Genomic DNA, 56,856 nt, shown 5'->3' on the forward strand with positions numbered 1-56,856 from the left:
CGCCCAGTCCTCCACGTTCAGCACCTCATGATCGTTCACGGGGTGGGTCAGCATTCACCCGGAATCTGAGGGTCAGTCTTCAGGCGGAAGCGACAGTCCCTGGCTTCGCTGGCGGGACACCGCCGCGTCGGCGCGTCGCGGCGCCAGTTCGGCGACGTGGCAGCACGCCGACCATTCCTCTCTGGCCGCTATTTTCTACGTCCCGGCAGTGCTGGGCACGACGTGTGCCCTACCGGACTCGGCCTCCCGCAGTCGAGCACCCGAAGCGCCGGCCACAGCCCACTCACCCGGCCGTGGTCGCCTCCCTCCACAGCCACGAACACGACCAATCCCACGGTGGAGTGACTGCCGGCAGTGAGGGCCTGGCGGCTCGCTCGAACATTCTCCGGATTCCTCCGTCACCGGAGCATGATCCCCGCTCCCCGGACACACCCCACCCTCACGCCCCTCCACCAGGGTGGTTGTTCACCGCAAGGGGATCAGCGCGTTGAGCACCGGGGTCCGTCGGGCCGCCAGGGCAGGGAGCCGTAGCCCCCCTTCCCTTCTGCCCTCCTACCAACCCGAACGAACCACCGCGCGCCCTCCGGTCGCGTGGCCCTGGCCGATGGTGGCCTGCATTATGTTCCCGCGCCACTCACGCCTCAAGAGCGCCATACGGCGTCCCTACGGGATCAGCTGCGCTGACTCTTGACCCGCGAGCCTCCGCGCGCGAAGGGCAGGCCCTACGGGGCAGGCAAACCACGCCAGCCCCCGAATGTGCAGACCACCACCAACCAGGGCCAACCGTGGTCCAGACACACGAAATCGGCGGGAGGAGTAGTCCCCACCGCCGACGACACGTTTGACGACAACACCGACGACAGTCAGCTACCCCACGCCGCCGACGACACCTGAATCCGAGCTGCGTAATGCCTGGTCAGGACCGCCGCCCACGTCTGGCAGTGTGGGGGTCAGGGGTTCGAGTCCCCTTAGCTCCACTTCAAGGAGTAGGACAGATGTGCCCCACTCCTTACTCCCGTCTTTTCTGGGGTTTTTGGACATCACCGTGCGTTTAAATGGGCGTCACGAGTGCCGTTCAGTGTGTTTCTCCCGTGCCCGGTCCAGGTTCGTTTGAGGGTGTCGCGACTGCGCGATGCCGCAGTCATTCTCTACGGCCGACCCGTTTGCGCGGCCTCGGTGACGCCGTCGGTGCCGACTTTGGGGATATTGCCGCCGACGTTATGTTGAGCGCTCCTGGCCCGGTAGATACAGGCACGGTTCCGGCGTCACCGGCAGCAGTTGGGGTCTAGGACGCCGCAGAGTGCGGCGAGGGCGTCGCGGTGGACGCGGTGGATGACGTTCATGCCTTGGCGTTCGGAGTTCACCAGCCCGGCTTTGCGGAGTTGGCCGAGGTGGTGGCTGACCGTGGATTCGGAAAGTCCGACTGCGTCGGCGAGTTCCCCGCCGTTGCGGCCGGTTTCGGGGCTGGCCAGCAGTAGCGACATCAGCTTGACCCGCACGGGATCTGCCAGCGCTTTCAGGCGGAGTGCGACGTGTAGTGCGGCCTCGTCGTCGACCGGGCCGGCGGCTACGGGTGGGCAGCACAGGGGTGTGGTCATGTCGATGACGGGCAGCGCTTTGGGCATGAGGTCCATCCTACTCTCGATGTTGACATATGTCGAAAAGGTGGCAAACTAGCCGCTGTCAGTACTTCGATATACGTCACATAGGTGGTGGTCATGATGTCACGTGTTCAGCTCGCACTCAACGTCGACGATCTGGAGCAGGCGGTCGCGTTCTACTCGACCCTGTTCGGCGTCCAGCCGGCGAAGCGCAAGCCCGGCTACGCGAACTTCGCAGTCACCGAGCCGCCGCTGAAGCTGGTGTTGATCGAGAACCCGGGCCAGGGCGGCAGCGTGAACCATCTCGGGGTGGAGGTGGAGTCCTCGGAGAAGGTGCATGCCGAGATCGCGCGCCTGTCGGAAGCGGGGTTGTTCACCGAGGAGCAGATCGCGACGACGTGTTGCTTCGCGACCCAGGACAAGGTGTGGGTCACCGGCCCGAATTCTGAGCGGTGGGAGGTCTACACCGTGCTGGCCGATACCGAGCACTTCGGCACCGAACCCCAGTTCGCCGGGAAAGACGATGCGGAGGCGATGCAGGCGTGCTGCGGCGCCGACGGTCGTGGCGACACCTCCGGTGAGGAGGCCGAGGCGGGGCCGACGGTGGCGTGCTGCGCGCCCGCCGTCGCTCGGTAAACGGCCCGAGTGCCACGACGTGACCGATACGACGACCGCGCCCGTGGTAGCGGTAGACGGGTTGCCGCGGGCCGGGCGCCGCCGAGTGCTGGCAGTGCTGTGCCTGACGCAGATATCGAGTTGGGGGATTCTGTATTACGCGTTTCCGGTGTTGTCGACCTCGATCACCGTCGATACCGGGTGGTCGGCGCCGGTGATCACCGCAGCGTTCTCGATCGGCCAGCTCGCGACAGCGCTCACCGGGATCCCGGTCGGCGCGCTCATCGACCGGACCGGCCCGCGGCGGGCGATGACCGCCGGATCCGTTCTCGGAGTGGTCGCGCTGATTACGGTCGCCGCCGCACCGAACCTGGCTGTGTTCTATCTCGGTTGGCTGGCAGCGGGAGTGGCGATGGGGGCGGTCCTGTATCCGCCGGCGTTCGCGGCATTGACTCGCTGGTGGGGGCCACAGAGTGTGACCGCGCTGATGATCCTGACCCTGGCCGGCGGTCTGGCGTCCACGGTGTTCGCGCCGGTCACCGCCGCCCTGGACACGCAAACCGATTGGCGTGCCGCTTATCTCACCCTCGCGGCCGTCCTCGCAGTGCTGACGGTGCCAGTGCACTGGTTCGGGCTGCGTGCCGGATGGCCGAATCCACCGCCGCCGACCGAGGCCGCGCATGCCGACCACAGCGAGATCGCGCGCAGCCCGCGTTTCGCCGCGCTGGTCGTGACCATGTGCCTGGCGGCGTTCGCCAGCTTCGCCGGCATCTTCAACCTCGTCGCCCTACTTCAAGAACAAGGCTTCAGTCCGAGCCTGGCCGCTACCGCGCTCGGGCTCGGCGGCGCCGGGCAGGTCTTGGGCCGGATCGGGTATCTGCCGCTGGCCCGCTACCTCGGCGTCACCGCCCGCACCGTACTTGTGTTGGTCGCGCTGGCCGCCTCGACCGCGTTGCTCGGGGTGGTGTCGACGGTCGTCGTGTCGATCGCGGTGGCGATCGGCGCTGGGTTGGTGCGCGGGGTCTTCACCCTGATTCAGGCGACCGCAATCACCGACCGGTGGGGTGCGACCCACTACGGGCGCCTCAACGGGTTGTTGTCCGCGCCGGTGGTCATCGTGTCGGCACTAGCTCCGTGGGCGGGCACCGTGCTGTCGGCGGCCACCGGTAGCTACGCGAACGCCTACCTAGTCCTCGGCGCGATCGCCGCCCTTGCTGCTGTGATCGCTCCTCTCGCCCGAATTACCGGATCGACGAAAGAGCTACTGTGACAAGCGAATACGCATAGACGCGGTGGTCATCGGCGGCCATGTCGGTGGTCGGCCTGTCGGCGCGTTCGCCGGCATCGGCCTCGGCTTGGCGGATCCAGTTCCGCAACGCCTCGTGATGCACCCCGAGCTGGGCGGCGAGCTTGCGGATCGTCGGCTTGGGATCGGACTCCCGATACAACCGCACGCCCCGCGCCTTCAACTCATCGCGGTACTACTTCGGTGCTGCCACGAATAACTCCTTCCGGCCCCTACCGGACCACAATCAGAGCCCTCCGAGAAAGCGGGGGAACCTCACCGATGCCAGCACGGTAACCGCACGCGCGCCACGGGCTGGGAACAGTCTTCAGCATCACCATCCGCCCCGGCATGTGGCGGATCAATGGTCAGCCCCCGTAGCCGGCGTGATTCGGGGCCGTGATCGTTGTGGCGGTTGCCGTGACGCGTCGGGCTGCGGCGGGGTCAGTGGAGTTCGTAGCCGCAGACTTTCCACTGGTCGTCGTTGCGTTCGAGGGAGAATGTGCCGTACATGCCGGGGAGTCCGGGGTGGTAGACGACGGTTTCGGTCTTCTCATGGATCACGAACGCGAAGATTTCGACGGCGTCGCCGGCGGGGTTGTAGGTCAGGGTTGGTTTGTCGGTGATCCAGCTGATGCCGAATTCGTCGAGGGCTTGTTGGGCGTCGGCGCGGATCTGGTCGTCGCTGCGGTTGAGGGTGTCTTCGGCGAGGGCGCCGCAGGTGAGCTGACGGATGGCGGTGGGGTCGGCTCGGTTGTAGGCATCGAGCAGTGCGTAGACCGCGCGGACCGGGTCGAGGTCTGGATTGGCGGGTTCGCTTCGTGTGGCGTTGGCGGTGAGCACGCCGAGGGTCGCGCCGAGGACAGCGATTCCGGCGGCGAGGGCCGCGGCAAGGACTGTGCGGCGGTGGCGTGTGGATGCCGTCGGTGGTGTGGTGGTGGTGGTCGGGTCGGGCATTGTGGTCTCACCACACCTTCCAGCCGGTCGGGGTGTTACGCAGGATCCATCGGGTGGCGCTGGATCCTTGCTTCTCGGAGTCGGTTTCGGCGACGACTTCGGCGCGCAGACCGGGTGCTTGCCAGTGGGCGGAGGTGATGGCGGTGATCTCCAGCGCGCCACCGTGGCTGGCGTTGAAGCTGAAGGTGTAGTCGACGTTCTCGGGGGTGGTGTTCTGCCAGCGTGCGTGGTCGGGCCCTCCGGGAGCGGTCAGGTCGAGGATCCGGTTGACGTCGCGGTCGGCTTGGGCGGCGAGATAGTCGCCGATCACCGTGCGGAAGTGTTCGCGGGTATCAGCGTCGACGTCGGTGAGGGCGCGCGTCGCGGCGCGCGCGCTGTCGGAGATCCGGTCGTCGTGGGTGAGGGTTCGAATGGTGAATCCGCCGGCGAACGAGACGACCGCGGTCACGGCGAGTGCTCCGAGGGCGAGGGGTCGGTTCATGTGCTGTACCTGTCGTTGTAGAAGGTCCAGGATTCGAGTTCAGCCGAGAGATAGGTGTAGAAGTCGTCGTGGAGGTGAGTTCGGAGCCGACCTGAACGACGCGACCGTTCGCGCCGGAGTCCTCGGGGGGCACCAGCAGCAACGACAGCGTGAGCCGGTAGCGGCCGCTGGCGAGCAGCATCCGCTCCAGCGGCGGCATCCCCAGCGGGTCGGCCACGAATTCCGTGTAGGGCGCTCCCCAGTCCACGAGATCACGGCAGTCCTCGCGCCAGGCGTCGCTCCCGAGTTCGTCGAGGCTGTAGAGGGTCGATTCATCGGCGTTGAAATGCGGCCATCCATCAACATGGCCGAGGAACTCGCGGTAGACCGGGTCGAAAGCGAAACCCAGCCGATGTTCGGCGGCGGTGATGGCATGTTCGGTGGCGCCCGGACGAGGTTGCCCATCGATGGGCGCCGATCTGTCCGCCCGGTCGATCTCGCGGCTGATCGCGGTGATCAGCGTCTCCCAGTCTCGCACGACGTGGCTCCTCGCGTTGTCGGTCAGATTGCCGGCGGGTAGTCCAGCACGCATTGCCCATCGGCCAAGCGCTGCCCCGGCTCGAACGCGCTCGCACGATATCCGACCGGGTAGGCGTTGTTCTGCCCGGCGATCGAGCTGTTGAGATGGCGGGTCATCGGCACGAAGCCGTTCGGCGACTGCGCCAGCGAACCCCAAGTCTTGTCCGGCGCGTGCCCGACCACCAATCCTTCGTACCGCTCCGGATGAGCCGCGCGCTCGGCGTCTGCGGCGCGCCGGGCGTCAGCGTTCAGCCCGGGGTTGCCGGGGACCTTCTCCAGGTAACCTACGACGGCTCCACTCGGGTCGGCTCCGCGGCCCCAGATCGCGGCCAGGTTGGCTTTGCTGATGTAGTCGTTGTACTGGCGGCGTTCCTCGTCGGAAGCGAAGCCGTCGCTGGCCGGGCACACCGCGACCGGTCCTTGGTAGCGGCTGGATTTCTCGGCCGTGGTGCAGGTGGTCTTGTCGCGGGATCGGTTGTTGTGGCAGGCGGATTCGGCGTGCCAGTTCGCGCGTCCGACGGCGTCGGCCACCGACATGCCCAGGGTGTTGCCGGACTGTCCCGCTTCCCACGCCTTGACCGCGGCGGCTTTAACCGCGTCGGTGTAGAAGCTGTTCGGGATGCCGGAATCCTTTTCGCTGCACGGGATGTCGAGGTAGTCCAGCTTTTCCTCGACGACCTTGTCGCGCTCTTCCGGCGAGGTCCGCGGCTCGGAACTGCTGTCCTCGCCCGGGTTCTCGTCACCGTCGGGACGCGGCCTCGGCGGTCTCGGTGTCGGCGAGGGTTTGCCGGGCGGTTTCGGCCGGACCTGGGTGGTCGGCAGCGGGAACGAGGGCCGGGCCGGGGGTTCCAGCGCCGGTACAGCAGGCGCGTCCGATGGTTCACCCGGTCGCGGGATCGGCTGCGGCGCGCCCTCGCCCGACCCCGATGCCGGCGGGCGCGGCGGTAGCACGGTGGTGGGGCCGGGAATGATGTCGGTGCCGCTGCCCTGCGGCAGACGGCCCGGCGGGTTCCCGGATTGCCCCTCCACACCCCCGCCCGGAGCCAGCGTGGGCGCCAGGCCGGGCGCGGTCGGCGGCGGTGTCGTAGCTCCCGACCCAGCCTTCACCCGCGAGGACGGTACCCGAACGTTCGCACTCTCCGAGATCATGGTTTGCGCCGATCACACCGGCCAGGGTCTGGCTCGGCCCTTCACGACGAGTTGCTGCGGCCGCGCAAGGAACAGCGCGCCACACTGCTCGTCGAACCGAACAACGACGCGCGTACACCGCATACCGCCGCTGGGGGTGGTCGCGCATCGGTACCCTGCGGCCCGGCTGGGACAACGCGCCAACGTTCGACGTACTGATCCACGACATGAACACCCCGCACCTCATAAGAGCAATGATCAAGACCTGTGGATGACGGGAAGGACGCACCTTCCCGGATGATCTACCTGTCCGATGTCTTGATCCAGGCCGACGAAAATCGGCGACGTTGCTCGTGTAGAGCGGGATGTCGTCGACAGCGGCGATGGCGGCGATCATGAGAGCGAACTTGCGCGGCTTGGGATTTCGGCCCGCCGCGACCACGAGTTTCGCCATCGACGTGAACCGTCGCGCGGCGGCCGGGGAAGAACGGCAACGCATCGAACGCGTGCTCGACCTCGAACAGGCGCTCGGTGCGCAAAGCGAGAACGGCCAGCGCCGTCCCGAGCCCGAGTTCAGCGAGGGTCACCGCACTGATTCGGGACCGCTCCAGAAGGTCGTCGATTTCGATTGTCGGCAAGTCGATCAACACCCAGGCGTCAGGCGAAACCGACAGGATGAGGGTCAGGCCGGCTTTCAGTCATCGAGACGATCCGCGCCGAAGACAGCATCGATCTCGGCACGTGCTGCCGTCGCGTTGGCCGCACCGCCGAATCGAGCGAAGCGCTCCTCGAGGTCCGCGGTGGACACGTCCCGCACCTGCCGGACCGGGCGAAGCTCCCCCACCGGGCGCCCGTGGCGAGTGATGATGAAGTCCTGCCACGGCGAGCTCTGCGAGCGCGGGAGGGCCCCTCGGGGCGAGGTACCGGTAGGTTTGCGGGCGGCTGGAATGCGGATTGCGTTCGCCACGGGCGGCTTCGCCTGCGCGCGGTGCGCGAAAGATCCCGATCAATGGGATACCCCGTATTTGATTCGGGCACATTGCTGCTTCTGTGAGACGCGACACACAAGTTCCGGTCCTCCGGCATACCTGCAGTGGCGTTCGCCACGATGAAAGGCATCCCCACCCATGCGAATCCGATCTCTTCGATTGTCCATCGCGGCGATGGCGGCCGCGGTCGCGGCCACAACCGCTACCACCGGCGTCGCGTCCGCCGATATCGACCTCGGAAGCTCCGGCAGCAGTTCCGGCAGCAGCGGCGACATGGTCATCACCCTGGTGCGCCATGCCGAGTCCGCCGGTAACGCCTCCGGCCTGATCGACACCAAGGTGCCCGGCCCCGACCTGACCGCACGCGGCCGGACCCAGGCGGACAATCTGGCCGTCCAGCTGGCCGACAGGAATTACGACTGCGCCTTCGCGTCAAACATGGTGCGTACCGAGCAGACTGCGGCGCCGACCGTCGCCAAGCAGGACCTGAGCCTCGACATTCAGCCCGGTTTCCGGGAGATCGAGGCAGGCGAGTACGAGGGCACCCCGGAATCCGAGGCGCTGTCCGGGTACCTACAGGCGCCGATCAAATGGCTCTCCGGCGACCGGAACGCACGGATTCCAGGCTCCATCGACGGCAACGAGTTCGACGGCCGCGTCGATGAGGCACTGCTCACTGTGCAGCGCCGCGGCTGCGCCAACCCGGTGATCTTCTCGCACGGCGGCACCATCATGTTCTGGTCGATGATGAACGCCGACAACGCGGACCCGAACAAACTCGGCACCGATCCGATCCGCAATGGCGGCCGCGTCGTCCTCGAGGGCAGCCCCCAGAAGGGCTGGACGATCGTCGAATGGGTCGGCCACCCGGACCTGGACTGATTCGCCTTCCGCGCCCCGGATGTCACCGACACGATCGGTGGCACCGGGGCGCGGTTGCCTCTCAGCACAGGGTCACTCACGGCGCGGCCCTCCACCACACCCGGTGAAGGTCAACGCGTTCAACACCATTCGACGCACCTCGGCGGAAGTCCTCGGAGCTCTCAGCCCTCGCCGTCGAGGGTCAGCACGACCAGCGGAAGGGGACGGTCGACCTTGGACTGGAAGTCCGCCAGCAGGGGGTTGTTCGCCAACACCCACGCCGCGAACTCGTCGTAGTCCGCGCCTTCGAGCACCTTGCCGGTCGCCCCGTAGGTCTTGTCCCGGAGTTCGACAGTCACCTGCGGATTCGCCTTGATGTTGTACCACCAGGCCGGGTACTTGTCCTCGATGAACGAGCTGACATACATGATGTCGCCCCGGTACAGGGGACCCAGCGGAGTCGTGTGCCGCTTACCGCTCTTGGCTCCGGTAGTGGTGAGCAGGATCAGATCCCCGCCGGCATACGCACCACCCACCTTGCCCGAGTTCTCCCGGAACTCCTTGATCACATCATCGTTCCAGCCGACGATGCTGTCCCCCTCCCACGCCTGGTTCCACGGCGCGTTCGGATCGTTGTACTCGGTGATATCGGCCTGATCCGGCTGTCCCACTGTCGAGTCGTTTTCGCTCATGATTCGAGTGTGTCGCATGTATAGGACAGCGAGTGTCCTAATACGGACGGTGCGCACCGCCGACAGGGGGCTGCTGCAGGATTCGGTGACAGGTTGACCTGCCCCTGCAGCCGTCCCATGGGCGGCGCTGGACTCGCTAGTTCAACGAACATCCGATCGTTGACGTGCTTGTCGGACCGCGTCGGTGTACAGCGCGGTGGTCAGCTCTTCGGGAGTGACGCCGAGTTCTGTGAGTATTGCGCGCAGTTCCGCGAAGGCTTGGGGCAGGTCGGTTTCTTCGGCTTGGGTTTCCAGTTCCAGGAAGGTGCCGTCGATCTCCGGCACCTCGGCGATGGTGGCGAGCATGCGTCTGCCGGAGGCGGTGAGCTCGAAGTTTTCGCAGTGTTTGGTGAAGGACAAGGCGGGCTGGTAGCCGAGCCGGATGATGATTTCGTGGATGGCGTCGCGGTCGGTGACGAGGGTTTCGAGTTCGGGTTTGGATCCGGTCGCTTCGTCGACGGCGGGGTCTTTGAAGGTGAGTACCTGGCGGCGGTTGCCGGAGGTGTCTTCGATTGTGCGGAGCCGTAATTCGCGGCCGGTGCGGTCGAGATCCCGGGCTGGGGTGTCGTAGTAGGTGTCCTGGTAGGACACGGTCGCGGGGGTGGCTCGTTCGTGCAGGGCAGCGCGGACTCGGTCGGGGGTGGTCAGTCTGGCTTTGTATTCGGCCTCGATCACGGGTGCTGCCTTTCTGTGGCTGGTCAGACGGCGCGGTGCGCGGTGGTGATGGTCTGTTCCATGGTTCGGCGGAAGGCGTGGTGCAGGATTCCGAGGGGGTTGGGTTCGATTCGTTGGGTGGGGCACGCGTGGGCTTCGCGGTGGTCGGTGAACGCGGAGACGTACATGGTTCCGTGCTGTCCGTCGAGGCTGATGATCCGCCATACGGGTACGTGATCGTAGAGGTAGACCTCTACCCGGCGTCCGGAATCGACCAGCTCACGCAGTCGTGAGAGGGACAGGCGGATGCCGGCAGCGAACGACTCGGCCGATTCACCGATCTCCTGCGCACGGTATGCGGCGGCAGCCGAGTCGGGGTTGAGCAGAAGGGCACGTAGCCGGGCGTCGACCGGGATGACCTCGCGCAAGAGCGAGCCCTTCAATCCCAGGATGCCGAGCCCCCGCACCGCCATGACATCGATGGTGGCCGCAGTGCCAACCGCGGCGCGGATGTCCTCGGCGGCGTCGGCTTGGGACGGGTAGGTGCGAGTGATCTCGGTAGGGCCGGCCGATATCACGTGGTGTGCGTTCCGGGGTGCCAGTCCCAACGCGATGCGGGCCGAATCCGGCATACCCAGGCCGTCGGCCAGTCGCTGGTACGAACTGAGGCTGGTGACCTGTCGGCGCCGGTTGATCAGTTCGTTGATCCGGCCTTGGGAGATGGCCAGGGCTGTGGCCAGTCGTTGCTGGCTGGCCCCGGTGTGCTGCTGCACCAGCCGAAGGATGCCAGCGACATCACGGTCGACGAGAAGACGCTGGACTTCTTCACGTGCCCAGATCTCAGCTGGGACGACGATCGGCATGAACGCGGATCCCTGCACGGCTGCCCCTCATCCCGAACACCCACCCGGATTCATCTCACTGCGAGATTATCAGTCTGGCAGGTGATATCCCCTCGGTGTGGTCGAAAAACCCTCTGCGCCTTGGCTTACTGGATGCATCGTCCACGTGTTCGAAAGGCGTCGCGCATGCTCGAATCGACCCCGCTTCTTCGAAGTTCGCCGGCAGATACGGATGCTCCCGCCGACAACGGCGGGCACACCCGGTCGGACCACTCCCATGCCAAGGCGGTCAGGGCGGTTTCGGCGAGTGACGCCACCGGGCCGGACACTGTCGAGTTGCTGCATCGAGCGCTGGACCTCGGTCTGGAATTCAAGAATCGCGAGGAGATCTACGGCAGCCGTATGCCGCCGAACGAGATTCGCGACGTACTGCTGACCGAGCTCCCGGAAGCATCTTTGACGTATGACGAGATCTACCGGCAGTTCCGCGATCATGTTCTGCCGCTGCGCAAGAACGAGGCATCGCCGCGGTTTCTTGGTTTCGGCGACACCGGCGATGATCCGGCGGCCCTCATGGGCGGTGTCTTGTCACTGCTGACCCAGCAGAACATGATCAACCAGTCGTTCGACTCGCCCAGCGCCACCTTTATCGAGATCACGGTGCTTCGCTGGCTTCGAGAACTCCTCGGGTTCTCGAATCCTCCGGTGTCCGAGGTGAACTCGGTGTGGGATGTGGGTGGTGTGATCAATCCCGGCGGGACGATGAGCAACACGATCGCGATGATGCTGGCACGCGAGTCAGCGGTTCCCGGCACGATGGGATCCGGAATCACCGATCCGGAAAGGTTCTCGGTCATCGTCCCGGAAGGGATCGGGCACTACAGTGCCAAGGCCGCGTTGACATGGATCGGTTGCGGCAGCCAGGTTATCGAGGTTCCGACAAACGGGTTCCGCTACGACCTCGCCGCGCTCGAGCGCTCGCTTGGTGGGCATCTGGGCCGGGTGATGTCGGTGGTCGCCTATGCGGGCGACAGCCGTACGCAAACCGTGGACCACCTCCGCGCGGTACACGACGTGGTGCGTTCGATCGACCCCGGTACCTGGTTGCACGCCGATGCCTGCTGGGGCCTGCTCGCCGCGTTCAGCCCACAGTCGGGGGCGCTTCTGGACGGTATCGCGGAATTCGACAGCGTCACCGTGGATCCGCACAAGATCATGGCCGTCCCGTACGGGCTGAGCGCGCTGTTGGTCCGCGATCCAGCAGCGCTGCGGGCGGTATCGACATATTCGGACCTGATCATGCAAGAGGAATTCGCGTTCGGCCAGGTCACTCCGTTTCTCGGGACCAAGGACTGGAGTTCGTTGAAGCTGTGGATGATGATGCTCGGCCGTGGCCGGACGGGCTTGGCTGCCCTCGCCGATGACCGAATCGATACGGCTCGTCGGTTCGCCGCGCTCGTCGATGCGCATCCCCGTCTCGTCCGTGTGAACGACCCCGATCTGGCGGCCGTCGTGTTCTTGTACCTCCCCGCCGGAGTCGACCAGTCCGTTCCGTTGTCCGATGCCGAGATTGCCGCCGTCAACGTGTTCAACCTCGGCATCCATCAACGGATGCTCGATGAAGGCCGGTGGCACCTGCATCAATTCACTCTGCCCGACAATCTCGGCCGACTGCGCCATGGCGCGATCCTGCGGCCGTTGCGGTTCATGGCCAACAACCCCGGTCTCACAAGCGAGCACATGCGCGAAGTCGTGGCCTATCTCGACCACCTCGCCACCGACCTGGACGGTGCCCCATGACGACCACCGATCGGTTCCGATCCGTCTACCGGACTGAGGGCGTCTACGACCGCCTGCTGCTTCGCCACTTCTTCGGCGGGATCGAGGACACCGAACTCGTACGGCGGTGGATGACCGATCTGTTCGGCATACCCGATGGTGCACTGCGGATCGCCGAGTTCGGCTGTGGCACCGGCCGCATCACGCGAGTGCTCGCCCCCTACGCTCATGAGCTCGTCCTGGCCGACTACAGCCCAACAATGATAACGGCAGTGTCCCAAGGCTTTCCGCACGCGCGGACACTGTGCGCCGATACCCGAGATGCAGTCACCGAGCTCCTCTCCGAGGGCCGACAGGCAAGTTTCGATGTGGTGGCAGCATTCTGGTCGTTGAGCTATCCGCTCGGAGAGATCTTCGAAACCCTGTCCGCGTCCGGTGTCGTGCCGAACCCGCAACCGGGTTCCGCCCGGAATCGGGCGAGGGCCTTCGTATATCGGATGATCGACCTTCTCGCCCCGAACGGGCATTTGACGGTGCTGCTGTTCGACGCCGAAAGCCCGGAACAACGACTCGTCACTCGAGGCTGGGAACGAGTCGCGCCCTTCCCGGAAGGCGGCCGATCCTATACCCGCAACATCCTGACCGATGCCCTCCGACAGCTCGAAGAGCGTGGTCGAGGCAGGCTGAACCACACACGGCTCGGCGGAGTCGCCTGGGCACCGAATCCGGCGGCAGCTCGTGATTGGTTTTTCGGAGTCCACTTCAAACACCACCCACAGTTGACGAACGATCCGGAGCTCGCCCGGATCGTCGATGACTTCATCGACCGGCACCGCCTCCTCGACGGCGGCGTCACCCTTCCCAGCGGCGTGCACCTGATCGACTTCCACCGGGCCGACCATCCCCACGCGTCCCTACCTCGGGTGCTGCCATGACAGACGAGTTGTTCGCCGCGGCGGCGGCCATCAGGGTGGAATTCGCCTCGGACGGTTACGGACTCGCCTACGGCTCGCATGCCAGCGGACTCGCCGGGCCGACCTCGGATCTCGATCTCGTCCTCATCGGACGGCGGCGGTTGGAGAGCACACGGATGCGGGCATTGACCCACCGGGTGGTCTGGCTCCACCACATCTTCGGACTCGACCTCGACACCGAGGTCGCCTATCGGACGAAACTCTTCGCGACCTACAAGGACGTCGATGCCGCAGTGGAGTTGCGGTGTTTCGACCGAATCGACGGGCGCCTTGTCGCCGGACCGGTGATTGCCGAACCCTGGTGGCTGAATTCGACCGGATTCGGCCGGCGGCTCCTGCTCAACGCGTTCACCAGCGAACACGTCTTCCTCGGTGGCGACGTGCACCGCTACCGGCTCGATCGGAATAGGGCCGAGAACGGCATCGCCCAGCTCGCCGCCTCGATTCTCGGAAGCCATTCACTCTCGATCTCCGAGGCAGTCGAGGCATTGTGCCGCAGCGCTACAGGCGCCTACGGCAAAGACTTCCTCGGCTACACCCCTACCGCCCATCTCCGTTCGGTCGTCGCAGCAGGGATTGCGGCATTCGACGCCGCGCGGCGACCTCGAGATCCCCGTGACCAACGTGGCCGGCGACAGCCCGATCACACCGAAAGTCGTGCGATCACAGGTCCCTGAGATACTCGGTGCCTACCGTCGTTCAGAAAGGAATCCCAGGTGAAACCTGCCGGTGTGGTGCCGCTGCTCGGGTCTGTCGCTGCCGCTGTGTCGGAGGCGATCGGCCGAGTCCGACCCGACCTGGCAGGAGCAGACCCGGTGGTGCGACGCTCCGACCGCGCCGACTACCAATCGAATGCCGCGCTGCCGCTCGCCAAGAACGCCGGGGCGAAACCCGTCGAACTGGCAGAATCGCTGGTGCAGCATCTCAACAATGACGGCCGCGAGGTCATCGAGTCCGTAACCGTCTCGGGGCCGGGGTTCCTCAACATCACTGTCTCCGATACCGCGATTTGGTCGCAGGTCGCGGCGCGACTCGCCGATGAGCGACTCGGTGTCCCCATCGACGGGGCCGGGCAGCGGGTCGTGATCGACTATTCGGGGCCGAACGTGGCCAAGGAGATGCACGTCGGACATCTGCGGACCACGATCATCGGTGACAGCCTCGCCCGCGTTCTCGCCTTCCTCGGCGCGGAAGTGATTCGCGCGAATCACTTGGGTGATTGGGGAACTCAGTTCGGGATGCTCATCCAATACATCGACGAGCACCCCGAAACATCATGGCGTCAAGACGAACTCAGTGATAGCGGGACCAGCGCGGTGTCGGCTCTGGACGCGCTGTACAAGGCCGCGCGGGCGCGGTTCGACACCGACCTGGACTTCGCCGACCGTGCCCGGCGCCGCGTGGTCGCTCTGCAGTCCGGGGACGAGCGGACGGTGGCCCTGTGGAAGGAGATCGTGGCCGAATCGGAGAAAGCGTTCGCCGCGATCTACGACCGCCTCGGTGTGCTGCTCACCCCGGACGATTACGCCGGCGAGTCGTTCTACAACCCGATGCTCGCCGACACCGTCACCGAACTCCTCGACAAAGGCGTCGCCGTCGACAGTGATGGCGCGATCGTGGTTGCCTCGCAGGAAGTTACCGGCACTGGTGACACCCCCGCGGTGTTGATGGTCCGCAAGCGCGACGGTGGCTACGGCTACGACAGCACCGACCTGGCCACCATTCGCTACCGCATCACCACCCTGCACGCCGACCGGCTGCTGTACGTCACCGATTCCCGCCAAGCCCTGCACTTTCGGCTGATCTTCGAGGCGGCCCGCCGCGCAGGATGGCTCACCGACGCTGTCACCGTCGACCACGTCGCCTACGGCACCGTTCTCGGGCCCGAAGGCCGGCCCTTCAAAACCCGTGCCGGCGGCACCGTTCGACTGATGGACCTGCTCGACGACGCCGTCTCCGCTGCCCGCACCGTGGTCGCCGAGAAGAACCCCAACCTGCCCGCGGACGAACTCGACCGCATCGCCGAGCAGGCCGGTATCGGTGCGGTGAAGTACGCCGACCTGTCCACCAGCCGGATCAAGGACTACGCTTTCGACCCCGCCCGCATGACCGCCTTCATCGGCAACACCGGTGTCTACCTGCAATACGCGCACGCCCGCATCTGCTCGATCCTGCGCAAAGCCGAAGATCTCCACGGTATTTCGATCGACACGCAGATCCCACTCGACCCGGGCGAACGCGAACTCGCACTCACCCTGGACGGGTACGGAACGGTCATCGCCGAGGTATCCGCCACCCTCGAACCACACCGCTTGGCCGGCTACCTCTACGACCTCGCCCGCGCCTTCTCCGCCTTCTACGACACCTGCCCCGTCCTCACCGCTACCGAACCCATCCGCGGCAACCGCCTCGCCCTCGCTCAGTTGACCGCCCGAACCCTCGCCCACGGCCTCGAACTGCTGGGAATCGCCGCACCGGAACGGCTCTGAAACAGGAAGTACCGCAGACGAAGAGGGCGCACCACACGCTCCGACTGTCCCGGGTACATGGTGTTCACCAGCACAATCAGCCAGGTCCTGTCCGGAAAGGCGAGCATGGGTGACGATCAGCTTCCCGGTTGCTGTCGCTTTTGGGTCGTCGTTCCGAGATCGCGCGCTGACCGGTGACGCCCGAACTCACACGCTCAGAACGTCGTTCCTGGTTGCTGCACCAGCGGTTGTCGAGCCACCTGACCAGATCCAGCTTCGAGTCCTGGCGGCATTGTATCGAGCGCAACCTCCGGCGGCTTCGCGAGGGAGTTTCCGGAGAGCCTCATCGGCGGCACCTGGAGCGTTGGGCGTCGCTGGTCAATCGGGGTGACGTGCCCGGTATTCATCGAGCACTCACCGGACTGGATCGCGAATCCATTGAGATGCGCGAGGTTTCGCCGATGGGTGGACTGCTCCCGCAATTGGAGCGCGCCGAGGTCCTGCGGGGAGCTGATGCGCCGCCACTGTGACGCCGAAGTGGACAACAACGACGAAATAGACGCCTGGGCTCACGGCACGGATACCGGTTCGGCTTCAGTCATCCAGACGATCCGCTCCGAAGGCACAGTCGATCGCAGTGCGCTCTGTCGCCCCATCCGCAGTACCACCGAAACGGGCAAGGCGCGCTTTGAGATCCGCGGTGGACACGTCCCGCGCCTGCCGGATCGGGCGGAGCTCCCCCACCGGATGCCCGTCGCGGGTGATGATGAAGTCCTGCCCCGCTTCGAGCGCGTCAATCACTCGATCGCAACTGTTCCGCAGCTCAGCCTGACTGATTGTCCTGGTCACAGAAGCCATGATGACGGCAATGCTTTCTGTCGACGCATCGACCGCGCGGAGATTCGAAAGTGAGATCGTTGATCTTCCACTAGACAAGCGATCGACGGTCCGAAGCTGCAGGGTCAAACACCTTAGATGACGCGTTCGAGCGCCGCCCGCCCTATCGGCCCCCAGTGCGGCTTACCACCGGGCAGGCCTCGATCTCCGTTGTGCCCCATGTGGATCAGGAAGAAGCTCTTCAGGGCGGCCAGGCCGCGGGCGCGGCGGATCGTCGCTTCGTCCGCTCGCGCGTAGCTGTCGAAGAAGTGGGCGGCGGTGCCCGCGGGGAGCAGCACCCAGGCGGCGAGATCCAGAGCTGGGTCGCCGGCGAACATGTCGCCGAAATCGACTATGCCCGAGAGGGTTCCGTTGGAGACGACAACGTTGGCTGGATGGGGGTAGCCGTGCGGCCACAGAGGTGGGCCGGCCCACGCGGGTGCCCGACGGCGTCGTTCCAGATTGATCGGAGGGCGGCGGCGATGTCTTCGGGCGCGAAGGTCTGGACGTAGTTCTCGAAGGTGACCGTGTAGTGCCCGGGGTGGGCTCCGCGGTCCGTGGCGACCGGCGCGTCTGCGGGTGCTTCCACGTGGAGCGCTCGGAGGAATTCCGCCAGCGTCTCGGCCGCATGGCGGCCTCGGTGAATCATGCTGTGGTCGAGCGGCTCCCCGGGAATCCAGGTCATGACGGTCCAGTGCTTGGGGAAGCGATCGGAGGGTTCGCCGACTCGCACGGGGTGGGTACAGGCAGCGGCAGGCGCGGAGCCAGTACGGGGAGCCACCGCCGTTCGTGGAGCTGATGTTTCGGCGTGGAGTCCATGCGCTGCCTGCGCACGACAAGCTCGTCGCCGAGGCGCCACATCTGGTTGCCCCAGCCGCCCGCCACCTCGCGGATGGTCAGGCCCGCGAGATCCGGATGCTGGTCCGCCAAGAGGGCGCGGACGAGGCTCGCGGTGATCTGGATGTCGGTCATCCGAAGTCACTGTACCGACGCGGCAGTCCGAGTCGCGGATCAGAGACTTCTCGACGGCACGGGCTGGCGGCCGAAGTGGAACAGCGTAGGACGTTTCCGGATGGCGCTCGGACCACTGCGCTTTCGGAAGCGGACCGCGCGGAGCGACGGCGACGGCGACGGCGACGGCGCACCTTCCGGCATAGCGGCAGCATTCCGAATCACATTCGGCCCGAATCGATTCCGCCAGTGATCGTTCGGTCGACGGTGGTGGCCGCTAGCGCAGTTCCCTCGGAACCGACGGGCGGTGAGCGCCCCCATCAGCTCCCCCGCCCAGCCCCAAGGTGTCCGATCGCCCAGCCGGGCGCAGCCCTCCTGTCACCTCCGCGCCAACCGCAGCAAACCTGCACGCAGGTCGGCACGAGGAGCCGAAACATCCAACTCCAACAGCGCGGTCTCGGCGATCGCGGCGACCAGCAGCACGGCGACCGGCACGGGATCGGCCCAGCCGAGGGCTTCGAGGTCGGCACGCAACAACTCGGCGGCAGCGGCGTTGCGGGCGGCCACCGCGGTGTGCAGCCCGGCGTCGGTGCGGGCCTGGACGAGCAGGCCCTTGGTCGCGGGTTCGGCCAGACAGCCGTCGAGGTAGGTGGTGATGATCGCGGTCAGGCGGGCTTCGCCGGGCTCCAGACCGGCGATGGCGGTCGTCACCTGGTCGGCGAGGTCGTCGTGGAAAGCGCCGTGCAGCGCGAGCAGGTAGGCCTCGCGGCTCGGCCAGTGCTGGTAGAAGCTGCCCTTGGCCATGCCCGCCTCGGCGGTGATCGCGTTGACCGACAGTTTGCCGAGGTTCTCGGTGGCCAGCAGGTGGCGGCCCGCGCCCAGCAGTGCGCGGCGGCCGGGCTCGGCGGACCTCATGAACTCGCCTCGGCACGAGCGGCGAGGAATTCGCTGACCGCGCCGAGGAATTCGGCCGGACGCTCGGCGAATGGTTCATGCCGAGCGTCGAGCAGGGCGATCTCGGCGTGCGGGAGGGCGCGGGCGAGGCCGCGCCGGTTCAGCAGCCACGGGTTCATGGGGTCGCGGCGGCCCCAGACCGCCAGGATCGGCAGCTCGGGCAGCAGCGGACCGTCCGCGGGTAGGTCGAGCCGAGGGTCGTCGAGGCTGCGCCACAGTCGGCGATAGACCGCGAGCCGCACCGGATCACGCGGAATCCCTTTCGCCCGTTCGAGAATGGGCCGCACGCCCTCGTGACGCGCGGAACCCAAGTACATCCTGGCGCAGGGAACCACGGCCCAGCGCGCCACAGCCGGGTGCGCCATCACGCGAAACAGCGCTCTGGTCAACAGGTTCAGCGGCACGAACCCGGCCGACTGCACCAACACCAACCCCCGGATCCGGTCCCCGGCACGCTGCGCCAACCGCACGGCGGCATAGGCCCCGACACTGTTCCCGAGCACGGTGAACGATCGAAATCCGCTGTCGGACAAGGACTCCACAACCTCATACGCGACATCGGCGAGCGCATCGACGGTCAACCCATCGGCAGCCGACGACCCGCCATAACCCGGCCAATCGACAGCCGCGATCGACCAGGCCTCCCCCAACGTCGCGGCGATCGGGTCGAAATCACGGTGATCACCCGGATTCGCATGCAGCAGTAGCAATCCCGACGCATCGCCCGGCGATCTACCGCTCAGGTGCACGACCACTTCCCCGTAAGCCGTCGACACGGTGCGGGTGTCCCCAGCGATCTCCATGAGCCGACCGTACCGATGACCGACCGGTCGGTCAAGGCTCGATGCGCTGCGACTGACCCTCCCACTCAACGTTCGAGCGGGCACAACGACGCTGCCCCCGAGCCGTGACCGTCCCGGGACAGATTCACCACCGAACAAGGTGGCCGCCGACACCACACCGCAGAACATCGACCGCCGCCAACCCCGACAGCCGATCGATCCGCACACGCACGATCGGCGATCGGTGGACAGTCCACCGATCGCCGATCGTGCTTAGGAAATTCTCACCGCGAGAGCGCGTTGCGCAGGTCGGTGATCGAGGCGCGGCGCTCGTAGGCGATCCAGGCGAAGATCGCGGCGAGCACGAGGGGGAAGATCGCCATCTCGGGCAGGTCGGCGATGAATGCCTGGGAGCCGGCGGCGAGGATGGTGAGGACGGTCAGGCCGGCGGCGGCGAGGGCGCTGAGCTTGGGGACCATGAGGCCGATGCCGCCCGCGACCTCGACGACGCCGATGAAGACGAGCAGCGCCAGCGGGATGGTCATGTTCTGCGGCGGGTTCTCCATCAGCACGTGCGGGATCACGAGCTTCGGGCCGCCGGAGGCGAGGATGAAGAACAGGCCGAGCACGATCTGCAGGGTCCACAGGACGCGGTTGTGGATCTTGCCGGGGCGGGCGGTGACGTCGGTGGCGAACGGGGCGGCGGCGGTGGTGGTCATGGCTGGTCCTTCTGGTCGGGTGCGCCGGGTTGGTAGCGCGTTCAAGGGATAGGACGGGCCGCCTGCCGAGGATTCATCGCTGTGCCCGAAAGTTTTTTCCCGGCCCCCTACCGCAGGCTCGCGCAGTGCTTCCGCTCCGCGGTCGAGAACCGTTGCAGATACCCGGCGAGGGAACCGATCGCTTCGCCCGCGGCCTTCTTCCAGCCGATCGGCAGGGGATCGGATTTCCAGCGTTCGACCCACGCGCGCACGTCGCGCTCCACCGTCTCCCCGCTGCCGTGCGAGACGCAGTGCACGAGTTGGTCGGCGAGCAGGGCCATCCAGCGCTCCGCGCGGTCGAGCCAGGAGATTCCCGCCGGGGTGAAGTGCGGGTGGAAGCGCGGGTGAGCTGCCAGCCACTCCTGAACGATGGAGGTCCGGTTGGTCGCGTAGTTGTTGCACACCACGTGGACGTCGAGTTCGGCGGGCACCCGCGCGTCAACGCTGGCAAGGAATTTCGTGAACTCGACCGCTCGGCGCGTGCGGCGTGATTCGGCGAGGCGCTCGCGGTGCCCGGTGCCGAAGACGGCGACGAGGCCTGCGGTGCGACGCGGACGCTCACGGGTGCGAGGTTCCGACGACCGAGCACCGGCGAACATCCGCCCGCCCGACTCCCGGTCCGTGCACAGCACCACCGCCTTCTCCGACGCGTTGCGGTAGAGCCCGACGATATCGACGACATTGTCCAAAAATGGCGGTGCCACAGGAATCTTGAACCACCCGGCCAGATGCGGCGCGAAGCCGAAACGCCGCCAGATCCGGCCGATCGTCGATTTCGACAATCCGGTGCGCGCGGCCATCGACGCCCGGGTCCAGCGCCTCGAATCGGCCGGGACCTGCTCCAATGTCAGCGTCACCACCTGCCGAATTCGGTCCGGCGGGATGGATTTCGGGCGGCCGGAGCGCGGCTGGTCGTCGAGTCCGGCGAGTCCGCGCTCGATGAACCTTTCCCGCCATTTCGCCACCGTAGGGGCGGAAACGCCGAGCCGGGCCGCGACATGACTGTTGCGGGCGCCGGGTTCGGCACACGCGAGCACGATCCGGCACCGCAGCGCGTAGGCCTGCGTCGATGTCGCCGCCCGCGCACGGTGCAGCAAAGCGCGACGCTCGGTAGCCGTTACTGTAAGTTCGCCATTCTTCGGCCGTCCGATATGCACCATCCGCCCGAATCTTACCAATACTCAACGAACTTCGGGCGCGATCCTTTGGAACACTGCCCAGTGAAGCCGGGATTTCTCTGGGCTGTTGCCCAAAACAGCGCGGTCATACAGTCGACCGCACCGCCGACCGGCCTGGTTGACCACGAGGTCCCTGAACAAAAGTCGAATTGTTTTCTGAACAAAAAGGTTTCGAGCTTTGCCCATCGCTTTACACCGTCATGCGATCAGCACCGACGCACCCTCCCTGCTCCCCTTCCCGATATCCGACATGCAGAAGCTCCTCATGGTCGGGGCCAGCGACGGCATGCAGAATTCCGTGCGGCCGCACCTGTATCTGGAGCGCGAACGGGCCGGGCTCGATGTCCGCCGCTACGAGCGCGCCGTCAACGCGACGCTGGCCCGCCACCTGGACGTATTGGTCACCGTCACAACAGATCTGGAACTCCGCCCGATCGAGGAGTTCGTGCCGCTCACCGTGGGTTACACCGACCTGACGGGAGTGGAACCCGCTGCGGCCCAACGGGAACTCGACCGTCTCCGCGACGAGATGTCGACGCGTCCGCTGCCCTTCGACCGCTGGCCGTGGCTCGAGTTCCACGCCACCCGGTACGGCGACGACCGGGTGCGCCTGCACATCAACTTCAGCAACTTCTTCCTCGATCTCTACAGCGGAGCGAGTCTGCTGCACGAGATCGACCGCCTGTACGACGATCCGGCCGCACCGCCGGCCGAGACCGGGCCCACCTTGCGCGAGGCGACGCTGGCGCTCGCGGCGGTCGAGGCCGGCCCCTTGGGCAAGCGGGCCCGCGGCTACTGGATGGACCGGCTGGACTCCCTCCCGGAACCACCGCCACTGCCGTTGGTGCACAACGACGGTCGTCACGGCGGCCTGCGCCGCAGGCAGCTGGAGCTCGGCGCGCCGGAATGGTCGACCGTCAAGACGATCGCCGGCGAACTCGGCCTCACGCCGTCGGCCGTGCTGCTCGCCGTGTACGCCGAGGTCATCGCGCAGTTCAGCGGCTCGCGGCACTTCCTGCTCACCAATCTGATGACCCGCAGGCTGATCCCGGCCACAGCACGGGTGTTCGGCAACTTCTCCTCGGTCTACCCGCTCGAGGTCGATTGGCGTGGGGAGCTCACCTTCCTGGAGCGATGTCGCGTCCTGCAACGGCAACTGCTCCGCGACTTCGCCCGCACCCACACGGGCGGTCTCGACGTATTGGAGGCGTTGAGCCGGGCCCGGTCCGCGCCGGGCAGCGCGGTCTGCCCGTTCGTCGTGGCCGCCGGACTGACGGCCGGACCGCAGGAGCGCGTCGGGTTCAGCCGGCTGGAAACCCCGCAGGCCCTGGTCGATCATCAGTTCTGGGAGCTCGACGGCGGCAGCCTGTGGGTGGTGTGGGACGTGCTCGAATCCGCCTTCCCGCCCGGGTTCCTCGACGAAATGTGCTCCGCCTACGAGAGATTGCTCCGCCGCTTCGCCTCAGAGCCCGATGCGTGGCAGGAGCCGGTCGGCACGCTGGTCGAGCCCCGCGTCCTCGATCTGCGCGACGCCGCCACACCGGTCCACCCCGCGCCGAGCGAGCTGCTCACCGACCTGCTGCCCACCTACGCGGCAGAACGTCCCGGCCACACCGCTGCGATCGGCCTCGAAAGATCCCTCACCCGTACCGAGCTACACAGTGCCGCAAAAGCATTGGCCGCACGCCTACAAAGTTCCGGTGTCGTCCCCGGCGACCTGGTGGCCGTGATCCTGCCCAAGAGTATCGAGCAGATCGTCGCCGTGCACGCGGTGCTGCTGGCGGGCGGAGCCTACGTGCCGATCGACCCGGCCTGGCCGCGCGAACGGCGCGACGCGCTGCTGTCGATCGCCGAAATCAGCTCCGCGATCACCGAATTCGAGCTACCGGGTATCCGATGTCTCTCCCCGCAGGGCGACGACACGGGAGAACCCGCGCCCGTGTCGGTCGCACAGTCCGACCTCGCCTACGTCATCTACACCTCCGGCTCGACCGGAACCCCCAAGGGCGTGGCCTTGAACCATCTGGGTCCGCTCAACACCATCGTGGATATCAAGCGGCGCTTCGGGATAACCGATGACGACATCGTCTTCGCCGTCTCGGCACTGCATTTCGATCTCTCCGTCTTCGACGTGTTCTGCGGCGCCACCCTCGTCCTGCCCGACCCCGACGACCCGACCCCGGGGAGCTGGCTGCGTCTGCTGCGCACCCACCACGTCACCGTGTGGAATTCCGCCCCGGGCCTGATGCAGCTGCTGGTCGAGGCCGCCGACGGCGTCACCCTGCCCGCCCTGCGCCTGGTCCTGCTCAGCGGTGATTGGATTCCGGTCACCCTGCCCGACCGCATCCGCCGGATCGCGCCCAACGCCGAGGTGATCAGCCTCGGCGGGGCGACCGAAGCGTCCATCTGGTCGATCTACCATCGCATCGGCGCCGTGGACCCGTCGTGGACCTCCATCCCGTACGGCCGGCCCCTGGCCAATCAACCGTGGTACATCCTCGACGAACTGGGCCTGCCCGCGCCGACCTGGACGACCGGTGAACTCCACATCGGCGGAATCGGCTTGGCGACGGGATATCTCGGCGATCCGGACAAGACCGACGCGGCCTTCGTGCGGCATCGCGAGACCGGTGAAAGGATCTACCGCACCGGCGATCTCGGCCGCTACCTGCCGGGCGGCGAGATCGAATTGATCGGGCGCGCCGACCAGCAGGTGAAGATCCAGGGCTGGCGGATCGAGCCGGGCGAGATCGAACACGCGCTGCTCGCCGAGGCAGGCGTCCGCGACGCCGCGGTGCTCGCCTGCGACAGCCCCACCGGCAAGCGCCTGATCGGGTATGTGACACCGGACGACCTGGACGTCACCGCCCTCCGCACCGCGCTGGCCGAACGGCTGCCCGCGCCCCTGGTGCCCGCGGACCTGATCGCCTTGGACCGGCTCCCGGTGACGGGCAACGGCAAACTGGATCGGCGCGCTCTGCTCGCGCTGCGCCCGGACCCCGCGGTCACCACCCGAGAGCCCGTTGCCCCGCGTACTCCGAGGGAAGCCGCGCTGTTCGCGATCTGGGCCTCGGTGCTCGGGATCGACGCGTTCGGCGTCGAGGACGACTTCTTCGACCTCGGCGGTCATTCGTTCGCGGCGCTCCAGGTCGTCACCCGAATCAGGCAGCAGCTCGGCGTCGACGCGGCGCTGGGCACGTTGCTGACCGCCCGCACCATCGCGGCGCTCGCCGAGGGGCTGGCCCGGCCCGATTCCGCACTGGTCACCCTCGATAGCCACGGGACGCGGACGCCGTGCTTCTTCGTCCACCCCGCCGGCGGCACCGTCTTCGCCTACCGCGACCTGGCGGCCCGGCTGGATCGGCCGTGCCACGCCTTCCAGGTGGTGGCACCGCTGCCCGCGACGGTGGCGGAATTCGCCGCGCGCTATCGCGCCGAACTGCGGCGGGTCCAGCCGCACGGCCCGTACGTCGTCGGGGGCTGGTCGTCCGGCGCCGCGATCGCGCTGGAACTCGCGGCCGAGCTGGAACGCGAGGGCGAGCACGTCGAACAGCTCGTCATCTTCGATGCGCCCGCACCGGCGACGATGCCCGCTCCCGACCACGCCACCCTGCGGGCCTGGTTCGCCGAGGACCTCGGCGGCACCGATCCCGGCGGCGATCTCGACCACCTGTTTGCGGTGTTCTCGCGGGTGGTCCTCGCCGCGCGCACCTACCCGGGCCGGCCGGTGCGGGCCCCGATCCGGCTGCTGCGCGCCGTCGACGGCCGGGTGAGCGAGTTCGACGGCTACCCGGACGTCGAGGGCTCCTGGGGCTGGGATCGCTTCGCCCGCAACGGAGTCGAGGTTATCGCGGCGCGCGGCACGCACCTGACGATGTTCGATCACGGCGCCGCGCTCGCCGCGATTCTCGACGAGGAAGCGCCGGAACCGATGCACCAGCGAAACCGAAACGCCCACACGGAAAGTCACCTCGGATGATCAGCGACCTTCGCGCACTCGCCCGCACCCACGGTGACCGCGAGGCCGTCCTCGTCCTGCCCGACCGCGGCGACGAACTCGACCGAATCACCTACGGCGCACTGGATCTGGACGCCCGCCGGATCGCCGCGGCGTTGCAGCGGCGACTGGAACCAGGCGCAAGGGTCGTGCTCGCCTACCCCACCGGAATCGAATTCGTGCGCGCGTTTCTCGGCTGCCTGTACGCCGGGGTGGTGCCGGTCCCCGCGCCGTTGCCGCTCTCGCCGCGCAGCGGCAAGCAGCTGACGCGGTTGCGGGGGATCATCGCTTCCTGCCGGGCCGCGCTGATTCTCGCTCCCGACGGCTACACCGAATTGCTCAGTGAGACAGGCATTCCGGCGTCGACAGCTCCGCGCGGACGGGCCGAGGACTGGACGCCGCGTGCGGAACGCCCGGAGGAGATCGCCTTTCTCCAGTTCACCTCGGGCTCGGTCGGTGACCCGCGCGGCGTCGTCGTCACCTACGGTGCGCTCGCGGCCAATACCGATCTGATCCATCGGCACTACGCGTTGCCGGATGGTTTCCACGTCGGCAGCTGGCTGCCCCTGTATCACGATATGGGCCTGATCGGCGCGGTGCTACTGCCCCTGCGTTTCGGTGGACGGGCGACCCTCCTGTCCCCCACCGCCTTCCTGCTCGACCCGTATCGCTGGCTGCACATGATCGACGTGCACGACGTATTCATCAGTCCGGCACCGAATTTCGCGTACGACCTGTGCGTCCGGCGGATCCCGGCGAGCAAGGCGGCCGGACTGGATCTCTCCCGGTGGCGGGCCGCGCTGAACGGCGCCGAACCGGTGCGCGCCGCGACGCTGGCGGCGTTCGCCGACTGCTTCGCCGCGGCGGGGTTCCGGCCCGAGTCGTTCAGCCCCTGCTACGGCATGGCGGAGGTGGGCCTGTTCGTCACCGGCACGCCGAACGACGAGCCCCCGGTGGTGTCGCGCATCAGCGCCGAAGCGCTCGAGCAAGGTGCGTTCGTCCCGGATGCCGCCGGGGTGCCGATGGTCAGCTCCGGCCCGGTGCCCGACCACTACCGGCTGACGATCGCCGATCCCGGCACCGGCGAGCCGGTGGACGAGGGGCGCGTCGGCGAGATCCGGCTGTCCGGTCCCAGTGTGGCACCGGGCTACTGGGGGCAACCGGTCTTCGGACCGGAACTGCGCACCGGTGATCTCGGCACCGTCCACGACGGTCAGCTGTATCTGACCGGCAGGCTCAAGGAACTCATCATCATCCGCGGGCGAAACTTCTACCCGCAGGATCTGGAATACCTGCTGGGCCAAGTGGATTCGAGCTTCGAGGGCGGACTGGCCGCCGCGTTCTCGGTACCGGCCCAGGACGAGGAGCACATTGTCGTGGTGCAGGAGGTCCGGACCGATCACGGCGATCTCGACGGACTGGCGCTGAAGGCCAAGGCGGCGCTCGCCGAGCTGGCGACGGTGACGATCGCCGGGGTCTGCCTGGTCCCGCCCGGCGCGATCCGGCGCAGCACCAGCGGCAAGATCCGGCGACTGCACATGCGCAAGCTGTTCCGTGACAACACCTTGAATGCCACGCACGAGGAGCTGGACCCGGTGCTGCGCCGTACCTACCGAAAGGCCCCGTCGTGAACGACTTACCGAAGACCGTCGACACCGTGATCGTCGGCGCGGGGAAAGCGGGGCTGGCGACCGCCTACCACTTGCAAAGGGCGGGAGCGGATTTCGTCGTACTGGACGCGGCGGATCAGCTCGGCGAGCCCTGGCGGACCCGGTGGGACTCGATGACGTTGTTCACCTCGGCGCGCTTCTCCGCCCTGCCGGGGGCCGCCTTTCCGGGCGACCCGCACCGCTACCCGCACAAAGACGAGGTCGCCGATTATCTGGAGCAGTACGCGGATCGCTTCCGGCTGCCGGTGCTGCTCGGCCGGCGCGTGGATTCCCTGCGGAAGGTGGACGGCGAGTTCCTGCTGTCCCTCGGCGGGGAGACGTGCGCGGCCCGCAAAGTCGTCGTGGCCACCGGTGCGTTCCAGCAGCCCTGGGTGCCGCCGGTCGCGGCCGAACTCGACCACGGGATCGTCGCGCTGCACTCGCACGAGTACCGCAATCCCGGACAGGTCCGGCCGGGAACGGTGCTGGTGGTCGGCGGCGGCAACTCCGGCACCCAGATCGCCGACGAACTGTCGGCCACCCATCGGGTCGTGCTCAGTCGCGGCGCGCCCCTGCCTTCGATACCGCAGCAGGTTCTGGGCCGGGACGTGTGGACCTTTCTCCGGCCGCTGCTGCGCTTGCCGGTCGTCGGTCCCCTGCGCAAACCGGATCCGGTGATCGGGGCGCCGGCCGATCTGCTGTCGCGGGTGCAGCCCGTCGGCCGGATCGAGTCGGTGGACGGCGCCGCGCTCGTGACCGCCGACGGCACCCGCATCGAACCGGACACGGTCATCTGGGCGACCGGCTATCGCGACGATTGGAGCTGGTTCGACCGGTCGCTGCTGGGCGAGGACGGCAAGCCCGCGCACGTCGCCGGGATCGGCGCGGTGCCGGGCCTGTATTTCGTCGGGTTGTACCGGTTGCGCAGCCGCGGGTCGGCGCTGCTCGGATTCGGCGGGCGCGACGCGGCCCGCATCGCCGAGGCGGTGCTGCGGTGATCGCGGAACTGGAGAAACGGCTCACCGATCCCGAGGGTCCGTTCGCGCCCGAGCGCGTGTTGCGAGGGGATCGCGACGAGTTGCTACCCCGCGAGGCGTGCCGGGCGCTGTACGACGCGGGCCTGCATCTCGCGTGCGTGCCGCGCCGGTACGGCGGCACGCTGGACGACTATTTCCGGACGGTGCAGGGCATCCGGCTGGTCGCGCGGCGCGATCTCAGCGTCGCGGTGGCGCACGGGCAGATCATGCTCGGCACCGCCCCGATCTGGGTGGCGGGCACCGACGACCAGGCCACACGGGTGGCCGCCGAGATCGCGGCGGGCGCGGTGATCTCGTTCGGCCTCACCGAGCGCGAGCACGGCAGCGACGTCCTCGCCAACGACGCCCACGCCGTCCGCGCCGACGGCGGCTGGCGACTGTCCGGGGAGAAGTGGCCGATCAACTACGCCACGCACGGCGACCTGATCTGCGTCTTCGCCCGCACCGAAAGCGAACCCGGCCCGCGCGCGTTCAGCCTGTTCCTGGTGGACAAGCGCGAACTGCCGCACTCCCAGATTCGGTACTTGCCCAAGACACACACCTTCGGGCTGCGAGGCGCCGACATCAGCGGCGTCGAGTTCACCGAAGCGCTTCTCCCCGAGCACGCCCTGGTCGGCCGTCCGGGCGACGGTGCCGCCATCGCGTTGAAGTCGCTGCAAATGACCCGGGTCGGCTGCGCGGGGCTGTCGCTCGGCGCGGCCGATCACGCCGTCCGGCTCGCGGTCGCCGCCACGGGCACCGCCGACCACGAACGGCGGCTGCTCGGCAGGGCCGTCGCCGGCGTGCTCACGGCCGAGGCGGTGGCCGCGCTCGGGGCCCGCTGCTTCCACACACTGCCCGGCGAGATGAGCGTGGTGTCGGCGGTCGTGAAGAGTTTCGTGCCCGGTGTGGCCGACGAGGTGGTGCGCCTGGCCGGCGCGCTGCTCGGCTCGGACGCCGTGCGCGACGCGAGCAGCGCCTACGCCAAACTCGAACGCGATCACCGCATCGTGGAGATCTTCGACGGCAGCACCTACGTCAACCGCACCGTGCTGATCAACCACTTCCCGATGCTGTCGCGCGCGTGGCGGCGCGGCACCGGCGACGAATCCGCGGTGCGGCTCGCGGCCCGGCTCGACGCCCCGGTGCCACCGTTCGATGCCCGGCGGCTCGGGCTGCTGGCTACGGCGGGCGCGAGCGTCGTGACGACGGTGCGCGAGCACCCTGTGCTGTCGCAGGTGGCCGAGGAACTGCACCGCGACCTCGCCTCGTGGCGCCCGGCGATGCGGGATGTGCCGCCCGAAGGATTCGAGCTGGCGCGGCGCTACGAACAGCTCTTCGCGGCGGCGGCGTGCGTGCATGTCCACCGCGCCAACGGTTTATCCGATGGGTGGCTGGAGGCGACGATGGCCTATCTGTTCGCCCCCGCCGACGCGGACGCGGTGTATCTGCGGCTCGCCGACGAAGTGCTCGCCGGTGCCGTACCCGGACCCGATTCGATCGATCCGACGGGGTGGGGACTGTGACGCCCGGTTTCGCCGCGACGTACGAGCGGCGCGTCGGCGACCCGTGGACGGGTCCGCTGAGCTATCCCCATACGGTCTCGAAAGATGAACAGGCTGAAGGCTTTCGGCACGGCACCGACATTCTGCGCGAGCTGTCGCTCGCGGCGGAGTTCGTGCCGAGATCGCTCGGCGGGCGAGGCGACGACCTCACCGCCGCCATGTCGGCGTTGCGGGCGGTCGCCCGGCACGAACCCGGCTTGGCGTTCGGCTACGGCGCGACTCGACTGGCGGCGGCCCGCACGGTGCTGCGCGCGGACGGGGAACACCACCGGCAGTCCGTTGTCGAGCGTCTGCTGGCGGACGGGCGGGTGGGGTATGCGGGCCCGGGAGCGGTGCTGCGCGTCGATGACTGGCCGGGACTTCCTGACGTGGTGCGTGATCGGGATCTCTTACGAGTCAACGGGATTCGCCGAGCGCTCGCCGCCGAGGACACCGATCTGGTCATCACCTCGGTGATGGTGCGCGAGCCCGACGGAACCGTGACGCCGCGCCAGATCGTGACCACCACGCCCACCGTACGGGCCGCGCGGCCGATGGTCGGGCTACGCACTTCTGCCCCTTGCGATCTCGTCTTCGAGGACCAGATCGGGTCCGGCGAGGAACTACTGGACATCGACCCACCCGGCAACGGCGCGATCCCGCTCGCCGACGAGGTGGGGATCGTCCTGGCCGGCGCGGCGGTCGGCATCCTCGACACCGGGTTGCGGGTGACGCTGCGCCACGTGTCCCAGCGACGCCTGTACGGCGCGACGGCGGCCGACATCCCCACCGTCCGTGCGATTCTCGCCGACGCCTACGCCGATCTCCTGTGGTGCGACGAGTACGTCCACACCGCGCTGCGGGCGCCGGATCGCCACGCCGCGGCGGCCTGCTGCCACGTCCCCGCCGTGCTGACGCGAGCCATGCACCGGCTCTCGACCGTCCTCGGGTCGGCGTTCTACATCCGGGAGGGCGAGAGCGCGGTGTTCCAGAAACTCCTGCGCGACCTGCGCACCGCGTTCGCTACCCGCGCCGCACCTGAGACGGAACCCGTTGCCGTGGAACGGAATTCCGGCATGTCGCGCGACGACCTGTTCGACGACCTGCGCACCCACCACGCCGAGGACCGCACCCTGGACCTCGAGCACCGACCGAGAGGCACCTGATGGACGACACCCTGTTCACCGAACGACGCGACTGGCTCCGCGCGAAAGTCGCCTACTACGTCGAACGCGAGCCCGAGGAGATCGGCTTCGACACCCCGCTCACCGCGTACGGATTGAACTCCGTCTTCGCCCTGACCATCGCCGCCGACATCGAGGACGAACTCGGCATCACCGTCGAACCGGAGGTGATGTGGGAGCACCCGACCATCAACGCCCTCACCCCCGCGCTGCTCGCCGGACAGAAGACGCCGACGACCTGAGCGTTAGGGGTCTGCGCCGGTCCGTGCTCTTCGGTACGTCGCGAAGAGACATGACGGGAGGCATGTGGGGTGACCGGGGTGGCACGATCGAGCAACGCACGGAGTATCAAGGGGCATCTGCGGCAGGTGATCACAGGGTAGTGACCGTGCTGGTAGCCCTGTCGGCGAGCCTGGCGGCAGCCTCGGCCGCACCGCCGCGCGCACCGGTATTGCCTGCTCCGGCAGGTGGATTCGAGGAGGTGTTCGTACCGTCGAGCATGGCGCCGATCAAGGTCCAGGTGCAGTGGGCGGCGCGGGGGCGGCAACGCGGCGCTGTACGTGCTGGACTGGCTGCGGGCGCCGCACGACCACAGCCAGTGGACCAGCGAGACCGACGCTCTGCGCCAGTTCGCGGGTGAGGACGTCACGCTGGTGTTCCCGGTCGGCGGCCGTTCCAGCTTCTACGCCGATTGGTACCGGCCCGGCCACACCAACGGTCAGCGGTCACCTACGAATGGGAGACCTTCCGGACCAGGGAGCTGCCCGAATTCCTCGCCGGCCATGGCGTTTCGCGCACCCGCAACGCCATCGTCGGCGCCTCGATGGGCGGCAATGCCGCGCTGGTGCTGACCGCCCGCCACCGCGATCAGTTCGTGTTCGCCGGATCGTTCTCCGGTTTCGTCAACCCGACGTTCCCGCTGTGGAGCGAAGCGATGCGGGCCACCATGTGGGACGAAGGGCAGTTCACCCCCGACGATATGTGGGGACCGCCCGGCGACCCGGCGTGGAGGCGCAACGACGCCACCGTCCAGCTCGAACGCCTGCGCGGGCTGCCGATCTACGTCAGCAGCGGCAACGGCGTCCCCGGGCCGCCCGATCTGCCCCAGGGCGTGGGCCACACGATCAACGGCAAGGGGCTGGAGGTTGTCACGATGATCGCGGCGCAGATCTTCCGCGACCGCGCCGCGGCGCTCGGCGGCCCCGCCCGCGTCGACATCGTGAACGGCACCCACACCTGGCCGTACCGGCAGCGCGCGCTGGCCGCGGCGCGTCCGATGATCCTGGACGCGCTCGGCGTCGGCTGAGCTACTGGCGGTCGGTGGTTCCGGCGGACGATCCCGGAACATGCGTGCCGGGCGTCCCCGGCGTTCGCGATTCCCGCCGCGCCGACGGCGAGAACGGCGGCGGCGAGCATGGTGAAGACGAGGCGTGCTGCCATGGCGATCCTCCGATCGTGGCCTCCAGCGTGCGGCGCGGGAAGCGACGTGTCATGACCGGACAAGCCACGGGTGTGCCGGGGACGCGTCCTATCGTCTACCCATGGTTCGATTCGGAGGCTTCCCGTTCGCCGGCCTGGATTTCTACGAGGATCTGGAGGCGGACAACTCCAAGACGTTCTGGGCCGCGCACAAGCAGACCTACGAGGAGTCGGTGCGGGCGCCGATGGCGGCGCTGGCCGAGGAGCTGGAGGGCGATTTCGGGAGCGCGAAGCTGTTCCGACCCTACCGGGACGTGCGCTTCTCGAAGGACAAGTCCCCGTACAAGACCCATCAGGGCGCCGTGGCCGGTGTCGCGCCGGGTGTCGGCTGGTACGTGCAGGTCAGCGCCGCGGGGTTGTTCGTGGCCGGCGGGTTCTACAGCGGGTCGCCGGAGCAGCTGGCCCGGCTGCGCACCACCATCGACGACGAGGTGCGCGGAGCGCAACTGGCCGCGATCCTCGACGGACTCACCGCGCGGGGGTACGAGATCGGCGGGGACCGGTTGAAGACCAAGCCGAAGGGCTTCGCCGCCGACCACCCGCGTATCGATCTGCTCCGCCACAAGACCCTGCACGCGCACCGCGACTTCGGAGCGCCCGACTGGTTGGCGACGCCGCGCGCCGCCACCGAGATCCGCGCGTCCTGGGAGGCGCTGCGGCCGCTGGTCGAATGGTTCGGGGCGGTGGTGGGGTGAGGTTCGGCGGCGTTCACCTGCCGACCCGGGCGGTCAGGTCAATATTGCGGGCGGTCCCCAGCCAGGTGGCGCACAGGCGCTCACCCTCCTCCCCCACCGCGTACGCGTCGGCCGCGCAGACGGTGAGGGTGCGGCCCGCGTCGACCACCCGGCCCGCCACGCGCAGGTGGGTGCCCTCCGCGGGCGCCACGAGTTTGATGGTGCCGTCGACGGTCGCGTTGATCCATCCGGGCGGCAACAGCGTGCCCGCCGCGCCGACGGCGGCGAAGTCGGCCGCCGCGAACACCGCCGCCGCTTGCAGCCGTCCGGGGCTGAAGGTGAGCGCTTCGGCGATCGGGACGCGCAGCTCCACGCGGCCGCGTTCGACGACGTCGAATTCGACGCCGAGCGTGCGGGCCATGGGCATCGCCAGGACGGCGTCGCGGACGAGAGTGAGTTCGGGGTCGATCACGGTTGCTCCTCGGTGCGGTGGGCACGCGGCCTGCGATCCTCGAACCAGGCGATGTGCTCGATCAAGCGGTCACGCAGCGCGCGCTGTTCGGCGAGCTGGGCTTCGACGTCGGCGAGACGGGCGTGCAGGTGCGCGACCATCTCGTCGATCGTGACCGTGCCCGCCCGGTAGCGGGGCATGAGCGCGGCGATGGTGTCGAGGTCGAAGCCCATATCGCGCGCCATCGACACGAAAATCGTTTCCCGTACCGAGGATTCGTCGAACTCGCGGACCTCGCCGCGCCCGGTGCGGTGGGAGCGGATGAGTCCGGCCGACTCCCACCGGCGCAGCCGATGCACGGAGACGCCCGTGCGGTGGGCGAGCTGCGAAACGCGCATGGCCAGCAGGCTAGCGACCTTCGCACTGTGCGAGGCAAGACCCGGGGGACGGATTCTCCCGCCGGAGTTCAGTGTCGACCGGTCAGCAGATCAGGTCGACGATCGCGTTCGGGGCGAAGGACACGTGGACGTGGTCGTAGTGATTGGCGGTGGCACTGCCGCGGTCCTCCATGTAGGACCAGCCGTTGCCGTCGTTGTAGCGCTGCTGCCAGATCACGTAGGTCACGCCGAAGCGTTCCTTGTTGGCGAGCACGAACTCGGCGATGGCGTTGCCCTGGGCGGTGTCGGAGGTCATGAAGTCCAGTGCCAGCCCGGCGCCGTGGTCGTCGTTGCCCCGGCCGACAGCTCCGCCGATATCGGACACGGCGAATGTCTTCCCGATGAAGTGCCCCACCTGCGCGACGTGGGGCCGGGTGGCGGCCAGCACCGTCGAGCACGGGGTGTGCTGCTTGGCGACCTTCTCCACCAACTGCGACTGATCTACCGCGGCCACCGGCACGGGGCCGGGCGGCGGAGCGGCCTGTGGCTCGGTGGTCGAGGACGGGGCCGCGTCGGCGGCGACCGCGGGTGCCGCACCGACCGCGGCGGTGTTCTGCGGATCCTCGGCGGGTCTCATCATCATCACGAGGAGGGCGAGAACCGTCGCCGCGATCGTGCCCACGGCGAACAGAGCGACCCTCGGCGTCGAGGACTGCTTACGATGTTGACCAGGCATTTTCGGCAACCACCGGCTTACTGTCGGGAGTGATAACAGCAAGATTACGAAACGGTCGCGCGAATGTCACGTCGAACGTGATCCCGGGCGCGCCGCCCGGAGGCTGCCGGGCGGCCGCTCCGGACCCGCGCCCATGTGCCCATACCGCTCGCGACGCGCGGCACACCCGCGCCGGACATAGCGAGATCGGCCCGACGACTTCCCGACGAGTCGGCCGTGCGGCGAGCTCGGCATAATCCGGCCGGGACGGCAGGCCGGTCGCCGCCGAGCGGTGACACCCTCGGCGCGCTCGAGCGGCGACAATGACGACCGGCGGGGTCGGCCACACGTGTGGTCGGCATCGACGAGGGTTCGCGCGGCCTCTCGCGTCGAGTGGCGGCACCCGGTCGAAGACGCGTGCTCATACGGCGAACCATTCACCTGCCGAGAACCAGCAGGCAGCCCGCGCCCACAAGCGCCGCGAGCGCACCCACGTCGACCCGCGCCACGCGACGGGTCTTCGCGTTCAGTGCGGCGGTGCCGATCACGGCGGTCAGGGCGAGAAAGGAGCTGACGCTGACGACTCCGGCGGTGAGCGCGGCGACCCGGACCGGTGGGACGAGCGCGCCCGTGATCAGGGCGGCGCCGGTCGAGGCGAGCAGGACGGCACGGTGGCGCAACAGGAGCTCGAGATCCGGATTCGCGACGTCCGTGCCGTAGACGGAGGCCGCCCGGCCGGGCGCGAACGCGACCACACCGGGCGCCACATGCACCAGGCCGACCCCCAGCATCAGCGTTGCGGCGGCGACTTCCGCGACCATGCGATTCCTCCCTCATCTCGGCTGTGGTGCAAGCATGGCGAGTATGGGTGGACCGCCGCTTCCGGAAACATGTCACGCCCCGGCGACGGTGTGGCTGGGGGCCGGGCACGCCGCGTATCGCGGGCCGTCGCTGCGGCTCGGCACGCACTCCGGGTCGGTGCTGTGTCTCGCCGTCGGCATCGACGGCGAGTTCACCGTGCGGGCGGAAGCGATCGGCGAACGCGCCGTGCGCAGTCTGCTCGTCCCGCCGCGCACACCGCATCGCCTCGTCGCGGACACCCGAATGCTGTTCTGCTATCTCGATCCCGGCTCACCGCGAGCCGCCTCGATCCGCACTCGGATGCGCACGCGCACAGGGGAATTCGGCATCTACCACGTCCACGAAGACGCGATACTCGACCTCGCGAACGACGCCGAGTTCGATCCGGCCGCATTGCTCGACCTCGCGTGCGGCGCGAGCGGCCGGATGGACCCGCGCATCGCCACCGCGACGGCGATCCTGTGCGCGAACCCGGCGCTCGCCCTGTCCGCCGACCAGCTGGCCGCCGCCGTCCACCTCTCGAAATCCCGCTTCTTGCACCTGTTCTCCGCGCAGGCGGGCACGACGTTCCGGCGCTATCGACTGTGGGCGCGAATGCTCGCGGCGGGCCGCGCCATCGCGGCGGGCACCGACCTCACCACGGCCGCCACCCAGGCCGGGTTCGCCAGCCCGTCCCACTTCAGCGACACGTTCCGCGCCATGTTCGGCTTGACCGCGACGGATCTGCTCGCCGTCGCCCCGCGGATCATCTGCGAGGAAGAACCGGGGGAAAACTGCTCTCCGGCAGTCACTTCCACATAGGGCTGGTTCGCGCTGCTCACCGAACTCTGCGAATGATCTTGTGACGCCGGCGCCGAAGAAGCACCACCGCGACGCCGAAGGCGGGGTTGGTGGTGGGGATCGTCCACGGTCGTACCGCGCTCGGCCGAGGTCGTCACCGCACGTCCCCGAAGCGGTGAGAGCGATTCAGATGAGCCCGAGGGCGAGCATGGCGTCGGCGACTTTGGTGAAGCCGGCGATGTTCGCGCCCGCGACGTAGTCGCCCGGGGTGCCGTATTCTTCGGCGGTTTCCAGGCAGCGGTCGTGGATGGAGCGCATGATTTCGGCGAGGCGTTCTTCGGTGTGTTCGAAGGACCAGGAGTCGCGGGAGGCGTTCTGTTGCATTTCCAGCGCGCTGGTGGCGACGCCGCCGGCGTTGACGGCTTTACCGGGGGCGAAACGGACGCCCGCGCCGCGCAGGACGCGGATCGCGTCGGGGGTGGTGGGCATGTTGGCGCCTTCGGCGACGATCGAACAACCGTTGGCGACAAGGCGTTTCGCGGAGTCGACGTCGAGTTCGTTCTGCGTCGCGCAGGGTAGGGCGATCTCGCCCGGCACCTGCCAGACCGCGCCATCGGAGACGAATCGCGCTGTGGCGCCGCGCCGTTCGGCGTAATCGGAGACGCGCCCACGGTGCCCGTTCTTGACTTCCTTCAGGAGGTCGAGGTCGATGCCCGTGCTGTCGACGACATATCCGCTGGAGTCCGAGCAGGTGATCACGCGCCCGCCGAGCTGGTGCACTTTCTCGATCGCATACAGCGCGACATTGCCCGAACCGGAGACCAGCACCTGCTTGCCCTCGAAGGAATCCCCTGCGGCGCACAGCATTTCGTCCACGAAGAACACCGTGCCGTAGCCGGTGGCCTCGGTGCGCACCTGAGATCCGCCCCAGGTCAAGCCCTTTCCGGTGACCACGCCGGACTCGTACCGGTTGGTGATCCGCTTGTACTGGCCGAACAGGTAGCCGATCTCCCGCTGCCCCACCCCCGTGTCACCGGCGGGCACGTCGGTGTGTTCGCCCAAATGCCGGAACAATTCGGTCATGAAGGACTGACAGAACCGCATCACCTCCGCCTCCGACCGCCCCTTGGGATCGAAGTCGGAGCCGCCCTTCCCGCCGCCGATCGGCAGGCCCGACAGCGAGTTCTTGAAGATCTGTTCGAAGCCGAGGAATTTCACGATCCCGAGGTACACCGACGGATGGAAGCGCAGCCCACCCTTGTAAGGACCGAGAGCGGAGTTGAATTCGACCCGGAATCCGCGATTGAGCTGGACGCGGCCTGCGTCGTCGGTCCACGGCACCCGGAAGATGATCTGGCGTTCCGGCTCGCACAGCCGCCGGATCACCTCGGCATCGGCGTATTCCGGATGCTTGGCGACCACCGGCCCGAGGCTCTCCAGCACTTCGCGCACCGCCTGGTGGAACTCCAGCTCCCCGGGATTGCGGCGGGTGACTTCGTCCAGCACGGGGACCAGGCTCTCATCCAGCTCGGGCACGAACACTCTCCATTCGACTCGCGGGATCGCGAACACTACTTCCATTCGGACGCTACTCCGCGCGCCCGGCCGCCCGGCCACCACCACGGGCGAGCACGGTCACACCGCCGAGCGCGGCCCCGGCTCACCGAGCCGGAGCAGCACCGGATCGCCTTTTCGCCACGGTGGGCGGCGGTGTTCGGCTGGATAGCATTCCGCGGCAGGGGACATTCGCCCACTATCCGCCCCGGCGCAGCCCCCTCATCCCCGCTTTCCCGGCTGGAGAGTAAGGGGACCAACCCGGTTCAATCGTTCTCTCGGCTCCACTCCACCCACTCCGCGTGGTAATCCGCCCACACACCCTTCGGGTGCTCCTCCGGCGGCGTCAACAGTTGCGGCTGTCGACCGGCCAGACTCGGGTCGAAGTCGGGGTCGCCCGGGAAGAGGTGGGAGCGGTCGGGCCAGACGCAGTGCAGGATCGACCAGTCGGGGGTGTCGCGGTAGAAGCGGAGGGCGGCGCCGAAGAAGGTGCGGTGCCAGGAGTCGGCGATCGGGCGCAGGGTGACGCGGTAGTCGCCGGCCAGGACGTCGGCGAGGAGTTGGCCGGGTTCGAGGCGGGCGCCCGCGGCGACCTGGTCGCCGACGAGTTCGAGCAGGGTGACGCACTCCTGGGTGGGCAGGCCGAACAGGGCGACCTCGGGGACGCGGTAGCTGTGCCAGAGGCCGACGGTGAACGCCCAGCTACCGGCGCCGTCGTCCTCGGGGATCCCGAGCACGGCCCAGCCACGCCTGCCGACCTTGGCGACCAAACGCTGGTCGGCGGGGCGCATTTCGGCGCGGTCGCCGTAGTCGTGACAGATCACGCACCGACAATCCGAGTGTGTCACGGCGGCGAGGCTACTTCACTTCGCGAACGGTCACCAACGCTGTCCCCCGTTTTCCCGATCGGCGGGACTACTTCCCGGTGGAAGCGATCAGTTCGACGCCTCCACGACCCACTCGTGGTTGTTCACATCGACCTTGGTGTCCCCGTCGAACACGGCCGGTGTCGCGGCGCGCCCGTCCATGCGCGCGGTCAGGGCCTCCAGCGCGGCTTCGGCGTGGGTCTTGGCGGCGTCGAGCTTGGTACCGGTGGTGATGCAGGAGATGACGGCGTCGGGGGCGCCCGAGTCGGCGGCGAGGGCGGCGAGGTCCTGGTTGGTCAAGTCGGAACCGCCTTCGGAGGGCTGCTTGTCGCCGAACAGGGCCTCGTGGAACTTCGAGTAGACCGGGCCGTCACCGGCCTCGGCGACGCATTCGTTCGCGGCGATGGCGCGCGTCGAGTAGTCCTTGCTGCCCGACTTGGCGTCCAGGAAGTTGACGTAGCGGTAGCGCACGGCGAGGGCGCCCTCGTCCATTTTCTGGGCGATCTCCTGGCCGTAGACGGACTCCATGGTGCCGCAGGCCGGGCACAGCGGGTCCTCGTAGATCTCTAGGGTGTTGCGCGCATCGGGCTTGCCGAGCAGCACCGCGCCGTCGGCCTCGAGCACCGCGACCACGCCCGCGTCGCGCACCGGACCGTAGCCGTCGTTGCGGACCGACTGGTCGTCCCGAGTCCAGCGGAACGCCAGGACCACGAGCAACACGATCAGCACCAGGGCGACCGCGCCGAGCGCGTAGGTGGTGTTGTTGGACATCGGCCGCGGGGTGTAGTTCGAACGCGATTCGCTCACGTGTCCACTGTGCCGTACGCCGCCCGCCCGGGATGCGCCGGGCGGGCGGTGCGACGTCAGAAGAGCGCTTGGTGATCGGCGGCGATGACGAACCCGGCGTCGCGACCGCTGTCGCACCGCACACCGTCGGGCAACGACATGCAGCTGTAGCCGCGCACCATGATGGATTCGCCGTACGGGAGGATCTTGCCGCCCGCAGCCGTGCCGTCCTGCGGGATGCCGACGAAGATGCCCTGATTCAGGCACAGGAACTCCGAGGTGGGGCCGCTCACATGGGCCGCGACCGCCCGGTCGGGGGCGGGGGTGCAGCCGGGCAGCTCGGGCGGGATGACGGTGGCGTCGCGCAGCTGGCAGCCGACGCCGAAGTTGTCGTCCAGCAGGAAGCCGCACTTGATGTTTCCGGTCGGCGACTGGAAGTAGAAGTGATCGCCGATCTGGTACTCGCGGGCGTCGACGGGGCCGGTGCCGACGGGTGGGTAGGTGGTCGGCGCGGCCGTGTCGTCGGCGGGGGGCGCCTGCGTGACTGGACTCGTCTGCGCACTCGGGCTCGGCGCGGGCGAGCCCGCAGTGGCGGCGGGTTCGCCCGTCGTGGGCACGCTCACCGGAGCGGTCGTCGGCGCGGCCGTGGAATCGTCGCCGCCGCAGCCCGTCGCGCCGAACACCACCGCCGCGACCGCGACCGCCACGAGGAATTTCGCACTCATTTCGTCTCCTGCTCCGTTTTCCGCCCCGACGAATTCGTTGCTGCCCGTAAGTCGGAAGGATCGAGGGGTTCGTTACCGGCCGGCCCGGAATTCCACGGGCCGCGTGGGTATTTCACAATGCCCGGTACGGAAGGACGAAAACCGCTGGTTACCACGCGGTCACGAATCGGGTACGCGCCGATGGGAAACGCGCGGCACGGGCGGAATCGAAACGCGAAGGCGCGCCGACAGCCGAAAATCCGCGCGGCGGAGCGGAATCGCGTGCCCCCGATTTCCGGGGCACGACAGAATGCCGACACCGCACGACAATTCGCGCACCGGTGGGGCCCTCATACGCCGACCGGCACAGGGCGCGAGCCATGTTCGATCCCGCGCGACAAACCGCTGACCCGCAGCGCGACCTGGAGTCCCCCGTCCAGATGGGGTTGACGGGTCCACCACTCCGACCCCGTCACCCGACGGTCGACGCGCCGCCTTTGCCGAGTCCGGTCGGCCCGTCCACCACGTCGTCGCCGGAAACCCGATGACCCGCACCGTTCTCGCGCTCCCCGACCGCACCCCGGTGATCCACCACCCCGCCCGCGACGCCGAGATTCGCCTCCGCACCACCACTCGCGTCGCCGAGGTCCGGAACCTCCGCTGCCGCCTGCCGCGGCAACGTCTCCCCCACCACCGCCCACGCCAGCGCGGCCAACGCGAGCAGCCCACCGGTGGCAGCCAGCGCCACACCGTACGACGTCTCCTCGGCCAACGCGCCCACCGCGATCGGCCCCAGCACCGCGCCCAGATCGGCCGACATCTGGAACCCCGCCAGCACCGGCCCGCCGCGCGCCTTCGGCCCCAAAATGTCGGCCACCGCCGCCTGTTGCGCGGGCGTCATCATCCCCGACCCGAGCCCCGCCACGACCGACGTGATCAGTACCCACGTCATATCCGGCGCGTATCCCAGCCCGGCGGTGCCCACCGCGCACACCAGTGTCCCGACGATCAGGAACGGCTTGCGTCCCCACCGATCCGACAGCCGTCCGGAGAGGAACAGCACCGCGACGTTGCCCGCCGCGAACGCCGTGAGCGCCACGCCCGCCATCCCCGGCGGCTGCGACAGCACTTCCACCACGAGCAGCGGCACCAACGCCATCCGCACGCCGAACACCGCGGCACCGTTGGCGAAGTTCGACCACAGCACCGCGCGATAGGCGGGCCGGGCCAGCGCCTCGCGGAACGACATCAGGCGCAATTCGCCGCTCACCTCGGGTGCGGCCAGCACCGATCGGCGCAGGCTCAGGTGCACGGCCAGGCTCACCGCGAGCAGCGCGGCCGCGTAGATCAGGAACGGCGCCCGCAGGCCGAGCCCGGCCAGCGCACCGCCCACCAGCGGACCGCTCACCGACCCGACCAGGAAGCTGGTGGACCACAGTCCCGAGACCCGCCCGCGCTGTTCGGGCGGCGAGATCCGGATGACCAGCGCCAGCGACGACACCGTGAACATGGTCGAGCCGATCCCGCCGACCGACCGCAACACCAGCAACTGCCAATAGGTCTGCGCGAACGCGCTCGCGCCCGTCGACACCGCGACGATCACCAGACCGCCGAGATACACCCAGCGCTCGCCCAGCCGTTGAACCAACCGACCGCTCATGGGCGCGAACAACAACCGCATGAGCGCGAACGCGCTGACGATCGCGGACGCGGCGGCGACGCCCACCCCGAAGCTGCGGGCGAACTGCGGGAGCACGGGCGCGACGAGCCCGAATCCAATGGCGATGACGAACGCGGCCCCGACCATCACCCAGATCTCGGTGGGCAGGGCCTTGGTTCTAGCGGTCACCGGACAGCGCCTTGCCCACCATCTCCTCGGCGGCGGCCTGCACCTGCGCCAGGTGCTCGGGGCCGTGGAACGACTCCGCGTAGATCTTGTACTTGTCCTCGGTGCCCGAGGGGCGCGCGGCGAACCACGCGTTCTCGGTGGTGACCTTGACGCCGCCCAGCGGGGCGCCGTTGCCCCGTGCGCGGGTGAGCACGGCGGTGACCGGCTCGCCCGCGACTTCGCGTGTGGTGATCATGTCCGAGGACAACTTCGCCAACCGGGCTTTCTGTTCCGGGGTGGCGGCGGCGTCGATGCGCTCGTAGGCGGGCGCGCCGTAGCGGCGCTCGAGTTCCACGTAGCGCGCCGACGGCGTCTGACCGGTGACGGCGGCGATCTCGGCGGCGAGCAGGGCCAGCAGCAGACCGTCCTTGTCGGTGGTCCACACGGTGCCGTCCATCCGCAGGAACGACGCGCCCGCGCTCTCCTCACCGCCGAAAGCCAGGCTGCCGCTGAACAATCCGGGCACGAACCATTTGAAGCCGACCGGTACCTCGTGCACGTCGCGGCCGAGCACGCTCACCACGCGGTCGATCATGGACGAGGTCACCACGGTCTTGCCGATCTTGGTGAGCGCGTCCCAGCCCATGCGGTTGGCGACCAGGTATTCGATCGCGACGGCCAGGAAGTGGTTGGGGTTCATCAGCCCGCCGTCGGGGGTGACGATGCCGTGGCGGTCGGCGTCGGCGTCGTTGCCGGTGGAGATGTCGTAGTCGTCCTTGATCGCGACCAGCGCGGCCATCGCGTAGCGCGAGGACGGGTCCATCCGGATCTTGCCGTCGCCGTCGAGCGTCATGAACCGCCAGGTGGGATCCACGAACGGGTTGACGACCTCGAGTTCGAGGTCGTAGCGCTGGCCGATCTCCTCCCAGTAGTCGACGCTCGCGCCGCCCATCGGGTCGGCGCCCAGGCGGATGCCCGCGCCGCGAATCGCGTCCAGGTTCAACACGTTCGGCAGGTCGGCGATGTAGTGGTCGAGGTAGTCGTAACGTTCCACGCTCGCGGTGAGCGCGTGCTGCAAGGTGGTGCGCTTGACCTCGGCGAGGCCGCCGCGCAGCAGTTCGTTGGCGCGCGCGGCGATGGCGTCGGTGGCGACCGTGTCGGCCGGGCCGCCGTGCGGCGGGTTGTATTTGAAACCGCCGTCGCGCGGCGGGTTGTGCGAGGGGGTGACCACGATGCCGTCGGCCTGGTGGCGCGCGCCGTTGCGGTTGTGGCGCAGCACGGCGTGGCTCAGCGCGGGCGTGGGGGTGTAGCGGTCGCGCGAATCGATCACGGCCGTCACGTCGTTGGCGGCGAGCACCTCGAGCGCGGTGGTCCACGCGGGCTCGGAGAGGGCGTGGGTGTCGCGGGCCAGATAGACGGGCCCGGTGATGCCGCGGGTGGCGCGATACTCCACGATCGCCTGGGTGACGGCCAGGATGTGCGCCTCGTTGAAGGCGGTGTCGAGGCTGGAACCGCGGTGGCCGGAGGTGCCGAACGCCACCTGCTGGGCCTGGTCGCCCGGGTCCGGGATGCGGCTGTAGTACGCGGTGACCAGGTGCGCGATGTCCTCCAGGTCGCTGGCGCGCGCGGGACGCCCGGCTCGATCATGGGCCACGCTCGGGTCTCCCTTCCGTGTCGGCTGCGACCGGCTCGTCATCAAGATCATGCCGGTCCGCCCGGCACCGCCGAACCGACAATGATAACGGCCGAACTCCCCAGCGGCAGCGGAGAATTTGACCGGTGTACCACGCGCGGCCGGACGGCGGCCGGGGTGCGAGGAGCACACGTCCGCCCGGCCCGGCTCAGGCCCGGAGGCGGTAGCGCGGCGTCGCCACGCAGGGCCCCGGGGCAGGCGGAATCCAACACCGCTGACCCCCTTCCGTCGTGCCGTCCAAGTCGTCCACCGCGTCACCGACGCGCCGTTCACCGTGCACCGCGCCGCGCCGGGCGACGCCGCCACCGTGCACGGGGCGGCCGGGGGCCTCGGCCGCGACACCCGATCCGTGCAGTCTACGAAGCTCGGGGCCGCAGGTCGAAAACCCGGGGAACCCGGCCGCACCGCAGCGACACAGCAGTCTGTTGGCTACCCACGCGAGAGCCCTCGGAATCCTCCGATTTTCCCCGGCGCGACGGCGGCGAGTTCACCGGCGGCAATCGTATCGGTAGCGGCCCGGTGGCGGGTGGGCGGGGACGTGGGCCCGGAATCACGTCGTCCATCGACACCAGGCGGTCCACCGACCGAGGACGCGCGAAAGTCATGCCGAACCGCGAACGTCCCCGTATCGAACTGAGGGGTGAGGACTCCGTTCGTTCGACCCCCTACCCCCTCAGTTCTGGAGCGACGATGGTGGCACGACTGGCAATACCGCGCACGACCCTGACGGCAACGGGTCGGTCCGAGCAACCTTTCGGCATCGGATCGCTCCTGCGCGTGGCGCTGGCGGCGGCCGCGGCCGCGGCAACCTGTCTGGGTTTCGCCGCGCCTGCCGCCGCGGTCCCGATCTACCCCGTCCCCTCCGCCGACGCCTTCTTCGCGACGCCGGGCGATCTGAACGCGGCCCGCCCCGGCGACGTGCTGCGCAGCCGGACGGTCGCCGCGCCCGGCTTCCCCGGAGCGACGGTATGGCAGTTGCTGTTCCGCTCGACGAACTCGGCGGACCAGCCGATCGCGGCGGTCACCACGCTGCTGGTGCCGCCCGGCGGCGGGAACAACCGGCCGCTGGTCTCGTACCAGCCGTTCGTCAATTCGCTGGGCACGCACTGCGCGCCGTCGCAGACCCTGTTCAACGGCGGACTCCAGGAGGCGCCCGCGTTGAATCTGCTGCTGGCGCGGGGCTGGGCGGTCGCGGTGCCCGATCATCTCGGTCCGAACAGCGCCTACGGAGCGGCGCGACTCGGCGGACGTATCACCCTCGACGGCATCCGCGCGGCGCAGCGGTTCGCACCCGCCGGACTCGGCGGCAGCCCGGTCGGCATGGCCGGGTACTCGGGCGGCGGGATGGCGACCGGCTTCGCGGCGGCGATGGCGCCCGAGTACGCGCCGGAACTGAACATTGTCGGGGCCGCGCAGGGCGGTGTCCCCGTCAATATCGGCAAGCTCGCCCTCGAAGTGGGGAGTACGCCGAGTCCGCTGTTCGGGCTCGGTTTCGCCGCCGCGATCGGTCTGGAGCGCGAGTACCCCGGTCGGATCGATATGGCGCGCAACCTGAATCCCGCCGGCCGGGCGCTGCGGGACCGCATCGCCAACGCCTGCACCACCGAGATCATCGACGCGGGCGCGAACCGCAGCTTCTCCGATGTGTTCACCGGGGCACTCGACGCCGATCCGGTGACGGTGCGCGTCCTGCACGAGAACAGCCTCGAGATCTACCCGGGTGTGCCGCGGGTGCCGGTGTACCAGTGGCACGGCCAGTCCGACCAGGTGAATCCGTGGCTGGTGCGCGATCTCGCCGGACGCTATTGCGCGGCGGGTACACCGGTGCTGCTCGACCTGCTGCCCGGCGCCGATCACGGCACGGCGATCGCGCAGGGGTCACCGCGGGCGTTCACCTATCTGGCCGACCGATTCGCGGGGGCCACGCCACCGAGCAACTGCTGACGGAAACGACTGCGCCCGCGTCGGTTGAAACCGGCCCGGGCGCAGTCGTTTTCCGTGTGCGGCTCAGTGCGCCAGCACCGGCTCACCCTCGGCGGGCGCGGGCGCGGTGTTCGGCATGAGCACCGCCGCCAGCACGGCGCCGGCCACGAAGATCGCGGTGGCCCACCAGAAGCTGGTGGTGTAGCTCTCGATCTGGGCCTGCGCGGCGGCCAGCGGGCCGGGCTGCGCGGTGGACAGGTAGTCCGTGGCGGCCGAGGCGGCGATCGTGCTCAGCAGCGCGGTGCCGATGGAACCGCCGACCTGCTGGCTGGTGTTGATCATGGCCGAGGCCACACCCGCGTCCTCGTGATGGACGCCGGCGGTCGCGCCCTGGAACGCGGTCGCCATCGCGCCACCGAGGCCGAGGCCCATCAGCACCAGAGCGGGCAGGATGTGGGTGGCGTAGCCGGTGTCCAGGCCGATTTGGGTCAGCCAGGCCATACCGCCCGCGGCGATCAGGAAGCCCGCGGTCACGACCACTTTCGGGCCCACCTTGGGCAGCAGGAACGAGGGCGTGGTGGTGGACGAGACGATCATCGCCGCCACCATCGGCAGGAACGCGACGCCGGTCATGATCGGCGAGTACCCGAGGCTCAGCTGCATGTAGTAGGTGAGGAACAGGAAGATCGCGAACATCCCGATGCCCATCACGAACACGGTCATGTAGGAGCCGGAGCGGGTGCGGTCCAACAGGATTCGCATCGGCAGCAGCGGGTGCGCGACCCGGGTCTCCAGCCAGACGAACACCGCGAGCAGCGCGGCGCCGCCGAACAGGAAGGCCAGGGTGACGCCGTTGCTCCAGCCGTCGGTCTCGGCGTGCGCGAAACCGTAGACGATGCCGAACAGCGCCGCGGTCACCACGACGGTGCCGGGGATGTCGAGCTTGGGGCGCTCGGTGGCGACGTGCTTGGCCAGCAGCAGCACCGCGCCGACCAGCGCGACGGCGGCGAAGATCAGGTTGACGAACATCACCCAGCGCCAGTTGGCCCACTCGGTGAGCGCGCCGCCGAGCAGCAGGCCGATCGCGCCGCCGGTGCCCGCGACGGCGCCGAAGATGCCGAACGCCTTGGCCCGCTCACCGGGCTCGGTGAAGGTGACGGTGAGCAGCGAGAGCGCGGCGGGCGCGAGCAGCGCGCCGAACACACCCTGGCCCACGCGGGCGGCGACGAGGACTTCGAAGTTCGGCGCCGCGCCGCCGATGGCGGAGGCCACCGCGAAGCCGACCAGGCCGACGATGAAGGTGTTGCGGCGGCCGAAGAGGTCGCTGAGGCGGCCGCCGAGCAGCAGCAGACTGCCGAAGGCCAGGGCGTATCCGGTGATCACCCACTGGCGATCGGCGTCGCCGAACCCGAGGTCGAGCTGGGCGGCGGGCAGGGCGATGTTCACGACGGTGGCGTCGAGCACCACCATCAGCTGGGCGACGCCGAGGACGGCGAGCACCCACCAGCGCAGGGCGTGCGAGCCGCGGCGGCCCGACGGTGACTTGTCGAGGTCGGTCCCTCGATCGATCGCGGTGGTCATAGGTCCCCTCGGACTGAGTCGTAGAAATCGATGCGGAGGAATTGCCTCCGCTTACCGATGAAGCTATCACGTTAACGGAGGGATGCCCTCCGCTTAATCCCGATCGTTGGTAACATGGGGGTGTGAATCACGCCACGGCCCCCTCTCCACCCAGGCGCCTGCGTGCCGATGCCGCGCGAAACCAGCAGCGCATCGTCGCCGCCGCGCGCGAACTCTTCGCCGACCACGGACTCGAGATCACCCTCGACGACGTGGCCGAACGTGCCGGCGTCGGCGTCGGTACGGTCTACCGCCGCTTCGCGAACAAAACCGAACTGATCGCGGAGGTGTTCGAGCAGCACCTGGGCGATCTGCTGGTCGCCGCGCAGGAGGCGGCGCGGCACGAGGACCCGTGGCTGGGACTGGTCGAATTCTTCGAGTACGCGTGCGGGCACTTGGCCGCCAATCGCGGCTTCGGCGAGGTGATGCTCGAATTGCAGCAGGATCCAGAACGATTCGTCGCGCTGCGCGACCGCATCAAACCCGCCGTCGCCGAGGTCATCGACCGGGCGCGCGAGGCGGGCGCGCTGCAGCCCGACATCGAGTCGTCGGACTTCTTCGCCATGATCCACATGCTCGACGCGCTCACCGAGTTCACCAATCCGGTCAACCCGGGCACCTGGCGGCGCTACGTCGCGGTAATGCTCAACGGCGTGCGCTCCGACTCCGTCCCGCGCATGCCCCTGACGGTGCCGCCGCTCACCGATGACGAAGTGGAGCGCGCGAAGGCCCACGCCTGCGCGAGCCACCGCCGCCGGTAATCGAAAGCACCACCCTGCGGGTAGCGCGGGTCACACCCATGTCCTAAAGTTGGACACATGACCAAATGGGTGAACTGGGCGGGAGATCAATCCTGTACCCCGGCGGCCATCGCGACGCCGGGCAGCCCGGACGAACTCGCCGAACTCCTCACCGGCGCGGCCGACCGCGGCCAGAGCGTGCGCGTCGCGGGCGCGGGACACTCCTTCACCGACGCCGTCCTCACCGACGGACTACTGGTGAGCATGGCGAAGATGAACCGCATCCTCGCCGTCGACGCCGCCTCGGGACTGGTGCGCGTCCAGGGCGGGATCACCCTCAACGCCGCGAGCAACGCGCTGCACGCCGCCGGACTGGCCTTCCCCAACCTCGGCGATATCGACGTGCAGACCGTCGCGGGCGCGACCGCCACCGGCACCCACGGCACCGGCGCGACGCTCCAGAACATCTCCGCCGCACTGCATTCGGTGGAACTCATGACCGCCGAGGGCCGGCTCGTCGAACTCGACGCCGACACCGATCCCGACGGCTGGCGGGCGGCGCGGGTCAGCGTCGGCGCGCTCGGCGTGGTGACGGCCGTGACCTTGCGGCTGGTGCCCTCGTTCGTGCTGGAGGGCATCGAGCGACCGGTTCCGGTCGAGGACGTGCTCGCCGATCTGGACGCCTACGTCGACGGCAACGAGCACTTCGAGTTCTACATGTTCGCGCACAGCCCGCTGGCGATGACCAAGCGCAACAACCGGGTCGAGGAGGTCGAGCAGCCGCGCGGCAAGGCGCTGGACTGGTTCAACGACGTCCTCATGTCGAATCACGCGTTCGACGCGCTGTGCCGGGTGGCCAAGTGGCAGTCGGCGTCGATCCCGCTCATCCACCGTTTCGCCGCGCACGCGGGCAGCTACCGCCGCCAGGTGGACCGCTCGTATCGGGTCTTCGCCTCCCCCAGGCTCTTCCGTTTCACCGAGATGGAATACGCCATCCCGCGCGCCCATTCGGCCGACGCCATCCGCGAGATCAAAGAGGTCTCCGCGCGTTTCGCGACGCCGATGCCGATCGAGGTGCGCTGGGTGGCCCCCGACGACGCCTTCCTCTCCCCCGCCGGCGGCCGCGACACCTGCTACATCGCCGTCCACCAGTACCGCGGCATGGAGTGGGAGCCGTACTTCCGCGCCTGCGAAGAGGTGTTCGACCGCTACGAAGGCCGCCCCCACTGGGGCAAACGCCACTTCCAGACCGCCGAAACCCTCCGCCCCCGCTACCCCGACTGGGACCACTTCACCGCCGTCCGCCGCCGCCTCGACCCCAAGGGCCTGTTCACCAACCCCTACCTCGACCGAGTCCTCGACCCGATCGGCTGAGTGGACTTACGCCACCTCGGCGGCCTGTCCCGACGGGGGCGTCGTCCGTGAACGCGACGGCGACCGTCAGCTCGACAGGATCTCCTGGACCAGGCGGGGGACGGCGGTGCCGATGGGTTCGCGGATCACTTCGGTGGCGAGGGTGTCGTAGGGGGTGGGTTCGGCGTTGACGATGACGAGGTCGGCGCCGGAGCGGACGGCGATCGAGCAGAGTGAGGCCGCGGGTTCGACCTGCAAGGACGTGCCGATGGCGAGGAACAGGTCGCTGGTCTCGGCGGTGAGGGCGGCTTTGGTGAGGCTGCGGCGGTCCAGTTGCTGGCCGAACATGATGGTGGCGGCCTTGAGGATGCCGCCGCAGGCCGGGCAGGGCGGATCGGGTTCGCCCGCCGCGACCCGCTCCAGCGTCTCGGCCATGGTCGCCGCGAAATCGCACTCCACGCAGACCACGTCGAACATGTTGCCGTGGATCTCGATGACCCGCCCGTCCGGGAACCCCGCCCGCTGGTGCAGGCGGTCGATGTTCTGGGTCACCACGGTGACCGCGCGCCCGGCCTGATTCAGCTCGACCAGCGCCCGGTGCGCGGCGTTGGGCACCGCCTGCCAGGCCGGGTTGTCGCGCCGCGCGAGCCAAGAGCGCTGCCGCAGTTCGGGATCGGAGACGTAGGCGTCGTAGGTCGACAGCAACTCGGCGATCGGGTCCTTCGTCCATACGCCGCGCGGCCCGCGGAAATCCGGGATACCGGAGTCGGTGGAGATGCCCGCGCCGGTGAGGACGCCGATCCGGCCGGGTCGGGTGCGCCAATCCGTCGTCATGAATCCCAGCCTAGGGGTGGCGCACCGGCCGCCACCCTGCCAAGATGATGAGAAGATGTTAGCTTAATCATCTCATCGTATTGCACCGTGCGACGATCAAAGGAGATCGCCATGACCGCGTCCGTCGCCGTGGACCTCACGCCGCGGAACCAGCCGCCCCGCCGCCCGATCGCACCCGGTACCCGGATGTGGGACGAAACGGGGCTCGTCACGTTCTCGCTCACCGCGGGATCGGCGTTCCTGCTCCAGACGATGGAACCCACCATCGCCGCCGTCGTCGACGAACACTCGACCTTCCGCACCGACCCGATGGGGCGCGCGCTGCGCAGCCTGGCCTCGGTGATGATGTGGATCTACGGCGGCGAGGAGGCCCTGGCCGAGGCCGACCGCCTGCGCGCCATGCACGCCTCGCTCAACACCACCGACGCCGAGGGCGTGCGCCACAAGGCGCTCAGCGCCGGTCCGTGGGCCTGGGTCCTGCACACCGGCACCTACGCCTTCACCGAGAACGCGAAGTACTTCGCCCGCCGCCCGCTCACCTACGCCGAGAAGGAGGCGTACTACCAGGAGACGTTGCAGCTGCTGCGCAACTTCTCCGTCGCGCCGAAGGAAGTGCCCGCCGATTTCGCGGCCTTCGAGACGTACTTCGCCGATATGGTCGCCAACCACTTGCAGGAGACCTCGACCGCGCACGACTACCTGCGAGTGATCCGCTCCGTCGCCCCGCCGAAGCAACTGCCGCGGGTGTTCGCGCCGCTGTGGCGAGCGCTCGTCGCGCCCGTGGGCCGGTTGCAGTACTTCGTCACAGTGGGCACCACCCCCGAACCGGCCCGTCACAAACTCGGCCTCACCTGGACCGAATCCGACGAACGCAAGCTGCGCGCTTTCGGCTGGATCATCGCGCGCACCGTCCCCTTGTTGCCGGAGCGGTTGCGCTACTTCCCGATCGCCTACGAGGCACGCAAGCTCGAACGCGACCGCGCCCGCCTGCGCAAGGTGATGGACCTGCGCCCCATTTAGTAAGAGCCCCAAGCACTCTCGGACCGGCGGTCGAGTTTCTCGACCGACCGGTCCGTTCGCATGTGCGCGGAAATTTTCACCACGGCAACTCCTTTCGCAGCGCGACGCCCCTAGCTGCGCAAACATCCGGCGACCGGGCGCGGAACCGGGAGTGGCGAGCACCGGACACGCCCCCGTCCGCAGCGCGCCCCCGCGCGTATCCCTTACGCTACGACAGCGTTTCGACCCGGTCTGGGCGAAACGGGCACCGCACGACCGAAGTACCAGCCACCGAAAGGCGTCCCGATGGCCCACAAACCCAGCGTGCTGTTCGCCTCCGCGTGCGACGCGGGCCGTTCACAGATGGCCGCCGGGTTCCTCACCGAGCTCGCCGGTGACCGCATCGACGTCCGGTCCGTGGGCGTCACGCCCGCCGAGCGCCCCAACCCCGTCGTGGTGGCGGCGATGGCCGAGGTCGGGATCGATATCGCCGGGCGCATCCCGCGCAAACTCACCGACGAGGCGGTCGGCGTCTCCGATGTGGTGGTCACCATGGGCTGCGGCGACGCGTGCCCGTTCTTCCCCGGCATCAGCTATCGCGACTGGGTACTGCCCGATCCGGCGGACGAGACGATCGAGGTGGTGCGCACGATCCGTGACCGGATCCGCATCCTGGTCGAGAACCTCATCGGCGAGCTGGTCCCCACCCGCACGCACTGACCGATTTCTTCAAGACCGGCCCGCCGCGGCCGCCTTACGCTGCCGCTATGACACCGCGACTCGACTTCATCGGCATCGTCGTCTCCGACATGGCCGCCACCCTCGACTTCTACCGCCGCCTCGGCCTCACCTTCCCCGAGGGCGCGCACACCCAGCCGCACGTCGAGGCGGAACTGACCGGCGGCTTCCGGCTCGCGTTCGACACCGAGGAGACCATCCGCGCCTTCATGCCGGACTGGCGCGCTCCCGGCGATTCCGGCCGCATGGGCTTGGCCTTCCGCTGCGCCGACCCGGCCGAGGTGGACGCGAAATACGCCGAGCTGGAAGCGGCCGGCTATCACGGCGAGAACAAGCCCTGGGACGCGCCGTGGGGCCAGCGCTACGCCTCGGTGCTCGATCCCGACGGCAACAGCGTCGACCTCTACGCGCCGCTGGGCTGACCGCCGAGCCACTCGCCCAGCGTCATCCCGGAGAACTCCCGCATGTCCCGCGCGAGGTGCGCCTGATCGGCGTAACCCGTGCGGGCCGCGGCCTCGGCGGCGGGCGTTCCGGCCCAGGCGGCCGCCAGCGCGCGCTGCAACCGCAGGATGCGGGCGAGGGTCTTCGGCCCATAGCCGAAGGCGTCCAACGCGCGCCGATGCAGGGTGCGCGCGCCGATGCCGACCGCATCCGCGCTGGCGGCGACCGAACTCCCCGCCGCGAGGGCGCGCACCACACCGGTCAGAGCCCGGTCGGGCGGATCGGTGCGCGCGGCACGGCGCAGCGCGATCGCTTCCACCGCGGCGGCCCGGTCGGCGGATTCCCCGACGCGGCCGGCCAATGCGCGCACGGTGGCGGCGGGGAACAGGTCGGCGAGATCGACGCGCCGGTCCCGCAATTCGTGCGCGGGCACGCCGAGCAGCGCGGGCGCGGCACCGGGAAAGAACCGGATGCCCGCGTAGTGCCCACCGCCCGCTGGGAGATACGCGGCCGTGTCGGGCCCCGCGACGAGCAGCGTGCCGTCGCACCAGATCAGATCCATGCAGCCGTCGGGCAACACCGGACGCGCGCCGCCGACTCCCGAACGCGTCCACAGGACCGCGCCGGGCAACCGCGACGGCCGCTCGCGGTAGTCTGTCACCTCGACCACGACCCGAGCCTACCTGCGGTTACCGACACCGTGATTGCGCCGGAGCCGGGACCTTCCTAATCTGATGTCACCCGCCCTCAGCCGAGGCGGGCCGGTGTATCGGGGACGGCGCGGTCCGCGCCCGCCGCGCCGGATCGAGCGCGAAAGGACTCCCGATGACCGAGCACGCCGCCGAGGACGCCCCGCCCTTCACCGACATCGTCAACGGCGCTCTGGAATTCACCGTCCCGGCCGCCGCGAAGATGGGGGTACGTGCGCTCGACGTGCGGCGCGGTTATGCCGCGACCACGGTTCCGGTGGAGGGCAACGGCAATCATTTCGGGGTGATCTACGCCGGTGTGCAGTTCACCGTCGCCGAGGTGCTGGGCGGCGCGATCGCCGTGGCCACCTTCGACAATTCGGCGTACTTCCCGCTGGTGAAGGGGTTCGAGATCAAATTCGTGGGCATGGCGCGGTCCGAGCTGCGCGCCGAGGCGACCCTGTCGGAGGAGGAGATCGCGCGGATCGAGGCGGAGGCGGCCGAGCGCGGCAAAGCCGATTTCACGCTCGAGGCCGTGGTCACCGACGCCGAAGGCAAGACGGTCGCGGTGACGAAGGGGCTGTACCAGCTACGCGCGCACGGGAAGTAGCGCGTCAGCCGGGCAGCACGCCGCGCGGCACCACCAGCACGTAGCGCAGGGCGGCGTCGGTGACCGCGTTGTCGGCATCGGCGCACCCGACGGTCACCTCCGCGCCGGGCGGGGAGGAGAACGTCCACAGCGTGATCCACCGCTTGCCGCCGATCTCCTCCTGTTTGCGCGGTTCCTCCGACCGCAGATCCTCATTGCGTCCGGTGCCGTCGGTTACCGTGCAGCGCACGGCGGAGGCGGCGTCACCCCATTCGGCGGGCGCGTTGATATCCAGTACCGCGTCCGCGGGCACGGGCACATTCACGCTCTCGCCCAACGGAATTCGCACGGCACCGGGAATATCGACGGGTTCGGACGCGGGTGCGGCCTCCGACGCCGTGGCGCTCGTCGAGACCGGAGTGGTGGTGGCCTCCCCGGTCCCGTTGTCGTCGGAGCAGCCCGTCATCGTGGCGACCAGCAGCGCGGGCGCCGCCATCCAGCTCAGTTTCACGGTTCGACCTCTCTTCACCCGGCGCGGGACGCCGGGCCAGTCAGCGGAGAACAGTCAACGAAAAACCTTCCCGATGCTCTGCACAGTACCCGGACGGTAATTGCGCAATTGGGCGGCAAATAGCGTGTGTCGCTGCCGAATCGAACGGCTGACTAGGATTTCCGTGACCGGCTGCCACTCTCCGAGGATTTCGATGCCCCACGCCGTCACTTTTCGCACGCTCGACGTCCCGGCGCTCGACGGCGCCGCCGACGCCTACCTCGCCCGGCCCGACGACGGCACGGCGCACCCCGGCGTGCTGCTGATCATGGACGCGTTCGGCCTGCGGCCGCGGCTAGGCGAGATGGCCGAGGAGATCGCCGCCCGGGGGTACACGGTGCTGGCGCCGAACGTCTTCTACCGCACCGGCCGCGCGCCGGTGCTGCCCATGCCCGATCCGGCGGTCGAGGGTGCGCACGCCGCGTTCTTCGCCGCGCTCGGCCCGGCGCGCGAGGCGCTCACCCCGGACCGGGCGATCGGGGACATCGGCCGCTATCTGGACTGGCTGGACGCGTCGGAGTTCGTGGCGCCGGGACCGCTCGCCGTGACGGGCTACTGCATGGGCGGACGGCTCGCGTTGCGCGCGGCCGCGGAGTTCGGCGACCGGATCGCCGCGGCGGCGAGCTTCCACGGCGGCCGCCTCGCCGCCGAGGACAGGCCCGACAGTCCGCATCACGCGGCCGACCGGATCAGCGCGGAACTGTTCATCGCGCACGCGGACGCCGACCAGTCCATGCCGCCGGAACAGATCGCCCGCCTCGACCGCGCCCTGGAGGACGCGGGCGTGCGCCACACCTCGGTGGTGTACGAGGGGGCGCGGCACGGATTCACGATGAGCGACATCCCGCCCTACGACGAGGCGGCCGCGCGCAGGCATTTCACCGATCTGTTCGCCCTGCTGGACCGGGCGCTGTCCGGGTAGACGAGCTGGTCGTTACGTCATACCGATCCGAGCGATCCCGGAAACACCGGCAGCGCATCCCGTTAATCTCGAACGATCGGACGGAGGCAGGAATGGCACTGGAATCCCTCATGATCCCGCTCGGCACGCCGGCGCCGGAGTTCGCGCTACCCGATCTGGACGGCCGCGTCCACCGGCGCGCCGACTACGCGGACGGCCCCGGCCTGCTCGTGATCTTCGCGTGCAACCACTGCCCGTACGTGAAGCACGTGGAAGCCGAACTCGGTGCGGTGGTGCGGGATTCGGACATCCCCACCTTCGCGATCTGCTCGAACGACGCGACCGCCTACCCCGACGACGGGCCGGAAGGTCTTCGCGCGCAAACGAAACGGGCCGACTGGACCTTCCCGTACCTGATCGACGCGTCCCAGGAGGTCGGCCGCGCGTTCGGCGCCGCCTGCACGCCCGACTTCTTCCTCTACGGCTCGGGACTCACACTGGCCTACCGGGGCGCGTTCGACGAATCCACCCCGGGCAACGGCAAACCGGTCACCGGCGGCGAGCTGCGCGCCGCCCTGGCCGCCGTGCGCGCGGGCGCGGCCGTGCCGGAACCCCACCGGCCGAGCATGGGCTGCTCGATCAAGTGGCGGGACGGCTGAGCGTCAGACGCCGACGACCGCGTTCATGATGGTGCCCGCGCTGGTGGCCACGACGCCGCCGAGCATGGCGCCCGCGACCATCTTGGGCGATTGCAGGCCGCCGCCCGACCACTTCTCCCAGGCGAAGCGCCCGCCCGCGAAGGTGATGGCGGCGATGCCGGAGAGCAGCACGAACCAGGTCAGATAGCGGACCATCTGCATGATCTTGTCCGAGATCGGCGGGGCCTCCGGGGTCGGATTACCGACCTGGGCCAGAACTGCGCCGTACATATCCTGTGCCGTAGCGAGAATCGTGCTCACAGCCGTACCCCTCTTCAGCTATCGCGACAGTTCGAGAACGCCGTAGCAGATCGTACCCCTTACCGGCCGGAAACATTGCGGGCCAGCGGGATTCATCAAACAAAACGACCGGTCGGAAATCGAGAAAAGCGGCCATTCCGGACGAGCATCGGCACCCCGCGCACAGCGGCTCCGGCCGTTCGGGCCGCCGCGCTCACCGACATCCGGGCGCGACGAAATCCGACGCCGCGCCGAGCTCGGTGCGCGGGTGATACTCGCCCATCGCCGCCGCCGGATCGTCCGCGTCCGCCCGCTGAATCGAATGGTAGAAGTCGTTCGCGGGCAACATGTTCCGCAGGATGAGCAGGGTGGCGAAGCGGGTGGTCGGCAACCACGCCACCCCGCATTCCGCCGTCGCGTGCGCCGGGCGGTCGGCCGGGTCGGAGACCACCACGGTGAAGTACCCGTCCGCATCCACCGGCACCTCGTCGTCGACCACGCAGGCCGACACCCGGGTGCTGAACAACTCGTTCGAGCACAGCGACCAATACCGCACCTCCCCCGCGCCCATCCGCGATTCCCCGCCGACCGTGGCGGGCGTGGCGGGGGCCTTCGCCCGCACCACCGCCACCTCCCCGGCGCGCGGCGCGACACGCGACGTCAGGTACTGGTTGTCCGGATTGGCGAACAACCCGTTTCCGCTGGTCTTGGACCAGGTTCGCCCCTCGCGACCGGGCAGGTCCGGACCGCTGGGCAGGTGCACCGTGCCGGGATCGGCGGGACTCGCCGCGGGTGGGCAGGCGGGCAGCGTGCGCGATCCTTGCGCACCGTTGACCGTGATCTCGGGCAGCGGTTCGCCACCGAGCGCGTCACGTCCCGCGTCCGGGCGGTACACGCGGTAGATCAGCACGGCCAGGGCCGGATCCGCGTACAAGGTGTTGGGTTCGGGCCGCTCCGGACG

General features: G+C 68.6%; 55 protein-coding genes and 2 pseudogenes (1 of these 57 only partly in view). 26 read left to right on the forward strand and 31 right to left on the reverse strand.

The annotated features are described in order from the left end of the window. Positions 1-1,265: 1,265 nt before the first annotated feature. On the reverse strand, positions 1,266-1,625 hold the full coding sequence (locus DFR74_RS30750; RefSeq protein WP_067510901.1) for an Rv2640c family ArsR-like transcriptional regulator: 360 nt from the start codon (positions 1,623-1,625) through the stop codon (positions 1,266-1,268). A gap of 96 nt (positions 1,626-1,721) precedes the next feature. Between DFR74_RS30750 and DFR74_RS30755 the strand changes: the two genes are divergently transcribed. Together DFR74_RS30755 and DFR74_RS30760 are read left to right on the forward strand one after the other, a co-directional pair. Continuing rightward, complete coding sequence (locus tag DFR74_RS30755) at positions 1,722-2,237, forward strand: ArsI/CadI family heavy metal resistance metalloenzyme (protein ID WP_067510902.1); 516 nt, start codon at positions 1,722-1,724, stop codon at positions 2,235-2,237. Positions 2,238-2,256: 19 nt separating this feature from the next. Next, positions 2,257-3,486 (forward strand): MFS transporter, encoded by a 1,230-nt coding sequence (locus tag DFR74_RS30760; protein ID WP_324196560.1) that lies wholly within the window; start codon positions 2,257-2,259, stop codon positions 3,484-3,486. Here the strand turns inward: DFR74_RS30760 and DFR74_RS30765 are convergent. The 6 genes and pseudogenes from DFR74_RS30765 to DFR74_RS35680 form a co-directional block, all read right to left on the reverse strand. Beyond that, positions 3,458-3,685, reverse strand: a complete 228-nt coding sequence (locus DFR74_RS30765) for a transposase (protein ID WP_084537825.1) — start codon at positions 3,683-3,685, stop codon at positions 3,458-3,460. The genes DFR74_RS30760 and DFR74_RS30765 overlap by 29 nt on opposite strands. Before the next feature lie 260 nt (positions 3,686-3,945). Continuing rightward, complete coding sequence (locus DFR74_RS30770) at positions 3,946-4,458, reverse strand: Rv0361 family membrane protein (protein WP_067510830.1); 513 nt, start codon at positions 4,456-4,458, stop codon at positions 3,946-3,948. A 7-nt stretch (positions 4,459-4,465) separates the two neighbouring features. Then, the gene (locus tag DFR74_RS30775) at positions 4,466-4,939 is read right to left on the reverse strand and encodes a hypothetical protein (RefSeq protein WP_067510831.1); all 474 of its coding nucleotides are present in this window, start codon (positions 4,937-4,939) and stop codon (positions 4,466-4,468) included. A gap of 178 nt (positions 4,940-5,117) precedes the next feature. After that, a pseudogene (locus DFR74_RS38155) lies at positions 5,118-5,510 on the reverse strand (SMI1/KNR4 family protein); the annotation flags it as partial. Beyond that, the gene (locus DFR74_RS30780) at positions 5,480-6,604 is read right to left on the reverse strand and encodes a hypothetical protein (protein WP_157115847.1); all 1,125 of its coding nucleotides are present in this window, start codon (positions 6,602-6,604) and stop codon (positions 5,480-5,482) included. The gene DFR74_RS30780 and the pseudogene DFR74_RS38155, both read right to left, overlap by 31 nt. Before the next feature lie 323 nt (positions 6,605-6,927). After that, entirely contained in the window at positions 6,928-7,275 is a 348-nt protein-coding gene (locus DFR74_RS35680) for a PIN domain-containing protein (protein WP_147265999.1), read from the reverse strand. Between the two features lie 513 nt (positions 7,276-7,788). Between DFR74_RS35680 and DFR74_RS30790 the strand changes: the two genes are divergently transcribed. After that, positions 7,789-8,496, forward strand: coding sequence for a histidine phosphatase family protein (locus tag DFR74_RS30790; protein WP_407675248.1), 708 nt, complete (start codon positions 7,789-7,791; stop codon positions 8,494-8,496). Positions 8,497-8,657: 161 nt separating this feature from the next. Here DFR74_RS30790 and DFR74_RS30795 read toward each other — a convergent pair whose 3' ends face one another. From DFR74_RS30795 to DFR74_RS30805, 3 genes are all read right to left on the reverse strand, one after another. Next, on the reverse strand, positions 8,658-9,167 hold the full coding sequence (locus tag DFR74_RS30795; protein ID WP_067510834.1) for a nitroreductase/quinone reductase family protein: 510 nt from the start codon (positions 9,165-9,167) through the stop codon (positions 8,658-8,660). Between the two features lie 141 nt (positions 9,168-9,308). After that, a complete protein-coding gene (gene cyaB / locus DFR74_RS30800) occupies positions 9,309-9,881 on the reverse strand; it encodes a class IV adenylate cyclase (RefSeq protein ID WP_067510835.1) in 573 nt (190 codons plus the stop codon). 23 nt (positions 9,882-9,904) lie between these two features. After that, positions 9,905-10,723 (reverse strand): helix-turn-helix domain-containing protein, encoded by an 819-nt coding sequence (locus tag DFR74_RS30805; protein ID WP_067510903.1) that lies wholly within the window; start codon positions 10,721-10,723, stop codon positions 9,905-9,907. A gap of 165 nt (positions 10,724-10,888) precedes the next feature. Here DFR74_RS30805 and DFR74_RS30810 point away from each other — a divergent pair, with 165 nt between their 5' ends. The 5 genes from DFR74_RS30810 (at position 10,889) to DFR74_RS36345 (ending at position 16,835) form a co-directional block, all read left to right on the forward strand. After that, a complete protein-coding gene (locus DFR74_RS30810; RefSeq protein ID WP_198161772.1) occupies positions 10,889-12,502 on the forward strand; it encodes a pyridoxal phosphate-dependent decarboxylase family protein in 1,614 nt (537 codons plus the stop codon). Beyond that, positions 12,499-13,416 carry a class I SAM-dependent methyltransferase gene (locus DFR74_RS30815; RefSeq protein ID WP_067510836.1) on the forward strand — a complete coding sequence of 306 codons (918 nt, stop codon included), beginning with the start codon at positions 12,499-12,501 and terminating at the stop codon, positions 13,414-13,416. The genes DFR74_RS30810 and DFR74_RS30815 overlap by 4 nt, the downstream gene beginning before the upstream one ends. Before the next feature lie 8 nt (positions 13,417-13,424). Further along, on the forward strand, positions 13,425-14,132 hold the full coding sequence (locus tag DFR74_RS30820) for a nucleotidyltransferase family protein (RefSeq protein WP_147266000.1): 708 nt from the start codon (positions 13,425-13,427) through the stop codon (positions 14,130-14,132). Positions 14,133-14,219: 87 nt separating this feature from the next. After that, positions 14,220-15,944, forward strand: coding sequence for an arginine--tRNA ligase (gene argS / locus DFR74_RS30825; protein ID WP_067510905.1), 1,725 nt, complete (start codon positions 14,220-14,222; stop codon positions 15,942-15,944). A 516-nt stretch (positions 15,945-16,460) separates the two neighbouring features. Then, entirely contained in the window at positions 16,461-16,835 is a 375-nt protein-coding gene (locus DFR74_RS36345) for a hypothetical protein (protein ID WP_170160832.1), read from the forward strand. A 59-nt stretch (positions 16,836-16,894) separates the two neighbouring features. Here DFR74_RS36345 and DFR74_RS38160 read toward each other — a convergent pair. The 5 genes and pseudogenes from DFR74_RS38160 to DFR74_RS30860 form a co-directional block, all read right to left on the reverse strand. Next, a pseudogene (locus tag DFR74_RS38160) lies at positions 16,895-17,771 on the reverse strand (aminoglycoside phosphotransferase family protein). A 357-nt stretch (positions 17,772-18,128) separates the two neighbouring features. After that, the gene (locus DFR74_RS30845; RefSeq protein ID WP_067510839.1) at positions 18,129-18,665 is read right to left on the reverse strand and encodes a TetR/AcrR family transcriptional regulator; all 537 of its coding nucleotides are present in this window, start codon (positions 18,663-18,665) and stop codon (positions 18,129-18,131) included. Then, positions 18,662-19,675, reverse strand: coding sequence for an alpha/beta fold hydrolase (locus DFR74_RS30850; RefSeq protein WP_084537827.1), 1,014 nt, complete (start codon positions 19,673-19,675; stop codon positions 18,662-18,664). Before DFR74_RS30850 ends, DFR74_RS30845 begins: the two co-directional genes overlap by 4 nt. Positions 19,676-19,770: 95 nt before the next feature. Next, the gene (locus tag DFR74_RS30855; RefSeq protein WP_067510841.1) at positions 19,771-20,205 is read right to left on the reverse strand and encodes a DoxX family protein; all 435 of its coding nucleotides are present in this window, start codon (positions 20,203-20,205) and stop codon (positions 19,771-19,773) included. A 107-nt stretch (positions 20,206-20,312) separates the two neighbouring features. After that, positions 20,313-21,341: an IS630 family transposase gene (locus DFR74_RS30860; RefSeq protein WP_228801665.1), complete on the reverse strand. Its 1,029-nt coding sequence runs from the start codon at positions 21,339-21,341 to the stop codon at positions 20,313-20,315. Between the two features lie 331 nt (positions 21,342-21,672). On the opposite strand from DFR74_RS30860, the gene DFR74_RS30865 reads away from it, so the two are divergent. The 8 genes from DFR74_RS30865 (at position 21,673) to DFR74_RS30900 (ending at position 32,986) form a co-directional block, all read left to right on the forward strand. Then, a complete protein-coding gene (locus DFR74_RS30865; protein WP_067510843.1) occupies positions 21,673-25,401 on the forward strand; it encodes a non-ribosomal peptide synthetase in 3,729 nt (1,242 codons plus the stop codon). Further along, positions 25,398-27,050: a fatty acyl-AMP ligase gene (locus tag DFR74_RS30870; RefSeq protein ID WP_067510844.1), complete on the forward strand. Its 1,653-nt coding sequence runs from the start codon at positions 25,398-25,400 to the stop codon at positions 27,048-27,050. Before DFR74_RS30865 ends, DFR74_RS30870 begins: the two co-directional genes overlap by 4 nt. Next, complete coding sequence (locus DFR74_RS30875; protein ID WP_067510845.1) at positions 27,047-28,066, forward strand: flavin-containing monooxygenase; 1,020 nt, start codon at positions 27,047-27,049, stop codon at positions 28,064-28,066. The genes DFR74_RS30870 and DFR74_RS30875 overlap by 4 nt, the downstream gene beginning before the upstream one ends. Then, the gene (locus DFR74_RS30880; RefSeq protein ID WP_067510846.1) at positions 28,063-29,610 is read left to right on the forward strand and encodes an acyl-CoA dehydrogenase family protein; all 1,548 of its coding nucleotides are present in this window, start codon (positions 28,063-28,065) and stop codon (positions 29,608-29,610) included. The genes DFR74_RS30875 and DFR74_RS30880 overlap by 4 nt, the downstream gene beginning before the upstream one ends. After that, complete coding sequence (locus DFR74_RS30885) at positions 29,607-30,794, forward strand: acyl-CoA dehydrogenase family protein (RefSeq protein ID WP_067510847.1); 1,188 nt, start codon at positions 29,607-29,609, stop codon at positions 30,792-30,794. Before DFR74_RS30880 ends, DFR74_RS30885 begins: the two co-directional genes overlap by 4 nt. Further along, entirely contained in the window at positions 30,794-31,054 is a 261-nt protein-coding gene (locus DFR74_RS30890) for an acyl carrier protein (protein ID WP_067510848.1), read from the forward strand. Before DFR74_RS30885 ends, DFR74_RS30890 begins: the two co-directional genes overlap by 1 nt. 449 nt (positions 31,055-31,503) lie before the next feature. Then, positions 31,504-32,118, forward strand: a complete 615-nt coding sequence (locus tag DFR74_RS38235) for an alpha/beta hydrolase (RefSeq protein WP_267465316.1) — start codon at positions 31,504-31,506, stop codon at positions 32,116-32,118. 235 nt (positions 32,119-32,353) lie between these two features. Further along, positions 32,354-32,986 carry a DUF2461 domain-containing protein gene (locus DFR74_RS30900; protein WP_067510849.1) on the forward strand — a complete coding sequence of 211 codons (633 nt, stop codon included), beginning with the start codon at positions 32,354-32,356 and terminating at the stop codon, positions 32,984-32,986. Positions 32,987-32,999: 13 nt separating this feature from the next. Here the strand turns inward: DFR74_RS30900 and DFR74_RS30905 are convergent, their stop codons facing one another. From DFR74_RS30905 to DFR74_RS30920, 4 genes are all read right to left on the reverse strand, one after another. Beyond that, complete coding sequence (locus tag DFR74_RS30905) at positions 33,000-33,437, reverse strand: PaaI family thioesterase (RefSeq protein WP_067510850.1); 438 nt, start codon at positions 33,435-33,437, stop codon at positions 33,000-33,002. Next, a complete protein-coding gene (locus DFR74_RS30910; RefSeq protein ID WP_067510851.1) occupies positions 33,434-33,814 on the reverse strand; it encodes a MerR family transcriptional regulator in 381 nt (126 codons plus the stop codon). The genes DFR74_RS30905 and DFR74_RS30910 overlap by 4 nt, the downstream gene beginning before the upstream one ends. A gap of 82 nt (positions 33,815-33,896) precedes the next feature. Continuing rightward, positions 33,897-34,529 carry a hypothetical protein gene (locus DFR74_RS37875; RefSeq protein WP_067510852.1) on the reverse strand — a complete coding sequence of 211 codons (633 nt, stop codon included), beginning with the start codon at positions 34,527-34,529 and terminating at the stop codon, positions 33,897-33,899. A gap of 416 nt (positions 34,530-34,945) precedes the next feature. After that, positions 34,946-35,329 carry a hypothetical protein gene (locus tag DFR74_RS30920; RefSeq protein WP_067510853.1) on the reverse strand — a complete coding sequence of 128 codons (384 nt, stop codon included), beginning with the start codon at positions 35,327-35,329 and terminating at the stop codon, positions 34,946-34,948. 43 nt (positions 35,330-35,372) lie between these two features. On the opposite strand from DFR74_RS30920, the gene DFR74_RS30925 reads away from it, so the two are divergent. Next, positions 35,373-36,170: an AraC family transcriptional regulator gene (locus tag DFR74_RS30925; protein WP_084537829.1), complete on the forward strand. Its 798-nt coding sequence runs from the start codon at positions 35,373-35,375 to the stop codon at positions 36,168-36,170. A 165-nt stretch (positions 36,171-36,335) separates the two neighbouring features. Here DFR74_RS30925 and gdhA read toward each other — a convergent pair whose 3' ends face one another. The 6 genes from gdhA to pgm all read right to left on the reverse strand — a co-directional run bounded on the left by gdhA (position 36,336) and on the right by pgm (position 43,541). Continuing rightward, positions 36,336-37,685 (reverse strand): NADP-specific glutamate dehydrogenase, encoded by a 1,350-nt coding sequence (gene gdhA / locus DFR74_RS30930; RefSeq protein ID WP_067510906.1) that lies wholly within the window; start codon positions 37,683-37,685, stop codon positions 36,336-36,338. A gap of 284 nt (positions 37,686-37,969) precedes the next feature. Beyond that, complete coding sequence (locus DFR74_RS30935) at positions 37,970-38,551, reverse strand: DUF4262 domain-containing protein (protein ID WP_147266001.1); 582 nt, start codon at positions 38,549-38,551, stop codon at positions 37,970-37,972. 87 nt (positions 38,552-38,638) lie between these two features. Then, complete coding sequence (locus DFR74_RS30940) at positions 38,639-39,376, reverse strand: DsbA family protein (RefSeq protein ID WP_084537831.1); 738 nt, start codon at positions 39,374-39,376, stop codon at positions 38,639-38,641. Between the two features lie 56 nt (positions 39,377-39,432). Beyond that, positions 39,433-40,080 (reverse strand): hypothetical protein, encoded by a 648-nt coding sequence (locus DFR74_RS30945; protein ID WP_067510856.1) that lies wholly within the window; start codon positions 40,078-40,080, stop codon positions 39,433-39,435. A 451-nt stretch (positions 40,081-40,531) separates the two neighbouring features. Then, the gene (locus DFR74_RS30950) at positions 40,532-41,908 is read right to left on the reverse strand and encodes an MFS transporter (RefSeq protein WP_411720383.1); all 1,377 of its coding nucleotides are present in this window, start codon (positions 41,906-41,908) and stop codon (positions 40,532-40,534) included. Then, positions 41,898-43,541, reverse strand: coding sequence for a phosphoglucomutase (alpha-D-glucose-1,6-bisphosphate-dependent) (pgm, locus tag DFR74_RS30955; RefSeq protein ID WP_067510908.1), 1,644 nt, complete (start codon positions 43,539-43,541; stop codon positions 41,898-41,900). Before pgm ends, DFR74_RS30950 begins: the two co-directional genes overlap by 11 nt. A gap of 729 nt (positions 43,542-44,270) precedes the next feature. On the opposite strand from pgm, the gene DFR74_RS30960 reads away from it, so the two are divergent. Beyond that, positions 44,271-45,524: a lipase family protein gene (locus DFR74_RS30960; protein ID WP_084537832.1), complete on the forward strand. Its 1,254-nt coding sequence runs from the start codon at positions 44,271-44,273 to the stop codon at positions 45,522-45,524. 63 nt (positions 45,525-45,587) lie between these two features. On the opposite strand, the gene DFR74_RS30965 is transcribed toward DFR74_RS30960, so the two are convergent. Then, complete coding sequence (locus DFR74_RS30965) at positions 45,588-47,084, reverse strand: MFS transporter (RefSeq protein WP_067510857.1); 1,497 nt, start codon at positions 47,082-47,084, stop codon at positions 45,588-45,590. Positions 47,085-47,206: 122 nt separating this feature from the next. On the opposite strand from DFR74_RS30965, the gene DFR74_RS30970 reads away from it, so the two are divergent. Both DFR74_RS30970 and DFR74_RS30975 read left to right on the forward strand, forming a co-directional pair. Continuing rightward, positions 47,207-47,884 (forward strand): TetR/AcrR family transcriptional regulator, encoded by a 678-nt coding sequence (locus DFR74_RS30970; protein ID WP_067510858.1) that lies wholly within the window; start codon positions 47,207-47,209, stop codon positions 47,882-47,884. A gap of 57 nt (positions 47,885-47,941) precedes the next feature. Beyond that, on the forward strand, positions 47,942-49,237 hold the full coding sequence (locus DFR74_RS30975; protein ID WP_067510859.1) for a D-arabinono-1,4-lactone oxidase: 1,296 nt from the start codon (positions 47,942-47,944) through the stop codon (positions 49,235-49,237). A gap of 66 nt (positions 49,238-49,303) precedes the next feature. Here the strand turns inward: DFR74_RS30975 and DFR74_RS30980 are convergent, their stop codons facing one another. Beyond that, complete coding sequence (locus tag DFR74_RS30980) at positions 49,304-50,050, reverse strand: SIR2 family NAD-dependent protein deacylase (RefSeq protein ID WP_067510860.1); 747 nt, start codon at positions 50,048-50,050, stop codon at positions 49,304-49,306. 111 nt (positions 50,051-50,161) lie between these two features. Here DFR74_RS30980 and DFR74_RS30985 point away from each other — a divergent pair, with 111 nt between their 5' ends. The 3 genes from DFR74_RS30985 (at position 50,162) to DFR74_RS30995 (ending at position 52,209) form a co-directional block, all read left to right on the forward strand. Beyond that, entirely contained in the window at positions 50,162-51,070 is a 909-nt protein-coding gene (locus DFR74_RS30985; RefSeq protein WP_067510861.1) for an oxygenase MpaB family protein, read from the forward strand. A 285-nt stretch (positions 51,071-51,355) separates the two neighbouring features. Next, positions 51,356-51,769: an arsenate reductase/protein-tyrosine-phosphatase family protein gene (locus DFR74_RS30990; protein WP_067510862.1), complete on the forward strand. Its 414-nt coding sequence runs from the start codon at positions 51,356-51,358 to the stop codon at positions 51,767-51,769. Between the two features lie 47 nt (positions 51,770-51,816). Further along, positions 51,817-52,209 (forward strand): VOC family protein, encoded by a 393-nt coding sequence (locus tag DFR74_RS30995; RefSeq protein ID WP_067510863.1) that lies wholly within the window; start codon positions 51,817-51,819, stop codon positions 52,207-52,209. On the opposite strand, the gene DFR74_RS31000 is transcribed toward DFR74_RS30995, so the two are convergent. Continuing rightward, positions 52,191-52,898: a helix-turn-helix domain-containing protein gene (locus tag DFR74_RS31000; RefSeq protein WP_324192268.1), complete on the reverse strand. Its 708-nt coding sequence runs from the start codon at positions 52,896-52,898 to the stop codon at positions 52,191-52,193. The genes DFR74_RS30995 and DFR74_RS31000 overlap by 19 nt on opposite strands. A 155-nt stretch (positions 52,899-53,053) precedes the next feature. Between DFR74_RS31000 and DFR74_RS31005 the strand changes: the two genes are divergently transcribed. After that, on the forward strand, positions 53,054-53,527 hold the full coding sequence (locus DFR74_RS31005) for a YiiD C-terminal domain-containing protein (RefSeq protein WP_067510864.1): 474 nt from the start codon (positions 53,054-53,056) through the stop codon (positions 53,525-53,527). Positions 53,528-53,531: 4 nt separating this feature from the next. On the opposite strand, the gene DFR74_RS31010 is transcribed toward DFR74_RS31005, so the two are convergent. Next, entirely contained in the window at positions 53,532-54,017 is a 486-nt protein-coding gene (locus DFR74_RS31010; protein ID WP_067510865.1) for a hypothetical protein, read from the reverse strand. 193 nt (positions 54,018-54,210) lie between these two features. Between DFR74_RS31010 and DFR74_RS31015 the strand changes: the two genes are divergently transcribed. Together DFR74_RS31015 and DFR74_RS31020 are read left to right on the forward strand one after the other, a co-directional pair. Then, a complete protein-coding gene (locus tag DFR74_RS31015) occupies positions 54,211-54,978 on the forward strand; it encodes a dienelactone hydrolase family protein (protein ID WP_067510866.1) in 768 nt (255 codons plus the stop codon). 92 nt (positions 54,979-55,070) lie between these two features. Further along, on the forward strand, positions 55,071-55,616 hold the full coding sequence (locus DFR74_RS31020; RefSeq protein ID WP_067510867.1) for a thioredoxin family protein: 546 nt from the start codon (positions 55,071-55,073) through the stop codon (positions 55,614-55,616). Positions 55,617-55,619: 3 nt separating this feature from the next. On the opposite strand, the gene DFR74_RS31025 is transcribed toward DFR74_RS31020, so the two are convergent. Continuing rightward, the gene (locus DFR74_RS31025) at positions 55,620-55,886 is read right to left on the reverse strand and encodes a hypothetical protein (protein WP_195125989.1); all 267 of its coding nucleotides are present in this window, start codon (positions 55,884-55,886) and stop codon (positions 55,620-55,622) included. Positions 55,887-56,109: 223 nt separating this feature from the next. Beyond that, on the reverse strand, positions 56,110-56,856 hold the 3' portion of the coding sequence (locus DFR74_RS31030) for a hypothetical protein (protein ID WP_067510869.1). Its footprint extends 396 nt past the window's final position; only the last 747 of its 1,143 coding nucleotides appear in the window; its start codon lies beyond the right edge, outside the window; the stop codon is at positions 56,110-56,112.

Origin of the sequence: Nocardia puris, from assembly GCF_003315035.1 — a bacterium.
GTDB lineage: Bacteria > Actinomycetota > Actinomycetes > Mycobacteriales > Mycobacteriaceae > Nocardia > Nocardia puris.

What these genes read in the sequence shown, in the direction of transcription:
- DFR74_RS31005 (WP_067510864.1), top strand. Translation starts at nt 53,054, where the DNA reads ATGACCGAGCACGCCGCCGAGGACGCCCCGCCCTTCACCGACATCGTC.
- DFR74_RS30870 (WP_067510844.1), top strand. Translation starts at nt 25,398, where the DNA reads ATGATCAGCGACCTTCGCGCACTCGCCCGCACCCACGGTGACCGCGAG.
- DFR74_RS30945 (WP_067510856.1), bottom strand. Translation starts at nt 40,080, where the DNA reads ATGAGTGCGAAATTCCTCGTGGCGGTCGCGGTCGCGGCGGTGGTGTTC.
- DFR74_RS30865 (WP_067510843.1), top strand. Translation starts at nt 21,673, where the DNA reads ATGCAGAAGCTCCTCATGGTCGGGGCCAGCGACGGCATGCAGAATTCC.
- DFR74_RS30850 (WP_084537827.1), bottom strand. Translation starts at nt 19,675, where the DNA reads ATGTTCTGCGGTGTGGTGTCGGCGGCCACCTTGTTCGGTGGTGAATCT.
- DFR74_RS30965 (WP_067510857.1), bottom strand. Translation starts at nt 47,084, where the DNA reads ATGACCACCGCGATCGATCGAGGGACCGACCTCGACAAGTCACCGTCG.
- DFR74_RS30990 (WP_067510862.1), top strand. Translation starts at nt 51,356, where the DNA reads ATGGCCCACAAACCCAGCGTGCTGTTCGCCTCCGCGTGCGACGCGGGC.
- DFR74_RS30900 (WP_067510849.1), top strand. Translation starts at nt 32,354, where the DNA reads ATGGTTCGATTCGGAGGCTTCCCGTTCGCCGGCCTGGATTTCTACGAG.
- DFR74_RS30980 (WP_067510860.1), bottom strand. Translation starts at nt 50,050, where the DNA reads ATGACGACGGATTGGCGCACCCGACCCGGCCGGATCGGCGTCCTCACC.
- DFR74_RS30920 (WP_067510853.1), bottom strand. Translation starts at nt 35,329, where the DNA reads ATGGTCGCGGAAGTCGCCGCCGCAACGCTGATGCTGGGGGTCGGCCTG.
- DFR74_RS37875 (WP_067510852.1), bottom strand. Translation starts at nt 34,529, where the DNA reads ATGCCTGGTCAACATCGTAAGCAGTCCTCGACGCCGAGGGTCGCTCTG.
- DFR74_RS30810 (WP_198161772.1), top strand. Translation starts at nt 10,889, where the DNA reads ATGCTCGAATCGACCCCGCTTCTTCGAAGTTCGCCGGCAGATACGGAT.
- DFR74_RS30890 (WP_067510848.1), top strand. Translation starts at nt 30,794, where the DNA reads ATGGACGACACCCTGTTCACCGAACGACGCGACTGGCTCCGCGCGAAA.
- DFR74_RS30960 (WP_084537832.1), top strand. Translation starts at nt 44,271, where the DNA reads ATGGTGGCACGACTGGCAATACCGCGCACGACCCTGACGGCAACGGGT.
- DFR74_RS30925 (WP_084537829.1), top strand. Translation starts at nt 35,373, where the DNA reads ATGGGTGGACCGCCGCTTCCGGAAACATGTCACGCCCCGGCGACGGTG.
- DFR74_RS30755 (WP_067510902.1), top strand. Translation starts at nt 1,722, where the DNA reads ATGTCACGTGTTCAGCTCGCACTCAACGTCGACGATCTGGAGCAGGCG.
- DFR74_RS30995 (WP_067510863.1), top strand. Translation starts at nt 51,817, where the DNA reads ATGACACCGCGACTCGACTTCATCGGCATCGTCGTCTCCGACATGGCC.
- DFR74_RS30775 (WP_067510831.1), bottom strand. Translation starts at nt 4,939, where the DNA reads ATGAACCGACCCCTCGCCCTCGGAGCACTCGCCGTGACCGCGGTCGTC.
- DFR74_RS30795 (WP_067510834.1), bottom strand. Translation starts at nt 9,167, where the DNA reads ATGAGCGAAAACGACTCGACAGTGGGACAGCCGGATCAGGCCGATATC.
- DFR74_RS30985 (WP_067510861.1), top strand. Translation starts at nt 50,162, where the DNA reads ATGACCGCGTCCGTCGCCGTGGACCTCACGCCGCGGAACCAGCCGCCC.
- DFR74_RS30750 (WP_067510901.1), bottom strand. Translation starts at nt 1,625, where the DNA reads ATGCCCAAAGCGCTGCCCGTCATCGACATGACCACACCCCTGTGCTGC.
- DFR74_RS30975 (WP_067510859.1), top strand. Translation starts at nt 47,942, where the DNA reads ATGACCAAATGGGTGAACTGGGCGGGAGATCAATCCTGTACCCCGGCG.
- DFR74_RS30845 (WP_067510839.1), bottom strand. Translation starts at nt 18,665, where the DNA reads ATGAGGTCCGCCGAGCCCGGCCGCCGCGCACTGCTGGGCGCGGGCCGC.
- DFR74_RS30770 (WP_067510830.1), bottom strand. Translation starts at nt 4,458, where the DNA reads ATGCCCGACCCGACCACCACCACCACACCACCGACGGCATCCACACGC.
- DFR74_RS30805 (WP_067510903.1), bottom strand. Translation starts at nt 10,723, where the DNA reads ATGCCGATCGTCGTCCCAGCTGAGATCTGGGCACGTGAAGAAGTCCAG.
- DFR74_RS31020 (WP_067510867.1), top strand. Translation starts at nt 55,071, where the DNA reads ATGGCACTGGAATCCCTCATGATCCCGCTCGGCACGCCGGCGCCGGAG.
- DFR74_RS31025 (WP_195125989.1), bottom strand. Translation starts at nt 55,886, where the DNA reads ATGTACGGCGCAGTTCTGGCCCAGGTCGGTAATCCGACCCCGGAGGCC.
- DFR74_RS31015 (WP_067510866.1), top strand. Translation starts at nt 54,211, where the DNA reads ATGCCCCACGCCGTCACTTTTCGCACGCTCGACGTCCCGGCGCTCGAC.
- DFR74_RS30790 (WP_407675248.1), top strand. Translation starts at nt 7,789, where the DNA reads ATGGCGGCCGCGGTCGCGGCCACAACCGCTACCACCGGCGTCGCGTCC.
- DFR74_RS30910 (WP_067510851.1), bottom strand. Translation starts at nt 33,814, where the DNA reads ATGCGCGTTTCGCAGCTCGCCCACCGCACGGGCGTCTCCGTGCATCGG.
- DFR74_RS30855 (WP_067510841.1), bottom strand. Translation starts at nt 20,205, where the DNA reads ATGACCACCACCGCCGCCGCCCCGTTCGCCACCGACGTCACCGCCCGC.
- DFR74_RS30815 (WP_067510836.1), top strand. Translation starts at nt 12,499, where the DNA reads ATGACGACCACCGATCGGTTCCGATCCGTCTACCGGACTGAGGGCGTC.